Raw genomic sequence first — 56306 nt, 5'->3', positions numbered from 1 at the left:
CGCGTTTGCGATGGGATGCCGAGGTCCGCGACCAGACACCCGATTCGAAGGCGGCTCGCCCCGAGGCAACGGCGGCGTCGACGTCGTGCGCGTCGGCGGAGGACACCTTGGCGATCAGTTCACCGGTGGCGGGGTTGATCGAATCGAAGGTCGCACCGGAGAGCGCGGCCCGGTACTTGCCGTCGATGAAGATCTCGGTGCGCGGCGTGATCTCGGCTGCGAGCCGGGTCCAGTCGTCGAGCGTGGTCATGTGTGTGCCTCTCAGGGAACGTAGATCGCGAACTGCTTGACGAGTGGCTCGGTCACCCGGTACTCGCCGCGCCACCCCTTGGTCAGGGTGAACGAGTCGCCGGGGCCGAAGACGTGGCCGACGCCGTCGGCGCCGGTCAGGGTGATGGAACCCGTGAGCACCCTGGTGTATTCGTCGCCGGGATAGCTCTCGATGAACTCGGCGTAGGGTTCCGCACTCCACGAGCCGACGGTGAACTTGTCGTCGGCGCTGCTCAGGTGGACGGCTTCGCGCTCGGCCGGATCGCCCTCCTTCAGGGTCTCGGCGGTGACGTAGCTGCTTGGCGACATGGCGACGTCGGAACCAACTGGGATGGCGGCAACTTCGGGCAACGCTGTACTCCTAAACTCGAGCCGGTTCGACCGGCGTGACGGGTAGATACATGACGGGTTCGGCGGCGAGCTCGGCGACCTCGCGCAGGTACGGCACGGGGCCGAGGGGCGCCGGCTCGTCGAGTTCCTCCGCGTAGCGGTGTCCGGACCAGACGGCAGCGGCGATGGTGGCGGGCGCCCACGCGTCGCCGATGGCGCGGACGCTCAACAGGTCGGCGTCGGCCCATTCGGCGTTGCGCCCCAGCAGTTCCTGATACAGACCGTCGATGGGCAGCCGCGCGGTCACCATGACGACGGAGTCGGCGCTCACCGAGCCTTCATCGCCGGTGTACACGCACGCGGTGCGCACGCCGTCGGCGGTGACCGCGGTGACCGCGGAGTTGGTGCGCACGTCGATGCCTGCTCGGATGATGCGTTTGCGGATGCGTGCGACCTCAAGGGTGTTGGTGGTCCACTGCGAAACGTGGGCTGCTGGCGTGATCAGGGTGACGTCGAGTCCCTCGCGTGCGAGCAGCTCGGCGATCACGCCGCCCATGTAGTAGTGGTCATCGTCGAACACGACGACGCGCCGACCGCGCGGCCGAGTCCCCGCCATGATGTCATCGGGGCTCAGAACGGCTGCGCCCTCAGCGATCTCCATCGCCCTGGTGTGCCAGCGGCCGACGCCGTCGTGGCGCCAGCGCGCACCGGTGGCGATGACGACGTGGTTGAAGCCGTTCTCGACGATGTCGTCGGCGGTCATCTCGCTCTGCATGAAGACGTCGACGTTGTCGAGTTTCTGCAGCTGCTGTTCGCGGTAGTCGACGACGCGGATCCAGGCCGACAGACCCGGCAGCTTCGACTCGTGTGCGACGCGCCCGCCTAGGGTGCGGGTGGCTTCGGCCAGGCTGACGGTGTACCCGCGATTGCCAAGGGAGCGAGCGGCTTCCAGACCGGCAGGTCCTGCGCCGACGACGAGCACCGCGGAGTCGCTGGAGCGGGTTCGGATCTTCTCCGGATGCCAGCCGCGGCGGAATTCCTCTCCCATGGTTGGGTTCTGGGTGCAGCGGATGGGGGACATGGTGAAGTCCCCCGACACGCAGATGTTGCAGCCGATGCACTCGCGGATGTCCTCGAGATTGCCGGTCTCGATCTTCTGCGGTAGGAACGGGTCGGCGATGGAGGGCCGTGCGGCTCCGATCAGGTCGAGCACGCCCGTCTTGACCTGGTGCACCATCATGTCCGGCGAGGTGAAACGGCCAACGCCGACAACCGGTTTGGTGGTCAGCGCCTTGAGCCCGCGGACATACGGTTCCTGTTCGGCCTCTGGTCCGAAGCGCGACGTGACGGAGTCGTCCTCCCAGCTGCCGAGGACGAAGTCCCATAGGTCGGGGTGTTCTCCGAGCATGCCGATCACGTCCTCGATCTCGGCGCGGGTGATGCCGTCGTCGCCGAGCAGCTCGTCGACCGAGATCCGGCATGCCACAGCGGCTTTGCCGTCGCATACCTCACGGGTGTCCTCGAGGATCTCGCGGAGTAGGCGGGCCCGGTTCTCGATGCTGCCGCCGTACTCGTCGGTGCGGTTGTTGTAGCGCCTCGACAGGAAGTGGTGCAGGCCGCCGATGGCGTGACCGGCGTAGACGTAGACGATGTCGTATTCGGCCTGCAGCGACCGGCGGACGGCCTCGCGATGCCAGTACCGCATGTCGGCGATGTCGGCCTTGGTCATCTCGCGGGCCTGGACGGGGTCGTAGTTCCACGACACGACCGGCAGGTTCTGCGGTCCCAGCGGGGGTTCCCGGCTGATCAGGTTCGGCGAGTTCAGTCCGTTGTGGGCCAGTTCGATGCCCGCCAGCGCGCCGCCCTCGTGGATCTTCTCCGAGATGCGCGCGAGCGCAGGCAGGTCCTGGTCGTCCCATAGGCGCAGTTCGATGAAGGGGCCGATGTCGGAGGTGGGGTGGATCTCGACCTGTTCGGTGCACACCACGGCCCAGCCGCCCTCGGCCTTGATCCTGCGCATGTATGCCTCGCCGGAGGGGTCGCGGTAGCCCATCCCGTTGCAGTGCGGGACCTGGTAGAAGCGGTTGCGTGCGGTGACCGGGCCGATCTGGACGGGCTCGAAGAGGATGTCGTACCGGGGGTCTCGCATGGAGTGCCTCCTAGGTTCACGCGACGGCTATGGGTTGTTCAAATACGCCGGGCTGTTCAAATACGCCGTGACCTGGGTCACGCGGGGTAATAGCCATCGTCGTGTCATCGGTAACCGAGGTCAACTAGTGGTTTCAGCGGTTTTGCATCTGATTTGACGATGAAGTTCGGTGCGACGGCTCGTCGGTGCTCACATCGGAAATTCCGATGTGAATTCACTGAAAAGGATGTTTTACAGCTGCGAGCGCGGGGGTCACTGTGGGGGCGATCACGTTCACAGGGAGAGGCGAGGGCACCGTCGTGAAATTGGAAGAAGCATCGCAACCAACACCCGACGACCGCGAAACGGCTCAGGCCGATCGCGAAGTCAAGCACCTCAAGAAGACCCTTGGCAGGCTCGACATCGTCTTCCTCATCGTCGCGGCGGTCGTATCGATCGAGACGCTGGGGCAGGTATCCGGTTTCGGCGCGGAGACGTTCACCTGGGCGCTGGTCCTTGCCGTGCTCTTTCTGGTGCCCTACGGCCTCATCTTCGCCGAGACCGGTGGTGCGTTCACCGGTGAGGGCGGCGTATACGTCTGGTGCAGAAAGGCTTTCGGGCGGCCGGTGGCGGCCATCGCGTCACTGCTGACCTGGGTGACCCAGCCCGTGTGGGTCGGCGGCTCGATGGCGTTCATCGCCTCGGAGACCTGGAGTACGTACGTCACCCCGTTCGAGTCCGGCTCGGTCACCGACTACGCCTTCAAACTGGTCTTCATCTGGCTCACCGTCCTCGCCGCGATCATCAGCCTGCGGCACGGCAAGTGGATCCCGAACGTCGGCGCGATCCTCAAGATCGCATTCCTCGTCATCTTCCTGGTGACGACGGCGATCTACGCATCGCAGCACGGTGTCGCGGGGCTGTCGGTCATCGACTTCAGCCCGACGATCGCCGGCCTGCTCGGGGTGACGCCGTTGCTCCTGTTCTCCTACTTGGGCTTCGAATCCGGCAACAGCGCGGCAGGCGAGATGAAGAACCCCGCGCGTGACGTCCCGATCGCCATCGCGCGCTCGTCGGGTATCGCCGCGGCGTCCTACCTGCTGCCGATCTTCGCCATCCTGGTGGTTCTGCCGAAGGACGACATCACCGGCATCGGCGGCCTGATGGAGGCGGTCGCCAAGGTGTTCGGCGTCTACGGCGCCGCCGCCCCCGTGATGCTGACCGTCACCGGCGTCATCTTCGCCGTCATCCTGATGACCCAGGGTTCGGCATGGATGATCATCAGCGATCGGATGCAAGCCATGGCCGCCGCCGACGGCGCGTTCTTCGGCGGCTTCTTCGGCCGGTTCCATCCCCAACTGGGCACCCCGGTACGGGTCAACCTGCTGTCCGGAACGGTGGCGACGGTGTTCTGCCTCGTCGCCATGCAGGTCACCGGATCATCGGCGTCGATCTTCGGCGTGGTGCTGAGCATCTCCATCTCCACCTTCCTGCTCAGTTACGTCATCTCGATTCCGGCGGCGGTGCGGTTGCGGACCCGATTCCCCGATATGCCGCGGCCGTTCCGGGTGCCGACTGGCGACACGGGATTCCGCATCCTCGGCGGGCTGTGCTTCGCGTGGGTGGCACTCGGGTCCTGGGTGACGGTCTTCCCCGGCACGTTGGAGCGCCTCTTCGGGCTCGACTACGACTTCGTCGAGACCTGGGGAGTCAGCCAGCTGACGTTCGAAGTGTTCACCCTTGGCACCCTCGCGGTGCTCGGCGTCCTCGGTGCGCTGGGCTACCTGCGCGCCCGATCCGTGCGGGCCGAGAGTCACGACGCCGTCGAAGTTCCTGGAAAGCAGGCCGCACAGCTGTAATGCTGGTGAGTCGTGACCCAGATGGGAGTACCAGCATGCGCCGACGTCCTGACGTCACGCTGACCCAGCTGCGGTACTTCGTGAAGGCTGCCACCCATTCGTCGATGACCAAGGCCGCCGACGAGCTGCACATCGCCCAGTCGGCGGTCTCGGCCGCGATCAGCCAGCTCGAGCAGCAGATCGGCTCGCAGCTGTTCATCCGGCACAGGGCCCGCGGTTTGGCCCTGACCGCGGCCGGTGAGGAGATGCTCCGCGACACCCGGGCGCTGCTGGCCCACCTCGACGAGGTGCTCGACAGTGCCAGCGGCCGCGTCGACCAGGTGCACGGCACGGTCCGGTTGGCGTGCTTCGTCACCCTCACCCCGTTCGTGCTGCCTCGTCTGCTGTCCGATCTCGGCACGCTGCACCCCGATCTCGAGGTGGAGGTCATCGAGACCTCCGCCGATGCCATCCGCACCGTGTTGCGCAACGGCACCGCGGAGCTCGCACTCACCTATGACCTTGGCCTCGGAGCCGGTGTCGACGCCGAGTACGTCGGTGTCGCGGCACCGTACGTGGCGCTGCCGTCCGAACATCGGCTGGCGAAGCGGAAGTCCATCCGGCTGACCGAGCTGGCCGACGAGCCGATGGTGCTGCTCGATCTGCCCGACAGCAGGGACTACTTCGAGGCAATGCTCGCCAAAGCCGGTGTGAAACCACGGATTCGGTACCGCTCGGCCAGCTACGAAGCGGTCCGCGGTTTGGTTGCGCGGGGTCACGGGTTCTCGATCCTCAACCAGATGCCTGCGCACCAGGGCACCTACGACGGGGGAGCGGTGAGCGCCGTCGCCATCAAGGACGACCTCCCTGGCCTACCGATCGTGCTGGCCCGGCTGCAGGCGGTGCGCACCACCGCCCGCGCGCGCGCCGTCGCTGAGGCCGCGCGCGCCATCTTCGCCGACCGCGAAGGGCCCAGCGGCGCCTAGCGTTTCAGGAATCGTGTGGGCGACAGAGGTTTTCGGGACTCAGCATGCGGGCGAGCACGACGTCGTCGAGGAGTGCCGACCGTCGTACCAGATCCGGTATGGATGCACCGGTGGCGATGGCCTCGGCGACGAGCGCGGTGGCGGCCTCGTAACCGAGGACCGGGTTGAGTGCGGTGGCGATGCTGGCCGACTGCAGGACGGCGTCGCGCATGTGGTCGACGTTGGCGGAGATGCCCCGAATGCAGCGCTCGCCAAGGACGTTCACCGCGGCGGTGAGGTGGCGCAGCGACGACAGCAGCGCACGGGCGATGATCGGCTCGAACGCGTTCAGCTGCAACTGCCCGGCCTCGGCGGCCATGGTGATGGTGAGATCGTTGCCGATCACCTCGAAGGCGACCTGGTTGACGACCTCGGGGATGACGGGGTTCACCTTGCCAGGCATGATGCTGGAGCCTGCCTGCACGGGCGGAAGGTTGATCTCGCCGAAGCCGGCTCGCGGGCCAGAGGACAACAGCCGCAAGTCGTTGCAGATCTTCGAAAGCTTCACTGCGGCACGCTTGGTGACACCGGACAGCTGAACGAAGGCGCCGACGTCGGAGGTGGCCTCGACGAGGTTTCCCGCGGTGGTCAGCGGCAGGCCGGTGATGTGGCGGAGCCGATCGCACGCCAGCGCGGCGTACGCCGGGTGCGCGTTGAGGCCGGTGCCGATGGCGGTGCCGCCGAGGTTGATCTCGGCGATCAGCATCGAGGCCTCGCTCATCCGGTCGGCGTCCTCGCCGATGGTCACCGCGAAGGCACCGAACTCCTGGCCGAGCGTCATCGGTACCGCATCCTGCAGCTGGGTTCGTCCGAGCTTGAGCATGTCGGCGAACTCGAGGGACTTGGCGGCGCAGTGCTCGACGAGTCCTCGTAGTGCCCGCTCCAGGGAACGCGAGGCGGTGCCGAGGGCGACCTTCAGCGCCGTCGGGTAGACGTCGTTGGTGCTCTGCCCGAGGTTGACGTGCTCGAGCGGGTGAACGACGTGGTACGCGCCGCGCTCGTGCCCGAGGAGCTCGAGCGCACGGTTGGCGATCACCTCGTTGGCGTTCATGTTGGTCGACGTGCCAGCCCCGCCCTGGATCTGGTCGACGACGAATTGTTCGTGCAGGGACCCGTCGCGGATCTCGACGCATGCCGCGATGATCGCCTTGGCGATGTCGGGGTCGAGAAGCCCGAGCTGCTGATTGGTCTCTGCGGCAGCCTGTTTCACCGACGCGAGTGCGACGACGAGGTCGGTGTGGCTCGAGATGGGCACCCCACTGATGGGGAAGTTGTCCAGGGCGCGTGCCGTGTGCACGCCGTAGTAGACGTCGGCGGGAACCTCCAGATCGCCGAGCAGGTCGTGTTCGATGCGAACGGAGTGGGACACGTTCACTCTCCGAGCAGCCGGTGGCGGATGTGGGTCTGGGTGGCGGCGTCGACGACCGTGCCAGCCAGGGCGAGCGCTCCTTGCGCGATGGCAGTTTCCGCTGCGGGGGTGATGGTGGCAGCGGCGAACTCGGGCTGGTGATTGACCGCAGGCATCGAATCGATGCCGATGTACGGGTGGATCGCAGGCAGCGTCTGGGAGACGTTGCCCATGTCGGTGGACGCACGCGCCATCATGGCGGCGGGACCATCGCTGAATCGTCGGCCCACCGCCGCCGCGCGCCGTTCATAGCAAGCGAGAAGTTCGTCGTCGGTGCGGAATTCTGCGTAGGGCTTGGATTCCGGTGTCACGGTGAGCACCGCGCCGGATGCCAGTGCGCCTGCCTCGAAGCAGCGCATGATCCTCGGCTCGACGTCGGCGAGTTCGGCCAGCGTCTCGGCGCGCACGTACCAACGCCCTGCGGTGTTCTCGGCGATCGCATTCGGGGCCTCCCCGCCGCGGGTCATCATGCCGTGTACCCGCACCGATGAGGGCAGCTGCTGGCGCAGGAGTCCGATCGCGACCTGCGCGATGGTGAACGCGTCGGCCGCGTTGACGCCGCGCTCCGGGAAGGCGGCCGCGTGGGCTGACTTGCCCTTGTATTCGATGTGGCTGTGCGACACGGCGAATGGCCGAGCTCTTGCCACGTCGACGGGGCCAGGGTGAACCATCGCGGCAGCATGCTGTCTACCGAAGCCGCCGCGCTCGAGCATCTCGATCTTGCCGCCCCCACCCTCCTCGGCGGGAGTTCCGAGCACCGTGAGGGTCAGGCCGAGGTCGTCGACGACGGGCGCCAACGCGAGCGCGGCGCCGACGGTGATGGCGGAGATCAGGTTGTGACCGCACGCGTGCCCGAGGCCGGGCAGCGCGTCGTACTCGGCGCACAGCGCGATGTGCAGATCGCCACCGCCGATCCAGGCGGCGAACGCCGTGTCGAGGTCGCAGTAGCGTTCGGTCACGTCGAATCCGTTGTCCGACAGCTGCCCGGCGACCCGTCGTGCTGAGCGGACCTCTTCCCACGCGGTCTCGGGGTGGTCGTAGAGGTCGCGGGACAGTTGGATCAATGCCGGGTGGGCGGCCGTGACGGCCGAGGCGGTAACCGCGTCAGTGTCTGTCATTGGTCGGTCACTCATCCCCCGGCACGCCATAGGAGGGTGCGCGGGTGGGGTCGATGCCTCGGACGCGGTAGCCGTCCTTCTGTGGTTCCCAGACCTGCCACAGCCGAGCCAGATCGCCGATCGGATCGTCGGCGTAGTCGACCCGCAGATCGGTCACCGGCCACGGAACACCTTCCACCACAACCAAGCCCGCAGAGTGCACGGGACCGGCTTCGCCCCCGGCGGCCATTGCCGCCCGCAGGCCGTCGAGGAGACGCTCTTCGAACGCCGCCGAGGTGCTGTCGGCGTAACCAGTCAGCAGCTCGGAGATCACCGCCTCGTCCTTCAGCAGATTGCCCGCGGCCACCGCTTGATCGCCCTGAACGTGGGTGTGCACGCCAAGGCTCTGCGCTCCGGAGTGCACCGCTGTGTTCCCATCGACGTCGACGATGGTCAGTTGCCGGTAGTCCGGGAATTTCTCCTGTGCCAGTGCGGCTTTGAGCGCCGCGTCCGCATCGGAGCCGCTGGCGAGTGCGTCGAGCACGACGGGGCCGAGTGCGGGGTTGGTGACGTTCTGCGATGCGACCACCCCGACGGTGGCCCTTGCGTGTGCGCAGCGCGACGCGACCGCGGGGCTCGACGAACAGATCACGATGCCGAATGCGCCGGTGCCAGCGTCCCTGGCGACGAGCGAGAACGTCATGCGCCGCTGCCGTCGCTGATGACGGCGGTGGCGTCGATCTCCACCAGCCATTCTGGACGCGCGAGGGCCTCGACGACCAGCCCCGTCGAGACCGGGTGAACGCCCTTGAGCCAGCGGCCCATGATCCGGTAAACGGTTTTGCGGTAACGGATGTCGGTGAGATACACGGTGACCTTGACGATGTCGCGCAGTGAGCTGCCTGCCTCGTCGAGGAGCATCGCGATGTTGCTCATGGCCTTCTCGGTCTGCACTGCGACGTCGCCGATGCCCACCGACTCCCTGGTGTCGAGATCCTGGCCGATCTGTCCGCGCAGGTAGACCACTCCGCCTGCGACGACGGCCTGGCACAGGTCGTTGTCCAAGTCCTGTTCGGGGTAGGTGTCCTTGGTGTTGAAGGGCCGGATCCGCTTGTGCGTCGTTGACATGACCAGCGTTCCTTTCTGCTAGTCGTCGGACGGCCCGGAGGCCTTGTAGGCGTGGTAGCCGCGTTGGATGGCAATCTGATCCGCGAGGTACTTGGCGTCGTGCCACACCCCCCAGATGAAGCTCGATCCGCGTCGCGACTGCCAGGGCAGGCCGAGGAAGTAGACGCCGGGCTCGGACGATATGCCGCGCTGGTGCTGCGGCTTCCCGGTGCCGTCGAACGCGTCGACCTGCAGCCAGCCGTAGTCGAAGGCGAAGCCGGTCGCCCAGACGATCGAGGTGATGCCTGCGGCTGCGAGGTCGAGCTCGCGGATCGGGTTGGTCATGCAGTCGGGGTCGGGACCGAGGATGCGGGCCCGCGGCTCCTCGGGCAGATCGAGCCCGTTGCGGGTGATGTAGGCATCGGCCTCGTCGAGCATGGACAGGTAGTTCGCGTCACCGTTCTCGATGTTGGTGCGAAGGTCGGACGCGAAGGACACGATGCCGTCGTCGTACGGGCCTGCCATTCCCAGGAGGGTGATACCGCTGGCGGCCAGCGCCCGGAAGTCGACGGTGTTTCCGCCGTGGGCGCCGCTGACGGCGATGGTCACGTGCTCGGCGCCGCGTGGAGGTGCAGATGCCTCCCATTTGCCGAGAACGCCGAGCCACCAGCAGAAGTCGCGCCTGCGATAGCTCCGCGGCGGCCGGTCGTGCGGGCCGACTGCGAGGTAGACCTGGCGGCCCGACTGCTGAAGTTCGTCGGCGATCTGCACCCCGGACGATCCGGCTCCGACGACGAGGACGGCGCCGTCGGGCAACTGTTGCGGATTGCGGTAGGAGCTGGAGTGGATCTGAGGGATCCCGGCACTCTCGGGGACGACCGGCGGAATGACCGGCTTCTGGAACGCTCCCGTCGCAGCGACCACGTGGCGCGCCTCAATGGTGCCGTCCGACGTTTCGACGCGAAAACCCGGTCGGCCGTCGTTCTTTCGTACCGACGTCACCTCGACGCCGGTGCGGATCGGCGCGTCGACCTTCTCGGCGTAGGCGACGAAGTAATCGGCGACCTGTTCCTTCGCGGCGAACGCGTCGGGGTCGATGTCGAACTCCTGACCAGGAAACCGGTCATGCCACGCGGGCCCGTTGGCCACCAGGGAGTCCCACCGCCGCGAACGCCACTGCTCGGCGATGCGATCGCGCTCGACGACGAGGTGCGGGATGCCGTGCACACCGAGATGCTCGCTCATCGCGATACCGGCTTGACCCGCACCGACGACGAGCACCTCGATCTCTTGGCTCGACATCCCAACCCTCCAGTGCTCAGACGGACTCGCTAGTGGGATCCATGATTCCGCTACAGGTCGCATCTGTACAACGCATAGATTCGATGTATTGCATCATCAAAATCGATGCGAGGAGGGGTCTGGCTCATGGCCCGCTTGGGGCGGTTGTTGCTATGCCTGCTCATATTTCATAGCACCGAATTCGAGGATCTGGATGAGAGCCACCTGTTCGCCTTGACGACAACCGATCTCGTTGCCGACGGGCCTGACCACGTCAGTGGGCACGATATGCGGACCGGCCTCCGAGACGATCACTCCGGCGAACGCCCTTCTCGACAGCATCTTCCTTGGACGGCGTGCTCGGTCGCGGTGACAGCGTCATGCCAGGCGTGGTTTCAGACAGATGTGGTAACAACGGAAAGATCTGGAGGTCTTGAGGCGCTCGCCAAAGGAGTCCTTCGAGGTCGATGACGTTGAGGCGAAGGAGTGACGATGCCGCGGGCTGACGATGATTCCTGGGAGATTACCGAGAGCGTGGGCGCGACGGCTCTGGGCGTGGCAGCGGCGCGCGCGGCCGAGACGGAGCGTGAAACCCCACTCATCGAAGACCGGTTCGCGCGAATGTTTCTTGATGCCGCGGGCGAGGGAATGTGGACGCTATTCGGCGGTTCGGTACCGGACGAACTGGCCGCTGCCGAGCCTGGGCTGGTCACGCGGATGCGCATGTTCGTCGATTTCATGGCAACGCGGACAGCCTTCTTCGATGAATTCTTCGTCGACGCCGCCAACGCGGGAGCTCGTCAGGTCGTGATCCTTGCGGCCGGGTTGGACGCGCGTGCCTGGCGCCTTCCCTGGCCGGACGGCACCGTGCTGTACGAGCTGGACCAGCCGCGCGTGCTGGAGTTCAAGGCGGCGACGCTACGGGAGCACGAGCCGACGTGTCGCCGAGTGAGCATTCCGATCGACCTGCGCCAGGATTGGCCGAAGGCGCTCCGCGAGCACGGATTTGCTCCGTCGGAGCCGACAGTATGGTCGGTCGAAGGACTGCTGCGCTACCTGCCGGCTCAGGCCCAGGACTTGTTGTTCGAGCGCATACACGCATTGAGTCCGGCAGGCAGCCGGCTCGCCGCCAACTCTCCGAGCAAGGAAGTCTTGGACCCGGACCGGTTGGCCCACGAGCGAGAACAGACGCAGCGGATGAGAACGGCCGCCGCCGAGATGATGAAGGTGCAGATCACGGACGTCGACGACCTGGTGTACAACGAGGAGCGCACCGACGTCGTCGAATGGCTCACCGAGCACGGTTGGGATGCGTCGGCGGAAACAGCGGCCGAACAGATGGAACGCTTCGGCCGTGGCGTCGCTGCAGGTGCCGACGTCAAGGCACCCCCGACCTTTTACGTATCGGCCCAACGGCTTTGACGAGTCACCGCCAACTGCACAATTAACTCTGTGACTACTCGAGCGCAGCGGTGGGACTGGTCTCCGCGTCGCATTGCGCTGAATCCACGTCGCGTCGGCCAACCATCACCTCGAAACGCTTGAGCCCCCACCCGTCAGAGACCGCGAAGAACACCTTCTTCGGTCTACCCAGCATCGTCGTGCTCACAACCGTGCCGCGGGAACCCGCGGGTACGAGTGGCCGGTCCCTTCCCTCGATCTCTTGGCGAGCAATCACGGCATCGCCCCTGCGACAGCGCATTATCCGAACCCCCTCGGTCTTCAATGGCACCGGGCAGATCGCAGAACGCCGTACCCGGCAACTCCATGCTGGCCATTCCGGTGCGTGAACGCAATCGTTTTTTGGCGAACCCGCTTCTGAGAAGCGAGTTTTCCCGGTTGTGCACTTTTGCTGGGATTGCAGGCAGACGCGTCGATCGGAGCAATTCTCGAACTCAGTGCTTGTGCGGTGAAACCGATGATCGTTAGCTCGTGATCGATGACGTAGTCGAAAAGTCACCTCGTCACGCATCGTGCCAGCTGGCTCTGCCTGACACGCCGGGTTCAGCACCCTCAGACGATCTTCTCGAGCAGGTTCTTGAGCTCGTCCTGCTGCTTGGCGGTGAGGCGTCCGAGGCGTTCGTCGAATGCGTCCGATAGCAGTGCCAGACCGTCCTTGGTGGCTTGACGTCCAGCCGGGGTGAGCAGGAGGCGATGGCGCCGCAGGTCGGCGGAATCGATCTCGCGGCGCATGAATCCCGCTGTCTCAAGCCGTTTTAGATAGAGCGTCACCGTGGCCTTGGGCATGTTCAGCGTTGACGCCAGCTCGGCAGGGTAGGGATGCTCGTCGATCTCGGCGAGCAGGAACAGTTCCTTGGATTCGAGCCCCAACGCGTTGATACCGGCCTCGGCGGCGGAAATCACCGACAGCAACAACCGGTAGTTCAGCGACCAGACCTTCGCCGCATCGCCTCGAGACATCGACCTTGCCCAACAAGTAGTTCAAAGATAAACTAGTTCAGAACCGTACAAACTCATAAGTAAACAATCTATCAGAGAGGGTCCATCCATGCCCTTGGATCACTGCGTGACACTCGGCCGATCCGGTCTGCGTGTCAGCCCGCTGTGCCTTGGCGCGATGACGTTCGGCGAAGACCTCGGCTGGGGCTCCAGTGTGGAGGAATCCGAAGAGATCATCGATCGCTACGTAGAGTTCGGCGGCAACTTCATCGACACCGCCAACTTCTACACCGCGAGCCACTCCGAGAAGATCATCGGCGACCACGTCGGGCGGCATCCCGCCCGCCGGGACCGGCTGACGATCGCCACCAAGTTCAGCGGCAACCTCTACCCGGGTGATCCCAACGGCGGCGGTTCGGGCCGCAAGGCGATCGTCAATGCCTGCGAGAACTCGCTGCGGCGCCTGCAAACCGACTACATCGACCTGTACTGGCTGCACATGTGGGATGCGAACACCCCCATCGACGAGACGATGGCCGCACTCGACGACCTGGTTCGGGCGGGCAAGGTGCGCTACCTCGGGGTGTCGGACACCCCGGCCTGGAAGATCGTGGAGGCCAACCTGATCGCGCGCTTCCGCGGCTGGTCGTCATTCGTCGGACTGCAGATCGAGTACTCGCTGCTGCAACGCACGGTCGAGCAGGAATTGGTGCCCATGGCAGGCGAATTCGGCCTCGGGATCACGCCGTGGTCACCGCTCAGCGGCGGGGCGCTGAGCGGCAAGTACACGCGGTCCAATGCCGGTCAGCGCGAAGGCGATCGCGGCGCGCTCCTAGACGTGAACGAGAAGACGTACGACGTCGTCGACGAACTCGAGATCATCGCCAAGGCGCACGACACATCTGTCGCCAGCGTGGCGCTGGCCTGGGTCCACGCGAAACCCGGGGTGACGTCGATCATCATCGGGGCGCGCCGGATGTCGCAGTTCGAGGACAACATCCGTGCCCTCGACGTGACGCTCACCGCCGAGGAGCTGGCCCGGCTCGACGCGATCACCGAGCCGACGCTCGGCTTCCCCCAGAGCATGCTGCCGATGGCCCCGTCCATGATCAACGGTGGGACGACCGTCAACGGTGTCGCCGCGCCAGTCTCGGAATTCGTGCTGCCAGAGGGTGCTAAGCCCTACTGAGTCAGCCGAACTGGCCGGGCTGGTAGTCGCCAGCGGGCTGCTGAACGATGACGTTCAAGCGGTTGACGGTGCCCATGAAGGCGATCAGGCACACCAGCGCGGCCAGTTGGTCCTCGTCGTAGTGCTTGACGGCGTTGGCCCACACGTCGTCGGGCACGCCGCCTGCCGCGTCGGCGATGCGGGTGCCCTGCTCCGCCAGCTCGAGGGCGGCGCGCTCGGCATCGGTGAACACCGTTGCCTCGCGCCACACCGCGACGAGGTGCAGGCGCGTCGCGGTCTCACCGGCGAGCGTCGCATCCTTGGTATGCATGTCGGTGCAGAAAGCGCAGCCGTTGATCTGGCTGGCGCGCAACGCCACCAGCTCTCGCGTCGTGTCCGGCAGCGGCGAGTCCCTGATCGCCTTTCCCGCCCCGCTGACGTACTTCATGATCTTGCTTGCGGTCGGGTTGGTGAACAGATTCAAGCGGGGATCCATGGTGCACTCCTCGTCGTAAGTGGTTGCACCTCTTAGACACACCTGCTCGGCCAGATGTGACACGAGCAAGTGTGATCTAAGTCACCAGACGCGCACGTAGTCGACGAGCATGTCCGCCGGGTAGGTACCCCCGCTGGGATCGCCACCGCCGGAGCCGGCAACCGCGAGATTCAGGATCGGAAACAGCGTGTAACCCGGTGCGCTGAAGGGCCAATCGGGCAGCGCGCTGGCCGAGACGTTGAAGTACGGTTGCGCGCCGTCGACGTAGTCCTTCCAGAAGCGGATACCGTTCGCATCCCACTGGGTGCGCCAGGTATGCCACCCGCTATCCACCGCGATGGTCTGGCTCTGGTGCTCGCCGCCGTTCAGCTTTGCGTGCACGGTGGTTCCCGGCGCCCAACTACCGTTGCCGTACCACTCCATGATGTCGACTTCGCCGCCGGTGACGGGATCGTTGTTGGCCAGATACCACGCGGGCCAGGCGCCGGGGGTGATGCAGTTCAGCTTGATCCGGGCTTCCCACGTGGTGCCGATGGGTCCTCGGTACTTCCCGAAGAGCTTGCCGCTGTAGAAAGTGTTGCCGTCCTTGGCTGCGCGGATCACCAGATTGGACTTGCCGTCGACGAAGAGGTTCCGGCGGTCGTCGCGGTACTGGCCGACGTTCGCGGGCAGCTCCCAGAACGTCGGGTCCTCCATCGACTCGCGTTCCAGCGCGGGCTCCCACTTGGAGTAATCCGGGGCTGAGCCGGCGGGGCCGTCGAACTCATCGCGGAAGAGATAGGTAGCGGGCGGCGCAGCCTCGGCGGCGGGCATGGGCATCGCGGCCGCCAGCGTGGCGACCCCGACCAGGGACATCGCGTGGCGACGATTCATATCAGGCACCACACCAGGAAAGCCGGTATGCCCGCCAGGTGCAAACGGGGTACGTCACGCGCTGCGGCGGCGCCTGAGGAACGGGTTGGTCAACGACGGGGGCAGATAGCCCTGGTCGGTTCGCGTGATCGTCGACCCTGGCGGCACGATCTCGTCGATCTTGTCGAGAATCTCTGCGGACAGCGTGACGTCGGCCGCGCCGATCTGGGACTTCAGATGGTCGAGGGTGCGCGGGCCGATGATCGGCGCGGTGACCGCCGGATGCTGCATCACGAACGCAATGGCGAGGTGAATCAGCGGCAGCCCGGCGTCGTCGGCAAGCCGGCCCAGTGCGTCGGCGGCGTCGAGTTTGCGCTGGTTGTCTGGAGTGGACATGTCGTACCGGGCAGGCATTCGGGTGCGGCGACTGGATTCGGGAAGGTCCGCGTCCTTGCGGTAGCCGCCGGTGAGCCAGCCCCCGGCGAGCGGGCTCCATGGCAGCACGCCCATCCCGTACTCCTGGGCCACCGGCAGGACGTCGGCCTCGATCCCGCGGACCAGCAGCGAATAGGGCGGCTGTTCGGTGACGAACCGGCCGAGACCACGCCGCTCGCTGGCCCATTGCGACTGCACGATCTGGTGGGCGGGGAACGTCGATGAGCCGAACGCGCGGATCTTGCCTTGCCGCTGCAGATCGGTGAGAGCGCCGAGGGTCTCCTCGACGTCGGTGTCGGGGTCGGGGCGGTGAATCTGATACAGGTCGATCCAGTCGGTGTTCAGCCGGCGCAGGCTGTTCTCGACTTCGGTGACGATCCAGCGCCGCGAGTTTCCGCGCTTGTTGGGATCGCCCTTGGTGCCTACCGGCGACAGGACGGGTACGCCCATCTGCATGTGGACCTTCGTGGCGAGCACCACGTCGTCGCGTCTGCCGCCGGCAAGGGCCTTGCCGACGATGACCTCCGATTCGCCCTGCGAGTAGACGTCGGCGGTGTCGATGAAGTTGATGCCGGCATCCAGCGCGGCGTGGACGGTGGCGATCGACGTGTCGTGGTCGGGTTCGCCCCAACCGCCGAACATCATTGCGCCCAGGCACAACGGGCTGACTTGGATTCCGGTACGTCCGAGGCTGCGGTACTCCATGAATCCGACATTACCCACCGCTGCATACCTGGAAAGCCGCTGTGAGGTCGGGGTAGGATCCGTTACCGTCCCAGAATGAGCGATGCGACGACCGGTCCGACACGCGCTGAAACGAGCACCAAGCGGGCGGTGCTCAACACGGTCAGGGGCTCCGCGGGAAACCTCGTCGAGTGGTACGACGTCTACGTCTACACGGTCTTCGCGAGCTATTTCGAGGCACAGTTCTTCGACAAGAACGACACCAACTCGACGGTGTACATCTACGCGATCTTCGCGGTCACCTTCCTCATGCGCCCGGTGGGTTCGTGGTTCTTCGGAAGGTTCGCCGACCGTCGTGGCCGCAAGACCTCGCTGATGCTCAGCATCAGCGTCATGTCGGGCTGCTCATTCCTGGTTGCGGTCATGCCAACCCGCGAGATCATCGGATGGTGGGCGGCGGTGATCCTGGTCTTCGCCCGGCTCGTTCAGGGGTTCGCCACCGGTGGTGAGTACGGCACGTCGGCGACGTACATGTCCGAGGCGGCCACCGCGAATCGGCGCGGCTTCCTGTCGTCCTTCCAGTACGTCACCCTCATCGGCGGTCACGTTCTCGCGCAGTTCACGCTGCTCATCGCGCTGCACTTCCTGGATACCGACGACCTCAAGGCGTGGGGGTGGCGGATCGGCTTCTTCATCGGCGGCATCGCCGCGCTGGTGGTGCTCTGGATTCGCCGCTCGATGGACGAGTCGCTGAGCGAATCGCACCTGGAGTCCATCCGCGAGGGCAAGGACCGCGACGCGGGATCCATGAAGACGTTGTTCACCGTGCACTGGCGGCCCCTGCTTCTGGTCTTCCTCATCACGGCAGGCGGCACGATCGCCTTCTACACCTACAGCGTCAACGCACCCGCAATCGTCAAGTCCACCTTCGGGACTGACCGGGCGCTGACGGCGACGTGGGTCAACCTGCTCGGGCTGATCTTCCTGATGCTGCTGCAGCCCGTCGGCGGCCTCATCAGCGACCGGATCGGACGCAAGCCACTGCTGATCTTCTTCGGCGTTGGTGGCGTCCTCTACACCTACGTCCTTCTCACGTTCCTGCCGAAGACCACCTCAGCGGTGACGGCGTTCGTGATCCTGGCCGTCGGCTACGTCATCATCACCGGATACACGTCGGTCAACGCCATCGTGAAGGCGGAGCTGTTCCCCGCCGAAATCCGGGCTCTGGGTGTGGGTTTGGGCTACGCGCTGGCGAACTCGGTGTTCGGTGGCACGGCGCCGTTGCTGTACCAGGCGGCCAAGCCGGATCACATCACCTTGTTCATCGGCTACGTGACGGTGGTGATCGCCGTGAGCCTGCTGGTGTACGTGTTCGGACTCAAGAACAAGGGCGAGACGGTGCTCGACCGCGAGCAGGGCAGCGCCTGGGCGGTGCCAGCTCCTTCTCGCTAGTCGCGATACCGATCCACCAGCACGGCGTACTCGTCGAGCAGTCGAAGAGATTCGTCGAGTGGCTTCGTGGGTAGGAGCAGCGCGATCTGGCCGAATCCCAGGTCATCCACGGCGCGCCAGTAGTCGAGGTCGGTGGGAGTGCCGAACTGAGCGAGCGGGACGTCATGGCCTGCGCCGTCGCGCATCTGACCGATCCGCTTGCTCAGCACTTCCACCGGGAACGGGTTGGCGATCCACCCCGCGTCGTGCCGGATCACCCGCTTGACGGTGGCATCGGAGTTGCCGCCGATGTAGATGGGCGGATGCGGCTTCTGAACCGGCTTGGGCCGAAGGTACGTCGGATCGAAGTCGACGTACTTGCCGTGGTATTCGGCGGGTTCCGTCGTCCACAGCGCCGTGATCGCCTCGATGCGCTCGTCCAACAGAGCACCGCGCGTCTTGGGGTCCGTGCCGTGGTTGCGCAACTCCTCGATGTTCCAGCCGGCGCCTACACCGAAGGTGAACCGGCCGCCGGAGATCAAGTCGATGCTCGCGGCCTCTTTCGCGGTGATGATCGGGTCGCGCTGGATGAGCAGGGCGATCCCGGTGAACAGCTCGATCCGCGAGGTCACGGCCGCCGCCGCGGCGAGGGTGACGAACGGATCCAGCGTCCGGTAATACATGTCCGGCAACTCGCCACCCGTCGGGTACGGCGTCTCCCGGCTTGCCGGAATGTTCGTGTGCTCCGCGATCACCAGCGAATCGAAACCCCGATCCTCGATCGCACGGGCAAGCGACACCGAGTCGATGCCGTCATCGGTGACAAACGTGGAGATTCCGATTTTCATACGCCATCCCTATCGATCGACCCCGTCGCGTCAACCCCCGCGTCGACCACGGTATTCCCCGTTGCCCATCACCAGGGCAGGGGGCCATGTGCGTCGAAGTACCCGCCGGTGGGTCCGTCGGCGCCGAGCTGCGCCATCCGCACGATGATCTCGGCACCCTGTTCGACGGTTTGGGTGCCGGTGTTGCCGTTCAGGTCGGTCTTGGTGAACCCGGGCTCGACGGAGTTGATTCGCATGTGCGGGAACGCCTTTGCGTACTGCAGGGTGATCATGTTCACGGCGGTCTTCGACGCCGGGTAGGCAACGCCCGGATAGATGGCTGCAGGAGCGACGGAGAGACGCGTCAACGATGCTAGCCCGCTGCTCACGTTGACCACCACGGGGTTTGGGGACCGGTTCAGCAGCGGCAGAAACGAGTGCAGGACGCGGACGGTGCCGAAGACGTTGGTCTCGAATGTCTTTCGCATCACGTCGGCGGTGATGTCGGCGGGGCCGAGCACGACGTTGTTCGGGCCGCGCTCTTCCACCCCGGCGTTGTTGACCAAGACGTCGAGCCCTCCGTCGGCCTCGATTGCTCTCGCGGCAGCCTCCACCGATGCGTCGTCGGTGACATCGATCTGGACCGCCCGAGCGCCCAGCTCGTCCGCGGCCTGGTGCCCGCGCTCGGCGTCCCGGCTGCCGAGGTAGACCGTGTGTCCGGCGGCGATCAGTTGGCGGGCGGTCTCGAAGCCGAGGCCCTTGTTGGCTCCGGTGATCAGTGTCGTCGTCATGGCACCACGATGCCTTGACGTCGCCGAGTCAGCCAGCAGACCCGTCTTCCTAGGACTGGCAGTGACGCTGAGCGGCTCGCCCTCCTCGCCGTCCTCGGCACCCAGGCACTCCTGCCGCGATGACTTCTGCGTGGCGAGCCGGTCCATACCAACATGGATACGGACGATTACCCATTGCCAACCGTCGTCGACAGGGCTGCGTGGCAGGCAGAACTGGATCGGTTGTTGGAGAGGGAGAAGGCACATACCCGCGAGGGGGACGCGATTGCGGCGGCCCGGCGCCGACTACCGATGGTCGAGGTCGATGCACGAGCCCCGCTGGTCGGGCCCGACGGGCCGGTGCCGCTGATCGAGGTATTCGAGGGACGACGGCAGCTGCTGGCCTACTTTCACATGTGGCACGACGGCAAGCCCGCCGAGCAGCAGTGCGAGGGGTGCACGTTCTTCACCGGACATGCGCTGGAGCTGTCGTACCTGCACAGTCGCGACGTCACCTACGCGACGTTCTGCGAGGGTCCGTACGGCGAGAGCGCGCGCTACCGCGACTTCATGGGTTGGCAGATGCCGTGGTACTCGGCGGCCGAATCCATCGAGAGTCTGCTCGGTGAAACGTCTTTCGGCGGTTACGCGACCTATCTGCGGGATGGCGATCGCGTGTTCGAGACGTATCGGACCACCAACCGTGGCACCGAGGCGGGCGCGACCAGCTATCACCTTCTCGATCTCACCGTCTATGGCAGGCAGGAGACCTGGGAGGACTCACCCGATGGCTGGCCACAGCGGTATGTGCCCGACGGTGACGAGTTCCGGCTGAACGGACGCCCGACGGCGCAGTGGTCCCGATTGGCGGCAGGACGGTCCGACGATCTGAGGTAGCGCTACCGCGACTGGCGTGGCATTGCCCCAGCCAACGCCAACCGGGCAGCGGTACGCGCGGGCGTCGACGGTGGTGGTGGAGGCAGCGCGCGTCTGGTTGCGCACACGCAATTGCCTTCGATTCGACCTGTCGGTGGACCACCAGCGCGTTTGCCCGATTATCGTTTCTGCGCTTCCGGCCAATAAGCTCGACATGTAATGACCGATACAGCCTCGGGTGTGTCGACGGCCGCCCCTCGGCGTCAGACAGACCGCATCTCCGCCGAAGCGCGACGTCGTAGGACGTTCGCGGTGATTAGCCATCCCGACGCCGGCAAGTCCACCTTGACGGAGGCCCTGGTCCTGCATGCCAAGGCCATCACCGAGGCCGGCGCCATCCACGGCAAGTCCGGTCGCCGCGCCACCGTGTCGGACTGGATGGAGATGGAGAAGGCCCGCGGTATCTCCATCACCTCGACGGCTCTGCAATTCCCGTACCAGACCCAGACCGGGGAAACGGCCGTCATCAACCTGCTCGATACCCCGGGCCACGCCGACTTCTCGGAAGACACGTACCGCGTCCTGACCGCCGTGGACTGCGCCGTGATGCTCATCGACGCCGCGAAGGGCCTCGAGCCGCAGACACTCAAGCTGTTCCAGGTGTGCCGGCATCGTCGGATCCCGATCATCACGGTGATCAACAAATGGGACCGCCCCGGCCGCGACCCGCTCGAGCTCCTTGATGAGATCCAGTCGCGCATCGGCCTTCGTCCCACCCCACTGACGTGGCCGGTCGGCGTCGCAGGCGACTTCAAGGGTGTCCTCGACCGGCGCACCGGAAATTTCATCCGGTACACCCGCACGGCGGGTGGCGCCAAGGCCGCTCCTGAAGAGCACATCGCCCCGGATGACGCCCACGACTCGGCGGGCGTCGACTGGGATCGCGCGGTCGAGGAGTCCGAGCTCCTCGAGGCCGATGGATCCGATTACGACCCGGCGACTTTCCTGGGCTGCGAGTCGACGCCCGTGCTCTTCACCTCGGCGGTGCTCAACTTCGGGGTGAACCAGCTCCTCGACGTGCTCGTCCAGATCGCTCCGCCGCCGAGGGGGCAGCTCGACGTCGAGGGCAACAGACGTGAAGCCGCTGCGCCGTTCAGTGCCTTCGTCTTCAAGGTCCAGGCGGGCATGGACTCGGCCCATCGTGATCGCATCGCGTACGCCCGGGTGTGCTCGGGCACTTTCGAACGTGGTGAGGTCCTGACCCACGGCGCCACGGGCAAGCCGTTCGTCACCAAGTACGCGCAGTCGGTTTTCGGGCAGCAGCGCTCGACGCTGGACACGGCGTGGCCGGGCGACGTGATCGGACTGGCCAACGCCAACGCTCTGCGCCCCGGCGACACGCTCTATGTCGACGTCCCCGTCCAGTACCCGCCGATCCCAAGCTTCTCCCCCGAGCACTTCGCCGTCGCGCGCGGCACCGATCCGAGCAAGCACAAGCAGTTCCGGAAGGGGATCGAGCAGCTCGACCAGGAAGGCGTCATCCAGGTGCTGCGTTCGGACCGGCGCGGTGATCAGGCGCCTGTCTTCGCCGCCGTCGGGCCCATGCAGTTCGAGGTGGCCAGCCATCGGATGGTTGCCGAATTCAGTGCGCCGATTCAGCTTGAGCCACTTCCGTACACGGTGGCCCGCGCCACCGACGCCGCCGGTGCCGAGGTTCTGCAGAAACTGGCGTCAGTCGAGGTGTTCACCCGTACCGACGGTGTCGTCCTGGCTGTGTTCTCCACGAAGTGGCGCCTCGAAAACGTCCAAAGGGACAATCCCACCGTGCACCTGCGTTCCCTGGTTGCGGCCGGGGACGACTAGTCCATCCGACCAGCCTCGACGACGCGCAGCACCGCGGCGCCCTCCTCGTCGGACGCCTCCAGGTCCACTTCCACGTCGAAGCCCCAATCATGGTCGCCCGCAGGGTCGTCCAGGATCTGGCGCACTCGCCACACGCCGGGTTGGCGGTCGATGATCAGCAGGGCCGGGCCTCGGGCGTCGGCGCCGATGCCCACGTCGTCGTGCTCGGCGAAGTACTCGCCGATGACCTCTTCCCACCGCTCCGCGGTCCATCCGGAGGCGCCGTCCAACTCGCCGAGGTCATACCAGCGGCGCCGTGCGAACAGCTCCACCCGGCGGAACAGCGCGTTGCGGACCATCGCGGTGAATGCCCGCTCGTTCCCGGTCAGCGGGCGTGGGCGAGCCGGCACCGTCACGGGCGCGTCGAGCGGCTGGTCTGGACTGGTGAGCTGCTCCCACTCGTCGAGCAGGCTCGAATCGACTTGGCGGACAAGCTCTCCGAGCCACTCGACGATGTCAGTCAGCTGTTCGGTGCGCGCGGCGGCAGGGACTCCTGATCGCAGCGCCTTGAAGGCGTCGGAGAGGTAGCGCAGCACCGCGCCCTCGGAGCGGGTCAGCCCGTACACGCTGACGAACTCCCGGAAGGTGAACGCCCGCTCCCACATCTCGCGTACGACGGACTTCGGCGACAGCTGGCCGTCAGCGGCCCATGGGTTGCTCTGCCGGTACACCTCGAAGGTGTGGCCGAGGAGCTCCTCGAGTGGCTTGGGATAGGTGACGTCGTCGAGTAACTCCATCCGCTCGTCGTATTCGATGCCCTCGGCCTTCATCTGGGCGACGGCCTCGCCCCTTGCCTTGTTCAGTTGTGCGGCCAGGATTTGGCGGGTGTCCTCCAGTGTGGCCTCGATGACCGAGACCACGTCCAGCGCATAGGTTTCCGACGCCGGGTCGAGCACGTCGACGGCAGCGAGCGCGAACGTCGACAGCGGCTGGTTGAGCGCGAAGTCGGGTGGCAGGTCGACGGTCAGCCGGTATCGCCTTCCGTCGGGCTCGGGTGCATCAAGGTGCTCGAGCACTCCGGCTTGCAGCAGTGAGCGCGCGATGCCGACCGCCTCGCGGATGTGCTTGAGCTGCCGCTTGCGTGGTTCGTGGTTGTCGGTGAGCAGCCTGCGCATCGCGATGAACGGATCGCCGGGCCGGTCGACGACGTCGAGGATCATCGCCGTCGACACCCTCATGTTGCTCGTCAACGGCTCGGGGGTCGCCTCGACGAGCCGGGTCATGGTCGACTCGCTCCACGGCACCATGCCCTCGGGTACCTTGCGGCGCACCAGCTTTCGTCGCTTCTTCGGGTCGTCGGCCACCTTGGCGAACTGTTTGAGGTTCTCCACCTCGTGGTCGGGCGCCTGTACGACCACGGTGCCCGCGGTGTCATAGCCTGCGCGGCCAGCCCGTCCGGCGATCTGGTGGAACTCGCGGGCCTGCAGCAGGCGGGTGCGAACACCGTCGTACTTCGACAGGGCGGAGAACACGACGGTGCGGATCGGGACGTTGATGCCGACGCCGAGCGTGTCGGTGCCGCAGATGACCTTCAGCAGGCCGGCTTGTGCCAGCTGCTCCACCAGCCGCCGATACTTGGGCAGCATCCCGGCGTGGTGCACGCCGATGCCGTGCCGGACCAGCCGCGACAGCGTCGTGCCGAAGGCCGTAGAGAATCGGAACGCGCCGATCAGCTCGGCGATCGCCGCCTTCTCCTCCTTGGTGCTGACGTTGACGCTCATCAGTGCCTGCGCCCGTTCCAGCGCGGAGGCCTGCGTGAAGTGAACGACGTAGATCGGCGCCTGCTTCGTGTCGAGCAGATCCTGGATCGTCTCGTGCATCGGCGTCGTCGCGTAGTAGTAGTGCAGCGGTACCGGGCGCTCGGCATTGGCGACCAACGCCGTCGGGCGGCCGGTGCGCCGGGTCAGGTCTTCGCGCAGGAACGTGACGTCGCCGAGCGTCGCCGACATCAGCAGGAACTGGGCGTTCGGCAGTTCCAGCAGCGGCACCTGCCAGGCCCAGCCGCGGTCCGGGTCGCCGTAGAAGTGGAACTCGTCCATCACCACCAACCCGATGTCTGCGTCGGCACCCTCGCGCAGCGCGATGTTGGCCAGCACCTCCGCCGTGCAGGCGATGATCGGCGCCTCGTGATTCACCGACGCGTCCCCGGTGAGCATGCCGACGTTCGCCGCGCCGAACACGTCGCACAGCGCGAAGAACCTCTCGCTGACCAGCGCCTTGATCGGTGCGGTGTAGTAACTGCGACGGCCCGCCGCCAGCGCTGCGTACAGCGCACCGGTCGCGACCAGCGACTTGCCCGACCCGGTCGGCGTCGCAAGAACCACGTTCGCCCCGCTGACCAGCTCGATCAGCGCCTCCTCCTGCGCCGGGTACAGGGCCGTGCCGTTCGTCTCGGCCCATGCGGCGAAGGAGGCGAACAGTTCGTCGGGGTCGGCGTTCGGCGGTGAGAGGAGGGACATCGTGGGGACCAGCGTGCCTGACATCGACGCCACCATCGACACGGGCACCTGCTTCGTGTCGAGCTGCTACGGGTTGAGTGCCCGACCGCCAAGGTGCTCGGCGAGGAAGCGCTCGACGGCGTGGTACATGTCGATCTGGTTCTCCGGGTTCAGGAAGCCATGCCCTTCGTCGGTCTTGACCATGTACTCGACCTCGACTCCCCGGGCGCGCAGTGCCTCGACGAGATTGTCGGATTCGGTCTGCACGACTCGAGTGTCGTTGGCGCCCTGGACCACCAGTAGCGGGGTGCGGATCTGATCCACGCGAGTGATCGGTGAGCGGGCCAGCATGTCGGTCTCCTGGACCGGATCGGAAGGATCTCCGACGAACAGGTGCCAGTTGTTGGCCAAGTGCGGCCTGGCCGTGGCGGGCAGGGTCCGCATGAAGTTCGCGAGGTTCGAGATTCCGACGTAGTCGATGGCCGCGGCGAAGAGGTCAGGGGTGAAGGTGACGCCGACCAATGTGGCGTATCCGCCGTAGGAGCCGCCGAAGATCCCGACGCGATCGCGATCTGCGTAGCCCTCCTTGACGGCCCAGTTCACGGCATCGATCAGATCGTCGTGCATCCTGCCCGCGAATTCTCCGATGGCAGCCTTGACGAACGCCTTGCCGTAACCGGTCGAGCCGCGAAAGTTGACCTGTAGCACCGCATATCCGCGGTTGGCCAACAGCTGCACGTCGGGCTGATACCCCCAGGTGTCGCGTGCCCACGGGCCGCCGTGGACGAGCAGGACCAATGGCAACCCCTTGGGCTCGATCCCGACGGGCAACGTCAGATACGAGTGGAGTTGCAGCCCGTCACGGGATGGGATCGTCACCGGTGTCATTGGAGCCAGCGCTTCGGGATCCAGATCCGGATACGGCCGGAAGAGCAGCCGACTCTCACCCGTGGAATGGTCGTAGAGATAGGTGAGGCCGGGCTCGCGATCGTCGATGAAGCTGACGAGCCAGCGCTGCTCGCTCTCGTCGGAGGAGATGGCGCCGATGTCTCCGTCGGACAGCTTCTCCACGTTTTCCAGGACGGCGGCGAAATCCGGGTCCAGCGCGTGAATCACCTGCCGCTCACCGAGATACCTCGCCCCGATCAGTTCCTCGGTCCGCCGACTCTGGATGAGCGGCCCATGGCCTCCATAGTGCGTGTCGAGGTCGAACGTCGGGTGACTGTCCACCTCGGTCTCCGTGCCGGTGGCCAAGTCGAGCCGGACAAGGCGGGTGCGGTCGGAATCCCGGTTGGAACCGAGCCAGACACCGGTGCCGTCGGGCGTGATCACCATCGGGTACACGCTCATCGGATAGTCGGTGCCGTCGAACACCGCCACCGCATGCAACGTACGTGTGTCCTTGTCCCATCTCGACAGCTCGACGTCGCCGTCGGCCGTCAACGCCGTGGCGAGTAGGTCGCCGTTGCGGCTGCAGAGCCAGGACGCGACGTGGCCTGGATTCTCGGCGAGCAGGGTGAGTTCTCCTGTGGCGATGTCGACTTCGTACAGGTCGAACAGCTCGATGGTCCGCTTGTTGATCCCGACGACGACCCTGCCCTTCCTCGCTTCGTCAAGCGGGACGGCCTTGGCTCCGGGGAACGGTGTGAGATCGACTGCGGGAGCGGCCGGATCGTCCAGGTCGACTCGGTAGAGGTGCCAGTTCTCGTCGCCGTCGCCGTCCTGGTAGTACAGCAGCCACCGAGGGTCGTCGGTCCATTGGTGGATGTACACACTGCGGTTGTCGTCGGCGGTGACGCAGCGCGAGTCGTCGTCGTCCGAATCGATCGTCTGCACCCAGACGTTGAGCCGGTTCTTCCACGGCGCCAGGTAGGCGATCTTGGTTCCATCGGGTGAGATCGATGCACCGGCGCGGACGGGCGAATCGAAGAGTGCTTCTACGGGGATGATTTCGGGCAGGGTCATGCGACTCCTTGAGTTCGTAGGTGGTGGTTGGAGATCGGTAATCAGGCCGTGACAGGTCCTCCGAAGCGACCGTTGGTGGCCTCCAGGATGGCGCGGTCGATCAGTGACAACGCCTCGCTCTGGCTGACCTCGGTCTCGTCGACGACGATGGCCCTGCTGACGTCCTCGTCGATGACGCGCAGCGCGCCGGTGACTGCCGCCGCGCAGAGTCGAACGATCAGGTCGTCCTCGGAACGGTAAAGCCGTTTGGCGACAACGGGAATGAGCCCGCGTTCCATCTCGTCGTGGACCATCAGGTAGGCGGTGCGCAAGGCGGGTTCCGACGCCGTCATGGTGGCGATCCGCATCGCACCGATCTCGTCGTCGATGTCCTGGGGTGTCAGAGGGTGCGTGACGGCGTCTGCGGCAAGGTGATCTCCGAGGGACAACTCGGCTGGCCACCGGTCCACCACGGCGAGGAATCGGTCCAGCGATTTGGCGAGGACCGGTTCGACGCAACTCTCCTTCGATCGGAAGTATCGCCAGATGGTGCGCGTGGAAAGCCCTGCAGCAGAGGCAATGTCGTCGCCACTGGTCCCGGTGACCCCGTGTTTCCAGAACAGCGCGCAGGCGTGCCTGGAGACAGCGAGCCGCGCGGGGGCATTGTCGACGATGGCGACCACCTCTCCTGTCGTGTCACTAAGTGACATGACCTACTGTGTCACTAAGTGACAGGGTCGTCAAGCGAAGCAACGAGAGGAGCCTGGTGGACACCGAGCAGTTCTGGCAGGACGCCGAGCGTCACGTGGTGCGCTACGGGTCGGCGTTCGTCCCACGAATCATCAAGCGGGCCAACGGAAGCTACGTCTACGACGAAAACGGAAACGCAATCCTGGACTTCACCTCTGGGCAGATGAGCTCGATCCTCGGGCATTCACATCCCGACATCGTCGAGACGGTGACGACGGCGGTGGAAACCCTCGATCATCTGCACAGCGGAATGCTCAGCGTCCCAGTGGTGCAACTCGCGAGAAGGCTGACCGCGACGTTGCCCGACTCGCTGAGCAAGGTTCTGCTCCTCACTACCGGGGCGGAGTCGAATGAGGCGGCCATCAAGATGGCGAAGCTCTACACCGGCAAGTACGAAGTTGTCTCCTTCGACCGGTCCTGGCACGGAATGACGTCGGGTGCGGCCTCGGCCACGTTCAGCGCTGGGCGGCGAGGCTACGGACCCCCGATGCCGGGCAATCTCACGCTGCCGACACCGAACGGCTACCGCTCGCCGTTCCGTCACGCCGACGGAACCTACGACTGGCAATCCGAGCTCGAGTACGGGTTCGCGACCGTCGATGCGCAATCGTCGGGCAGCTTGGCAGCGTGCCTGATCGAACCGATCCTGTCCTCCGGCGGGATCATCGAGCCGCCGCCGGGATACCTGCGCCGGCTCAAGGAACTCTGCGTCGAGCGCGGCATGCTGATGATCGTCGACGAGGCACAGACCGGGATCGGTCGCACTGGACTGATGTATGCGTTCGAGCAGGACGGCATCATCCCGGACCTGCTGACACTGTCGAAGACCCTGGGCGCGGGGCTGCCGGTGGCCGCCGTCGTCACCAGCGAGGAGATCGAAAGCGTCTGCCACGAGCGAGGATTCCTGTTCTTCACCACGCACGTGTCGGATCCCCTCGCGGCAGCCGTCGCCCTGACCGTGCTCACCGTCGTCAACAGGGACGGGCTCGTCGAACGGGCCGCGGCTCTCGGCCGACGGCTCGCGACCCGGCTGGACGGCATGCGCGACCGATATGAAGAGGTGGGCGACGTCCGCGGACGCGGCTTGTTGCAGGGCATGGAACTGGTCACCGACAAGGCCAGGAAGACGCCGGCCGACGCCCTCGGAAGCCAGGTCACCGCCGCCTGCCTGGATCGCGGTTTGCACATGAACATCGTGCAGTTGCCAGGCATGGGCGGGATCTTCCGCATCGCCCCGCCATTGACCATCACCGATGCAGAGCTGGATGCGGGCCTCGACATCCTGGACGACGCCCTGTCCGCCGTCCTGCGGCCCCTGCATATGGTCGAACGGTGACGATCACCTACGACGTGGCGCTGCGCGACCGAATCCAAACGCACCTGGCGGGCCACGACCGCCGCGTCGTGACCGACCCGACGAAGAAGCACGCGGCCGTCGCGGTGGTCCTCGTCGACTCCGAGGTCGGCGAGGACAGGGTGGACCCGGCGCCCGTCGAGGACTGGATCGATGGGCGACCCATGCCGGAGTCCCTCGACGGCCGCATGGTCGACGTTTCCGGCGGCGCCGCCTTCCTTCTGTGCCGCCGGGCGTCCCGGCTCAGCTCGCACGCCGCGCAGTGGGCGTTGCCCGGTGGCCGCGTCGACCCCGGCGAAACGGCGGTCGACGCCGCGCTGCGGGAACTGGACGAGGAGGTTGGCGTCGTGCTGCCCGACTCGGCCGTGCTGGGACTGCTCGACGACTATCCGACCCGGTCCGGATACGTCATCACCCCGGTGGTGATCTGGGGTAGCGGACGGCTCGACCTCCGTCCCGCGCCCGACGAGGTGGTGGCGGTATACCGGGTGGGGCTGCACCAACTGATGCGCGAGGATTCGCCGCGGTTCATCACGATCCCGGAAAGCCCACGTCCTGTCGTGCAAATCCCATTGGGAAACGACCTCATCCACGCACCCACGGGTGCCGTGCTGCTGCAATTGCGGTGGCTGGGCCTGGAGGGTCGGGATGACCCGGTCGACGAGCTCGAGCAGCCAGTATTCGCCTGGAAGTAGACCTCAGTTGTAACAGCTGTAACGCAGACCGGTACTGGGACCGATAACCGGGTTGACGCGGTAGCGCAATCGCACACGTGCTGCCGCCAGGGTTGGAGGAACTCATCGTGATTCGTCGTCTTGGATTGGCCATTCTGGTGGCAGGCACGGCGCTGGCAGGAATGGCCACGGGCACCGCCGCGGCCGCACCCGGGTGCGGCGACTTCCACTGGATGGGCGCTGCCGGATCGGGCCAGCGTGACGGTGCCGGCCTGACAGCCAATGGCGGCATGGGCGCCGTGGTCTACCAGTCGTACCTGCAGTTGCAGGCCGAACTGGCCGCGAGCGGCCAGACGATCACCGCCGAGGCCGTTCAGTACCCGGCCGTCGCGGCACCGCTGGACGGCGGGCTTGGCGACTGGATGCACTTCATGGACAGCGTCAAGGTCGGCACCAATGCGGCCGCCGACCAGTTCGAGGCGTTCACCGAGCGCTGCCCCGTCACCAAGGTGGTGCTGGCCGGCTACTCGCAGGGCGCCATGGTGATCCACCGCAACCTGGAAGATCTCGCGGACGACCCGCACATGGCCGCCGCGCTGCTGATCGCCGACGGCGACCGGCTACCCACCGACACCACCATCAACATGGGATCGACGGCGCTAGTGCGTGGCCTTGGCAAGGGCGTTGCACAAGAGCACTCGTTCCTGGCTTCCGCGCCGACCTCGCCGCTGCCGCCCGAGATCGGTACCCGCACCGTCAGCGTCTGCGACATCGGCGACCCGGTGTGCGACTCCGTCCCCGACTCACCCAAGGTGACGGCCGCCGACATCGCTATTCACACCTCGTACGCACCTACCGCGAGCGGCCTGCACGCCTGGGGTGGACCGCTCTACGGCCTGGTCATGAGCGCCGGCGCGACGCCGACGTCGACCGTCGGGCTGACCGCGGACGGCTCCAGCACCGCAGCGACCAGATAGGCCACTCCGCCGGCTAGGGCCAAGGCCCAGTACACGTTCGCTCCCTCTAGGAACAACGCGGCCGGAGACGTCACGGCAAGCCAGCCGCCGAGCCCATATTGGAGGACGTCACGATGGGCGATCCCTCCTGCGAGATAGACCAGCCCGATGACGAGACCGGATCCAGTCGGCCACAGCAGCGCGGGCACCTGCTGATCCTGTAGCGCCTCACTCAGCGCGGTGATGACGAGGAACAGCGCGCCGAAGCCGACCAGCAAGGCCAGGCCGAAACTCAAGTACGCGGGTCGGTTGCTCACGGCCGTGCCGATGCGTCGGCGCGATCCTGGAGCAGGCCGATCAACATCGAGGCTGCCGCGACGAACGCGGTGATCGTCCGGACGTGATTCCACGCCGTCCACGGCTGGTAGTACGCCAGCCACTCGCCGGCGGCGTCGCCCGCGGATAGACCCTGCGGGTCGACGCTGTCGAGGTGGTCGTTCAGCGGGACGTTGAAGGCCATCGTGATGATCGCCGCAAGGACCCCGAAGACGGCACCGATCAGTACCCAGCGTCTCCCCGGCCTGCCCAGCTGGACGACGGCGATGACGCCGACCACGAACGCCAGCACCGCCGCACCGAGATACGCCAGGAGGAACGGTGCGCTGGCGTTCGCCTCGGCGTTGATGCCGCGCATCGCGGTGATCGCCTCGACGGGCCCGGTGCGATCTAGGCCTTGCATGACGAAGGTGGAAAACACGTACATCATTCCGCCTGCGGCGGCGCTGGCGATGGCGGTGATGCTGGTCAGGATGACGAATGGGCTGATACGCATGTTCGTCAGTCAACCGGCGATCGCCGAGACGATCCATGGTTTGCCGTCCGGACTGCATACGCGGGCGTCTATGCCCCGAAGCCCGACCTACGCCTGCACCGGCACCGGCGCGGTGTCCGACTCCTCGCTTGGCGGAGGCGGCGGTTGCGGTTTCCGGAAGTGATTGTCGCCGCGGGGGTAGACGACCAGCGGCCACCAGAACCATCGCCCGAGCATCGTCGCGATCGACGGCATCAGCAGGGAGCGCACGATCAAGGTGTCCACCAAGAGCCCGATCGCGATGGTGGTACCCATCTGGGCCAGCACGATCAGCTTGCTGAATGACATCGCCGCCATGGTGGCCGCGAAGACCAGCCCGGCGGATGTCACCACGCCACCCGTGCCTGCCATGGAGCGGATGATGCCGGTCTTCAACCCGGCATGGATCTCGTCCTTGAACCGGGACACCAGCAGCAGGTTGTAGTCCGATCCCACCGCCAGCAGGATGATGACGGACATCAGCATGACCAGCCACTGCACCTGAATACCGAAGAGGTCCTGCCAGAGCAGCACCGAGATGCCGAATGATGCGGCGATCGAGCTGGCCGCCGTTCCGACGATGACGAGCGCTGCCACCGCGGCTCTGGTCAGGATGAGCATGATCATGAAGATCAGCGTCAGGGCCGACACCACGGCGATCATCAGGTCGTACTCGGCGCCGTCGGACATGTCCTTGTAGGTGGCCGCGACCCCACCCAGGTAGATCTTGGCGTTGGAGAGCGAGGTCATCTTTATGGCGTCCTGCGCGGCCTTGCGTTCGGAATCGACCCTGGCGATGCCCTCGACGGTCGCGGGGTCGGTTTCGTGGGTGATGAACATGCGCGCGGACTTGCCGTCCGGTGCGAGGAACATCTTCAGCCCGCGCTCGAAGTCGGGGTTCTGGAACGCTTCCGGCGGCAGATAGAACAGGTCATCGTTCTTGGCCTGATCGAAGGCGGCGCCCAACGCCAGCGCGGTGTCGTTGGTGGCCTCCGACTGGTCGAGCAGGGCCTTCTGAGAGTTGTACGACGCCAGCGACAGGTCCCTGCTCTGCTTCATGCTCGCGATGGTCTGCGGAAGAAGTGCCGTCAGCTTCGGAGCGAGGTCCGCCAGTTGGTCGGTGTTGCCCTGCACCGCACCCGTCTGATCGGTCAGTTTGTCGATCCCGTCGAGGGAATCGAAGAGGGAACGAATCGCGAAGCACATGGGGATGTCGTAGCAGTGCGGTTCCCAGTAGAAGTAGGCGCGCAGCGGCCGGAACTCGTCATCGAAGTCCGCGATGTGGTCTCGCAGTTCCGCGGTGGTCGCGAGCAGATCCCGCGACTTGGCCGCTGAGTCCTGTGTCAGCGCGGTTTGCTGCAGCGAGAGTTGATACTGCCTCTCCAAGATGTCGATCGAGACGTTCGTCGCGTCGACCGTTTTCTTGATGGTGTCCAGTTGAGCCCGCTGGAACGGCAGGTTCATGTTGCTCGTCTGGCCCTGAACGCTCGTCTGAAAGGGAATCGAGCTGTGCTGGATCGGAATGCCCAACGGCCGCGTGATGTTCTGCACCATCGCAATGCCCTCGGTGTGCATGACGTTCCTGGCGATCGCGTTCAGCACCAGCATGTCGGCGGGGTTCCGCATGTCGTGATCAGCGTTGACCATCAGGATGTCGGGGTTCATTCGGGCTTCGGAGAAGTGCCGGTCGGCGGCGGCGAAGCCGATGTTGGTGGGCGCGTCGGCCGGCATGTAGTAGCGGTCGTTGTAGGCCGGCTTGTAGCCCGGAATCGCGACGAGGCCGATCAGCACCACGAACAGGCTCGCCACGAAGACTGGTGCCGGCCAGCGCACCACCGTGGTGCCGACCCGTCGCCAAAACCGGCTCTGAGGAGGGCGTTTGGATTCGTATAGGCCAATCCGGCTACCCAGGAAGAGGATGGCCGGGCCGAGCGTGACCGCAATCGCCACGACCACGACCATGCCGATCGCGACTGGGGCGCCCATGGTGGAGAAGTAGGGCAGCCGCGCAAAGCTGAGGCAGTAGGTGGCACCGGCAATGGTCAGGCCCGACCCCACGATGACGGGCGCGACGGACTTGAAGGTGGCGTAGTAGGCGTCATCGCGATCTTGACCCAACCCGCGATCCTCGCGGTAGCGGCCGAAGATGAAGATGCCGTAGTCGGTGGCCGCGGCTATTGCGAGCATCGTCAGGATGTTCCCGGCGAAAGTCGTCAGCCCGAAGGCGCCGTGGGTGGCCAGCACCGAGACAACTCCGCGCGCGGTCAGCAACCCGAGAAACGTCAGGAAGAGCTGGATCAGCGTGGTCACTATCGAGCGGTAGACGACCAGCAGCATGAACGCGATCGCGACGAGGGTTATCACTGTGATCTGGGCGAGGCTGGCGTTGCCGATGACGTGCAAGTCGTTGGTGAGCGCGGCCGGCCCTGCGACGTAGGCCTGCACGCCCGGCGGGGCCTTCGTTTCATCGATGACCTTGCGCACGGCGTCGACGCCTTCGTTGGCCAACGTCTGGCCCTGCTCGCCGGCAAGGTTGATCATCACGTAGGAGGCCTTGCCGTCGGCGCTCTGCGCACCGGCGGCCGTCAGCGTGTCACCCCAGAAATCCTGGATGTGCTGGATGTGCTTGGGATCCTGATACAGCTTGCGGATGATCTCGTTGTAGTAGTCGTGCGCGTCTGGACCGAGGGGCTGCTGCCCCTCGATAACGATCATGATCGTGCTGTTGGAGTCGAACTCGTGGAAGTTGCCGCCCATCAACTTCATCGCCTTCATCGAAGGCGCGTCTTCGGGAGCCATTGGGGCCGAATGGAGTTCGCCAACGGTCTCGAGTTGGGGGGCGGTCACGTTCACCACGACGGCGACGAACACCCAAAACAGGACGATCGGCAGCGCAAGGATGCGCAGCATGTGTGGAAAGAACGGGCGCTTGGGGTGCTCGTCGGTCTCGGCCGGCGGGGTCGCGTGCGTCATGCGGACTTCACCAGGCAGTACGTCTGGGCGTTGACCCCATTGGCGGATTGCTCCTCACGGACGGTTCCGTTCACGGTGACGCGGCATCCAATCTGATCAGTGTCGCTCCGCGCGACGAGACTTGCGCTGACGGACGGCAACGTCGTCGACAAGGTGACCGACCACGGCAGGGTCGCAGTGATCGAGTGCACGTTGGCATCCGGGTCGAAGTAGCCAATTTGGGCGGTGCTGCCCGGCGGGCCGTACACGTCGTAGACCATGACCTTCGGGTTGAACTGGACGATCTCGATGCCCGAACCGGCGTTGGCATTGAGATCCTGGGACGCGAACATCTTGTGCAGACGGGAAACGACGAGGCCCGAGATCGCCAGTACGACGATGAGAACCAACGGGATCCATATCTTCTTCAGCCAGCGACCTACTGGAATACTTCTCACTCGCATACCTCTCGCTGATCTTCTGGCTGCGTCGCAAGATCTTCCGGCGAACAGTCTGCATTTTCGGCGAGCTGACACAGCACGGGATATGCGACCCGCGCCGAAACCTGCAGCGCGCATGACTCGTCCGGTGTCAGCGTCGTCATCAAGACCGCAAGGCGTGCCCGACGGACGCGCTTCCGATCGTCGAGCATCGTCTGACCGTGTGGCGTCACGCCGATGAGGGTGGCGCGCCCGTCGTCGGGGTCGGGGAGCCTGGTCACGAAGCCCAGGCGCTCCAGTCTCTGGATCAGCTGGGTCATCGAGGGTTGGCTGACCGCTTCCTTGGCTGCCAGCGTCGTTAGTCGAACGGGGCCTTCGCGGCACACCCGGTTCAGCACGAACGCAGCGGACGCACTCAACTCGGCGCGATCGCTGAGAAACCGCGCGGTCAGGTCCAAGGCCTGATCGAGAAACTCGCCGACGTAGTCGAAGGCGTCTTCGTCGCCAGGCGGATTTCCCACTCCGTATCTATATCACCCACCCTATGTAGTGGCAATCGGAGCGTACTCAGTGCGTGGGACAGTCAATTCACAGGAATAACTTGGCCGTCGTTGGTGTTCGCGTGGTCTGCGCTGGTCGCGCAACGTCCCAGTCTGTTCGGCTGCCACAAGGTGCGCCCAATGCATATGAGATGAAAACCATTGTTGGACAGTTGATTTCGCCTGTGAGCAGTTCGCTCGAGCAGGCTGCCGACAACTCGGCATCTAGTGGATACCTATATATCCCAGGCTATGTATGTCAGACGACGTGCTTGAGAATCGAGGCAAGTACGCGTATCAGCAGATCGACGTCGTCCGCGGAGTTGTAGGGCGCCAAGCCGATCCGCACGCCACCGGCCTCGCCAAGCCCGAGGAATCTCGATGCCTCGTAGGCGTAGAACGAACCAGCGGGCGCGTTGATGTCGTGCTGCGCAAGCGCCCCGCTGATCGCTGCGGAGTCGTGTCCGGCGACGGTGATGAGCAACGTCGGTGTCCGCCGCGCAGCGCGCGAGTGGATGGTCACCGCGGGCAGCTGTCGCAGGCCGGCCTCGATCCGCTGACGCAGCGCGTCCTCGTGGTGCTCGAGGGCACTCATGGCCGCGACCAGCCGCGCTCGGCGACTCCCCGGCGCACTCGTCATGCCCGCGAGGAAGTCGACGGCCGCGGTGGTGCCCGCCATCAGCTCGTAGGGCAGCGTGCCGAGTTCGAATCGCTCGGGCACCCGGTCGGTGGCCGGCAACAGCTTGCCGGGCCGCAACTCGGCGAGAAGGTCGCGTTTGCCCACGACCACACCACAGTGCGGGCCAAGGAACTTGTACGGCGAACAGGCGAAGAAGTCGGCGCCGAGATCCCGGAAGTCGACTGTGCTGTGGGCGGTGTAGTGCACGCCGTCGACGTACAGCAGTGCTCCGGCGGCATGGGCGCGCGCCGCGATGGTGCGGACATCGGGCATCGTGCCGATCAGGTTGGACGCGGCGGTGACGGCGACCAGGCGGGTGCGCTCGCTGAGCTGCGCCTCGATCTTTTGCACGGGTAGTTCGGAGGTCTCTGGGTCGAAGTCCACCCATCTGACGACGGCGCCCGCGTTGGCGGCAGCGATCACCCATGGCCGGACGTTGGCGTCGTGGTCAAGGCGCGTCACGACGATCTCGTCGCCAGGACTCCACTGTGCCGACAGCGTCCGCGACAGATCGAAGGTCAGCGCCGTCATGCTCCGCCCGAAGATCACCTCGTCGGGATCGGCGTTGAGCAGATCGCCGAGAGCGAGGCGGCATTGCACGACGATCTCTTCGGCATTGCGTTCGGCGGTGGTGTTGTGCCCACGGTTCGCCAACGGGCGAAGCATGGCGTCGCGGATGGCGTCGGCTACGGCGGTGGGCGTCTGCGAGCCGCCGGGCCCGTCGAAGTACGCGGTGCCGGTGCTGAGCGCAGGGAAGCACCTGCGGATCGCGTCGACGTCGAACGTCGACTGCTCATGAGAGAGGGACTGCTCGTGAGGGAGGGACACGAACGAAGTCTCCCATCGGGGGCTGCAGTGTGAGTGTAGTAATATTGCTAGGACACTAACTACTTGTGTACTATTAAGTCATGCCCACGACAACGGCGGATGACGTCGACCAGCTCGCCCTCGAACAGCAGGTGTGCTTCGCCCTTGCGGTCACCAACCGGGCCGTTCTGGCCGTCTACCGCCCACTGCTGGAACCGTTGGGCCTGACCCACCCGCAGTACCTGGTGATGCTGGCGCTCTGGGACCACCAGCGGGCGACCGACGCCGACCGAACTCCGTTGTCGGTCAAGCAGATCGCCTCGGCGCTGCAACTGGATTCGGCAACGCTGTCGCCGATGCTCAAGCGACTGGACGCGCTCGGTTTCATCACCCGCACCCGAAGCGTCGCCGACGAACGCTCGACCCACATCGAGCTCACCGAAGCCGGGACCGCCCTGCGTCGCCAGGCACTCGAGATCCCGCCAGCCGTCGTCGCACGCCTCGGCGTCGAGTTGACCGAACTCGAAGAACTTCGCCGGGTTCTCACCCGGATCAACTCCGCCGCGATCGCGGCAGGCGCCCTCGACGCCTGAACATCGAAACAACTGAAGGCATCATGACCACCAACCGCCCCACCCCCCGGCAGTGCGTCACCTACTCGTACGGACGTCGCCTGCCCGATTCGATGAAGACGTGGGTGTCCCACGATCTCGCTGGCGTTGGAGCCGTCCGCCGAAACATGGTCCGGATGGCAATACCGCCGCTTCTGGTCCTCGCTCCGTTCTGGTTGATTCCTGCCACGCTCTACGTGCACCTCGAGATGACGGCACCGATCTACATCTGGACGTTGCTCATGGCGCTTGCGCTGAACAAGGTGTGGCGCCGATACCGCCTCGTCCAGCACGATCTGGATCCGAATCTGGTCGACGTGCTCAAGCGCAGGAAGGACGCGCACATGCACGAGGACTACATTCGGCGCTTCGGCCCGCGGCCGGAATCGGCTCGGTGGCAGGCGAACAGCAGCCCGTTCTAGGCCTGTCGGTCGGTGAACCGCTGCAGGAAAAGGCGGGTCCGGTCGTGCTGAGATTCGGTCAAAACCGCACTGGCCGAACCTGATTCGACAATGCGGCCGTTGTCGAGGAAGCACACCGTGTCGGCCACCTCGCGGGCGAATGCCATCTCGTGGGTGGCCATCACGATGGTGCGCCCACTCGCCGCCAACTCCCCGACGAGGGCAAGCACCTCGCCGACCAGTTCCGGGTCCAGCGCGCTGGTGATCTCGTCGAGCAGCAACAGCCGCGGTTCGTAGGCCAGTGCGCGGGCGATGGCCACCCGTTGCTGCTGCCCACCGGACAGCTTGTCCGGGTAGGCATCCGCCTTCTCGGCAAGGCCGACCCGGGCGAGCAGTTCGCGGCCGCGGTCCTGGGCGTCCTTGCGCGTCGAACCGTGCACCACCCGGGGAGCCAGCGCGACGTTGGCCAGTGCGGTCATGTGGGGGAACAGGTTAAACGATTGGAACACCATGCCCATCGCCTGCCGGGCGGCGTCGGCATCGATGCGCGGGTCGCTGATGTCGCGGCCGTCGAGCAGGATCTGGCCGTCGTCGATGTCCTCGAGCAGGTCGATGCACCGCAGCAGCGTCGACTTTCCCGACCCCGACGCTCCGATCAGCACCACGACCTGATGCTCGTCGACGTCGAGGTCGATGCCGTCGAGCACAGCACGGTCGTGGTAGGCCTTGACCAGCCCCCGGACCGACAGCACCGGTGTCATACCGCGCCCTGCCGGCTCGCCACACGCCCTGCCGCCCAGTCGGCGAGCCGCGCCGAAGGCACCGCGAGCGCGATGAACAACAGGCCGGCCACGACATATGGCGTGAAGTTGTACGTGGTGGCCGCCTGAATCTGTGCCGCCCGCACCGCGTCGACGGCACCGAGCACCGAGATCAGACCGCAGTCCTTCTGCAGCGCGACGAAGTCATTGAGCAGCGCCGGCGTCACCCGGCGCGTCGCCTGGGGGAGCACCACCAGTCGCATCGTGCGCCGATAGTTGAGCCCGATGGACTTGGCGGCGGCCAGTTGCGACGGATGAACCGACTCGATGCCCGCCCGGAAGACCTCGGCGACGTAGGCGGTGTAGATCAACACCAGCGCAAGGCCACCGAGCAGCACCGGGTTCGTCGGAATGCCCTGCAGTCGCAGCCCGGGCAGACCGAACCCGACGAGGTACAGGCAGATCAGCAGGGGCAGGCCACGGAACAGATCGACATATCCGATTGCCAAGGCCCGCACCGGAAACCACACCGGGCCGCGCAGTGATCGCACCGCGGCAATTCCGAGCCCGAAGATCAGGACCAACAGTTCGCAGACGACGAGTACTCGAATGTTCAGCCACAGCCCCTCCAGCAGTGCGGGCAGGCTGTCCCAGCCGATCCGCAAGTTGAAGAACGAATCCTGGACCCGTGACCAGCCCGGTGACGACGTCACCACGAACAGCAGCACCGCGGCGAACACCACGGTCGACAAGAGCGCGGTCAGCGTCGACCGCCGGGCCCGGGACCGCCGGTAGGCGACCCTGTCGATCGTGCCCGTGGTCACGAAAGGACGGGCGCGTTACCGGCGCCGGTGAGCCACACCTTCTGCAGTTTGAACAACTCGCCGGCATTGCCGAGATCGTCGACGGCCTTGGACACGCACTCCGTGAGCGGGCTGCCCTTGTCCAGAACGATGCCGAACTGTTCGGCCTCCTCGTTGCCGGCGGGCAGCTGGCCGACGATGACCCCGTCGGCCAGTTCGGCTTGTACCGCAAACGCCGTCGGCAGATCCAGTACCAGCGCATCGATCTGACCGTTCGTCAGCGCGGCCTTGGCGTCGTCGTTGTTGTTGAACACCGCGACGCTGGGATCGAGGGCTTGGGCGGCGGTGTAGCTGGTCGAGCCGACTTGGGCGCCCAGTTTGAGGCCCTTGAGCCCTGCGAGGTCCTTCACCTGGGCCGCAGGCGACGACTTGACCGCGACGACCGCCTGGGTGACGTTGAAGTAGGGCGAGGAGAAGTCGACGGCCTGCTTGCGTTCGTCGGTGATCGAGAACTCATTGAGGTTGGCGTCGAACGTCTTTGGGCCCGGCGCGATGGCCGCGTTGAACGGCACCCGCACCCATTTCACGTCCTCCTTTGCGTAGCCGAGCTTCCCGGCGACGGCGTAGGCGACCGCGGATTCGAAGCCCTTGCCATTGGCGGGGTCGTCGTCGACGAACCACGGCGGGTAGGCCGGCTGGTCGGTGCCGAAGGTGATGGACCCCTTGGCCAACGTCGTCAGCGAGTCCTTACTGCAGTTCTCCGCCGGCGCGGGAGCCGCCGACTTGTCGTCGGCGGGAGCGCAGGCGGTCGCGGTGACCAGGCCCGCGACGACGACCAGCATGGACATTCGAAAAGAGGCTTTGGGCGAGCGAAGCGACGGGGGATCCAATCTGCGCATGGGCGGCATCATCGCGCACCAGGCCGTGCAGCGGCAACGTTCTCGATCAGGATGAGCCAGTCGGCGCTCAGGGACCCGCGACGAGGTTCGGTGGAATGCCACCGCCGGCGAAGACCTCGATCTGCCGGAGCGCGATGACCCACGCCCGCTGCCATGCTCCGTCGGTACTCCCGGCAACGTGCGGTGTGAGCAGGAGGCCGGGCGCCGACCACAGGGGATGGCCCGCAGGAAGCGGCTCCGGATCGGTGACGTCGAGCGCGGCGCGGAGCCGGCCGGAGGTCAGCTCTGCCAGGAGTGCGTCGGTATCGACTGAACCGCCCCGACCAGCGTTGACGACCACTGCGCCGTCGGGCAGCCTGGCCAAGAATTCGGCATCGACGACGTGATGGGTCGCCTCGCTCTCGGGCAGCAATGCAACCACTGCGTCGGCGTTTGGCAGGAGCTGCTCGACGTCTGCCAGCGCGTGCACCCCCGGCCTGGCCCGTCGGCCGACCAGCACGACCTCGGTCTCGAACGGGGCGAGCCGGGATGCGAGATTGGCCGCCAAGTCCCCGGCGCCGAGGACCACGACGCGCTTGCCGATGAGGGTTTCGGTGTCCCATCGCCGCCACACGCCTTCAGACTGCTGTTGGCGGAAGATGCCGAGATCCCGGTAGATGCTGAGAAGTGCGGCCACCACCCACTCGGCCGACGAGCCGCCGTGCGCACCGCGCCCGTTGGACAGCATCACACCGGCGGGCAGCAGCGGTTGCCACTGCTCGTAGCCGGCATTGAGGGTCTGGATGAGGCGCAGGTCGGTCAACTCGCCGAACCTGGCCCCGACGGCGGGGGCGTTCTCGTAGCCGACGACGACCACGGTGACGTCCAGGTGCCCGGCCGGCCACGGCTCGCCAGGCTCGTAGAGAATCGCGTCGATGGTCGCGGGAGCGTCCGACAAGTCGAGGCCAAGGCCTTCTGGGACAAGAACTTTCAGACGCGGCGCGGTCACCAGCGTCCTCGGCGCACGACCTCCGCGAAGGGGCGGCGATCGGGCTTCAGAATCGGCTTGAGCGGACGATCAGCGGGATATCCGATACCGAGAAGGTAGGAGACGATGTGATCGTCGGGGACTCCGAGGATGGCGCGTGCCTTCTCCTGGTCGCCCACCGACGAATGGCCGGTGCCGATGCCGAGGTCGGTGGCAGCGATCGTCATCGCCGTCGTCGCCTGCCCCAAGTCGTACTGATCGATGAGCTTGGTTCTCTCGTCGGGCGGTTCGGGAACGATCAACGCAATGGCCGCCGTAGCCGACGCGATATGGCGCGCGCCCTGCCACACCGTGGAAAGTTCTCGAAGCTGACCGCGGTCCGTGACGATGACGAAGTCCCAGTGCTGACGATTCGATGCGGACGGCGCGCGCCACCCTGCCTCCGCGATGCGGTCAAGGTCGCTGTCGGGAATGGGGTCTCGCGTGTAGCTCCGCACGTTGCGTCGGGCACGGATTGCGTCCCAGGTCTCCATGTCTTCCTCCGGTGTTCGTGCGAGGTGCGTCGTGGTCGTAACTTGGAAGTGGTCGTAACCAGGAACCACGTCCGAGTGCCGACTATTTCGAGCAGGCTAGCCTCGGTGCGGTGAGCAACGGTCGCACGAGGGTGCTAATCATCGGGGGCGGGTTCGGCGGCCTCTTCTGTGCTCGCAGGCTCGGTGGTGTGGACGTCGACGTCACGCTGCTCGACCGCGCGGCGTGCCATGTGTTCCAACCGCTGTTGTATCAGTGCGCGACAGGGACGCTCAGTGTCGGGCAGATCAGCCGCTCGTTGCGCGAGGAGTTGGAGCGCCATCGCAACGTCACCACCTTGCTCGGGGATGCGGTCGACCTCGATGCCGACGCGCGCCGGGTGACCGCCCGCCGGCCCGACGCGACCACGTTCACCGTCGACTACGACGTCCTGGTCGTCGCGGCCGGGATGCAGCAGTCGTACTTCGGCCACGATGAGTACGCGCAGTGGGCGCCGGGAATGAAGACCCTCGACGACGCGATGGCGATCCGCCGGCGGTTGTTCGGTGCCTTCGAGATCGCCGAGACGCTCCCCGCGGGACCGGAGCGCGAGGCCTGGCTCACGTTCGTCGTCGCCGGTGGAGGCCCCACCGGAGTGGAGCTGGCCGGGCAGATTCGGGAGATGGCCACCCGAACCCTGGCCAAGGAGTTCCACAGCATCGCCCCCGAGGAAGCCAGGGTGCTGCTCTTCGACGGCGGCGATCGCCTGGTCAAGAGCTTCGCGCCGGACCTGGGAGGCAAGGCCGCCAAGGTCTTGGAGAAGCTTGGCGTCGAACTGCACATGGGTGTGCACGTCACCGACGTGCGCCGCGAGGGGGTGACCATCTCGCCCAAGTCGGGCGGCGCGGACGAGGAGTACGCCGCGCGGACCGTGTTGTGGACCGCGGGTGTCGAGGCCGTGCCGTTCGCTCGGCGGGCCGCCGAGGTGCTTGGTGCGACGTCGGACCACTCCGGGCGGATCGCGGTGGAGGCGGACCTGACGGTGCCAGGGCATCCGGAGGTCTTCGTGATCGGCGATCTCGTCGGCCGTGACGACCTACCCGGGGTGGCCGAGAATGCCATGCAGGGTGGCCTGCACGCCGCCTCCTGCATCCGCCGCGACCTCGCGGGCATGCCCCGCAAGCCGTTCCGCTACCGCGACCTCGGCTCGGCGGCCTACATCAGCCGCGGGCACGCGCTGTTGCAGGCAGGCCCGATCAGACTCACCGGGTTCATCGGCTGGCTGGGCTGGGGGTTCGTCCACATCGCGTTTCTCACCGGTGTGCGGAATCGCTTCAGCACGCTGGCGACGTGGTTCGGCGCCATCGCGCGCTCGAACCGCACCGACAGGACCTACCTGCTGGGAAGCACGACATCGGCCGAGCAGCCCTACACCTGGGCGAGCTGCGATCGTCCTGCAGCGACGGACTGATGCTTCCCGCCGACAACCACGTGCACTCCGAATTCTCTTGGGACACCGGGGTGAATGCCTCGATGGAGGGCGCCTGCCGCCGCGCCGTCGAGGTCGGACTGCCCGCCATCGCGTTCACCGAGCACGTCGACTTCACCGGGTGGAGTGACGACGACCATCCACCCTCCGGCGAGCCGACGATCGCGTCGCGCGAGCGCGTGGTGCCGCTGGACATCGACGGCTACCTGGCCAGCATCGAGCGCTGCCGCGACCGGTTCGGAGAACTTCGCATCCTGTCCGGCATCGAGACAGGCGAGCCGCACCACTTCGCGGGCAGTGTGGCCGCCGTGCTTCGGCAGGGACGGTTCGACCGTGTACTCGGGTCGCTGCACTCGATCGTGCATGACGGTCGGCTGGTCTTCGTCGACCGGGTGTACGAGTACCGCCCGGCCGGCGGCGTCGTGCGCGATTACTTCGGTGAGCTGCTGCGCCTCGTCGAGGGCTCCGACGCCTTCCAGGTGCTCGCGCACTGCGACTTCCCCCGCCGCAATTGGCCGAAGCACCGAGAGGGGGAGTACCCCGAGGCGGACTTCGAGGAGGAGTACCGCACCGTGTTCCGTGCGCTGGCCGCATCCGGGCGGGCGCTCGAGCTCAACACCACCAGCCCGCTCGCATCGGTCGCGCAGATGCGTTGGTGGTTCGAGGCGGGCGGCGGCGCGGTGTCGTTCGGCAGCGACGCCCACGTGCCGTTGCGCGTCGGGGCGCATTTCGACGTTGCGGTGGACATCGTGGAGGCGGCAGGCTTCCGGCCAGGCCGTGACGAGTACGACTTCTGGCGGCGCTGACCTAGTATTTCTCTTGCACGGGTTTGTATTTCAGCGCGTAGCGGTAGAAGTCGGCGTTCCCGAGCTGGGCTGCCGCCGATTCGTCGACGACGATTGTGACGTGCGGGTGCAGCTGAAGCACCGAGGCCGGACAGCTTGCGGTGACGGGGCCTTCGACGGCGGCTGCGACGGCTTCCGCCTTGTGCTCGCCCGTCGCGATGAGCACCAGGTGCCGGGCAGAGCTGATCGTGCCAAGCCCCTGGGTGATGACGTGACGGGGGACCTCGTCGATGCTCGAGAAGAACCGGGCATTGTCGTGCCGGGTCTGCTCGGTCAGCGTCTTGACCCGTGTGCGCGAACCCAGCGACGAACCTGGCTCGTTGAACCCGATGTGCCCGTTGGCGCCGATCCCCAACAGTTGGACGTCGACGGGGCCCGCTTGGGTGATCGAGGCATCGTAATGCTCCGCGGCAGTGAAGATGTCGTCGGCGATGCCGTCGGGGCCGTGCACGCGCGCGGAGTCGATGTCGACGTGGTCGGTGAACTCCACGCGGATGACGTGCGCGTAGGACTGCGGGTGACTCGGCGGCAGGCCGACGTACTCGTCGAGCAGGAACGCCTGCACGCCCGCGAAGCTGAGTCCGTCCTCCCGATGCCTGCGGATCAGCTCCCGATAGACCGAGAGCGGTGAGGAGCCCGTCGCAAGGCCGATGGTCGTGGCACCGGAGCGGACCGTCTGGTCGATGACGTCGGCAACGGTGTTGCCGCATTCCCGCTCGTCCCGCCTGATGACGATTTCCATCGTTCGACTACGCCTCTCCAGCCGACCGGAGTAGGACGCGTCGGTCGACGACCAGATCCCACGCCGTGTCCTTCGCGGCCGCGATGGCGCCGACGAGCACGGCGTCTTCACCAAGATGTCCTCCGACGATGTCGGGAACGATCGGGATCGTCGCGGCCAGCTCGCGACGCATGGGGTCGGCGAGCAGGTCGGCGTTGCGGCCGATGCCGCCCGCGAGCACGATCAGGCCGGGGTCGAGCACGGCCGTGACGACGGCGACGACGTGGGCAAGTTTCAGCGCCTCCTCCGCGACGACTTGCATCGCGCGTTCATCGCCGCCGCGGGCCAAGTCGAATACCGCCTTCGCCGTTGGCATCTGGCTCAACCCGCGCTCGTGGGCGGCCGAGACCACCGCTTGGGCCGCCGCCGCGACCTCCACCGGTCCCGGCCTGCGCGTCGTCACTCCCGCCGGAACCCGGCCGAACGGCAGATCCGCGATCTCTCCCGCCGCACCGTGCGCGCCGCGAAAGAGCTGCCCGTTGATCAGGATTCCCATGCCGATGCCGGTGCCGACGGTCAGGCACGCGACCACGTCGACGCCCTTGGCTGCGCCGAGCGCGTGCTCGCCGACGACACTCAGATTGGCGTCGTTCTCGACGAGTACCTGCGAGCCGTTCGCCCCGATCGTGGCGATCAGCTCCTGCATCAAGCCGCGACGCTCCCAGCCCGGCAGGTTCGGCGCCCGGTGCACGGTGCCGGTGGCAGGGTCCGGGATGCCCGGCGTGCCGAGGACGGTCACCACGATGTCCTGCGGGGCCAGGCCTGCGTCGGCGACCGCGTGTTGGATGGTTTCCTGCACGGTGCGCAGCAGCATCACCCCCGAGCGGCACCGGTTCGGCTGTTCGCGGCGGGAGACGACGGTGCCTTCCAGGTCCGCGACCGCGACTCGAAGCATCTGCCGTCCGACGTCGACGCCGACGATGTGGCCCGCCTCGGGCGCCGTCCGGTAGATGACCGCGGCGCGGCCTGGGCCGACCGCACTTCGCCCGATGGCACGGACCAGGCCGTGCTGCTCCAAGTCCAACAGTGCTTGTCCGACTGTCGGTTTCGACAGGCCGGTGTCGCCGGCGATCTGCGGGCGGGTCGCCTCGCCGTGCGCTCGGAGCCGGCCGAGGACGAGCCGCTGGTTCAGCGCGCGCATGCTTGCCGGGGTACCCGCCTGCGGCGCAGTTTGGCCCACCACCGTCTCCGTCTCCGTTTCAGTCGCAAGGAGTTTACAAAGCAAACTCTTCCACACGCGCCAATAATATGTTAAGAAACTTTCCTAACGAATTAAACACGAACGAACGGAGGCGCATAGTGAGTCCCTCATCCACCAGCTCGGGGAAGTCCGGAGCCGTGGCGTCCGCGCAACCGGCACTCGAGCGCAAGATCGGGCCGCTTCAGGCCACGGCGATCAACATGACGCAGATGTGCGGCATCGGACCGTTCGTCACGATTCCCGCGATGGTCGCCACCATCGGCGGTCCCGAGGCGATGTTCGGCTGGGTCATCGGAGCCATCGTCGCACTTGCCGACGGCCTGATCTGGGCTGAGCTCGGTGCCGCGATGCCTGGGGCAGGCGGTACGTACATCTACCTGCGCGAGGCGTTCCAGTACCGGACCGGCCGGCTGATGCCGTTCTTGTTCGTCTGGAGCGCCGTTCTCTTCATCCCGCTGATCATGTCCACCGGCATCATCGGGCTCGTCCAGTACCTCGGATACCTGATCCCCGGCCTGACGGGCGAAACCGGAAACACCGCGCTCGGCAAGATCATCGGCGTCGGCATCACCCTTCTGATCATGGCCGCCCTGTTCCGCAAGATCGGCCAGATCGGCAAGCTCACCACCGTGCTGTTCGTCGTCATGCTGGTCGCAGTGTTCAGCACGATCATCGCGGCGTTCATGCACTTCAACAGCGCGCAGGCATTCGCCTTCACCCCTGGTGCATTCAGCTTCAGCGGGGGATCGTTCTGGGCCGGCCTCGGCGCGGGCCTGATCATCGCGATCTACGACTACCTCGGCTACAACACCACCGCCTACCTCGGCGCTGAGGTGCGCGACCCGGGCCGGACCCTCCCGCGTTCGATCATCATCTCGATCCTCGGCATCATGAGCCTGTACTTCCTGTTGCAGGTCGGCGTGCTCGGCTCGATTCCGTTGGAGCAACTGAAGAGTGCGACGTCGGTCGCCTCGAGTGTGCTCGAGCAGGCGTGGGGAAGCGGAACGGCGCAAGTGATCACCGCCCTCATCGTCATCGCAGCCATCGGCTCGGTGTTCGCCGGACTGCTCGGCGGCTCCCGCGTTCCATTCGAAGCCGCCCGCGACAAGGTGTTCCTTCCGGTGTTCGGCAAGTTGCACCCGAAGCTGAACCTGCCCACCGCCGGTGTGATCACCATGGGCGCGATCACCATCATCGGCTCGCTGTTCACGCTGACCACGGTCATCAATGCCGCGGTCGCGACCCTCGTCATCATCCAGTCGCTGGCTCAGGTCGCCGCGATCGTCGTGCTGCGCCGTCGCCAGCCCGACCTGCCGCGGCCGTACAAGCAGTGGCTGTATCCGCTGCCGACCATCGTCGCGCTGGTCGGCTGGGTCTACATCTACGTGTCAGCGAGCTGGCTGTCGATCGGATTGTCGTTGGGCTGGATCGCGATTGGCGCCGTCGCCTATCTGATCTACGCCAAGACCGAGAGCACCTGGCCGTTCGGGCCCAAGGTGATCAAAGAGGTCTACGTCGACGAAGCGCGCGCGGCCTAGCGCCTAGCGGTGTCACCTGCGCCGCGTTATTGCCTCGTGCCGAGCCGGCGTTAGTTCGAGCCGTATTGCCCTGCGGTCCTGGTCGCCGCCTTCATCGCGAACGCCAAGATCCTCGAGTCGCTGGCACCAACCGAACCCCTCTACTCGGAGGTGGAGGCGCAGTTGCGCGCGCTCGTTCCGGCCGTGCGGGCGGTCGGCGTGCTCGACGTGTTCGCGCCGCGCGCGGGCACCGGCTGTGACCAACGGCACCCAAACAAGTTCGATGATCTAAGGAATTTGCGGACGCCGATCCGACTTGTACGTCGTAACAGCGGTCTAAGTCGTGAGGAGCCCCACCATGATTCGCCGTCTAGCCTTCATCGTCGCCACCGCGGCGATGGCGGTCGCGCCCCTGATCGCGTTAGCTGCGGCGCCGGCATTTGCACCGGCTGCAGCCGCCGATGCGAGTCCCGCCATTGCAGCGGTGTCCCAGCTCGTATAGCGGTGATCTAACAAGTGCCTCGTAACGCGGCGTGGGTACAGCCGCAACCGCCGCAGGCGTGGTCTGGTGGAAGACGATGGACTCCTACTTCGCGCCCGCCCACCGCCTGACCATTACCGCGGCGGCGTGTCTGGCACTGCTCGCCGTCACGGTGCCCTCCGCCACCGCTGAACCCACCACCGACAGCCAGGGTTTTGTGGACTCAACGGCGCGGTGCTCCTCGCCGAACACGGCAGCCGCGTTCGGTAGTACGGACACTTCGCGAGTGGCGATCTGCGAGAGCCCGGGCGGGCAATACGAATATCGCGGCGTGCGCGTGCGCGACGGCGCCAAGCTGATCATTTCCGCTACGCGTTCCAGCGACGGCAAGTTCGTCGCCGAGAACGATGGCATCACCTACACGGTGACCCCGAGGTCGCTGGTGGTCAGCGTGGGGTCTGAGGTGATTCGCACGGAACCGATGGTGGATTACCACGGGCCGGAATCGCCGACGACACCAACGGCAACGGCGCCAACCACGGCGACGACCTCGACCACGCCCACGTCGACGACGCCAACCTCGACCACACCGCTGCCGCCACCGTTGCCCGCCGAACGGGGTGGCACCACCCCTGGCTAAGTCGGGGCCTCAGAACGGAATCAGCGGCACCACGACGCTGCGCAGGAGGATCACGCCCACGAACACGGCGGTGAAGGCAAGGTCGATTGAGACGGACCCGAACCGTGCGGGTTTGAGCACCCGCCGGACCGGGCCGATCACGGGCTCGGTGATGGCGTAGATGATTCGGCGCGCCTGGTAGAGGCCGCTGCCGCCGCTCGACGGGGACAGCACGCGCACCCAGTCGACGACCATGCGAGCAATCAGCACGAGTTCGAATACCAGGAGAACGACTCCAAGCAAGGCTGCGACCATCGCACGCTCCTTCCGGCCACTCCAGTATCCGCGGCCGAGCTGAGAACGGCCTTAGCCTTTCATGAGTTCCCCAACGTGAGCGCTGACCGAATCGGCAAGGCCCTTCAGGTCGTAACCACCTTCGAGGACCGCGACGAGGCGGCCGTCACAGTGCGTCTCCGCGGAATCCATCAGCGCGCGCGTTACCCAGGCGAAGTCGTCCGCCGTCATGTTCAGGGAGCCGAGCGGATCGCGTTCGTGCGCGTCGAAACCGGCCGAGACGATGATCAACTCGGGCCGGAACAGGTTGAGCGCAGGCAGAATCCGGTCCTCGAATGCCTCGCGCAGTTCGCCGCCGCCGTCGCCCGCGGTTAGCGGTGAGTTGAAGATGTTGCCAACGCCGGTTTCGTCCGCTTCACCGGTGCCTGGAAAGAGTGGCATCTGGTGGGTCGAGGCGTAGAGGACGCTCGGGTCGGCGTAAAAGATCTCCTGCGTGCCGTTGCCGTGGTGGACGTCGAAGTCGACGATCGCTACGCGCGTCAACCCGTGCTTGATCTGTGCATGGCGCGCGCCGATGCTGATGTTGTTGAAGAGGCAGAAGCCCATCGCCCGTTCGGTTTCGGCATGGTGGCCGGGCGGCCTGCACGCGACGAAGGCGTTCTGCACCTCGCCCGCGAGAACCTTGTCGACGGCCTGGACGGTGGCACCGACGCCGCGCAGTACGACCTCCCACGTCGTGGGGTCCATCATGGTGTCGCCGCCGTCGAGATAGACGTAGCCGTCGTCCGGGCGTGCGGCTTCGAGCGTGTCGACGTAGCGGTTGGTGTGGACGTATCGCGTCGTCTCGAGATCGGCGATTTCTGCCATCTCGCGCACCAGTGGGTCGAACTGCGGCTGGTCGAGCACCGCCGCCACCGCGCGGTAGCGGTCAGGCCGCTCGGGATGGCCCGCAGAGGTCTGGTGGTTGGCGAAGATCGGGTGGTGCAGAAGCAGGGTGGCCAACGGATTCAGCCTCTTCTCGGATCGTCCGGATACTGTATGCAAACTTACGCTAGCCTATGTGGCGGGTCCGCTGCCAGAGTGATCTCCTCTGGATGACTGATCACTACTGTTGCGTGATTGACAGTCAAAGCGTTCTTGCGAAGTGGAGCGCAACCGCTGCGACGGCCGACTCGACCGGCCCGGTGCGGTCATAGAAATCGAACTGGCTGACGTTGTCCAGCCAAAGCTCGGACTTCGGTGCGGTCACACGACTGTAAAACCGCTTGGCGCCCTCTGGAATCGCGGCCGATTCACTGTGGACCATGAAAAGCGGCTGACTCAACCTCGGCGCACCGGCAACGCCGTCGAAGGCGAGCCATCCTTCCCAGAACGCCGGGTCGGCGTCATTGCGCCAAGCCGTGATCATTCCTCGGTCGGGCTCGGTGTAGTAGGGCGCATCGAACATGATCGCGCGGCGATCCGTCGAGCTGGCTGCAGGGACGAACCGCTGGTGGCCAGTATCGCGATATTCGGCCTCGGCGACGCGGCCGGACTCGATCAGCTCAGCAACCCCGGATTCGCCGCCGTACGTTTGCAGCACTACGTCACGGTCGTGTAGCCACGGCGCGACCAGCGCTATCGAATGGACCGTGGGCGTGTCTAGCGCAGCGCGAACCATGTAGCCCGAGCTGGCGCAAATGCCCAGCCCGCCAAGCCGCGCATCGTCGATATCCGGTCGGCTCGCAAGGTAGCCGAAAGCGGCTTGGGTATCAACGGTTTTGGCGTGCGGATCTTCGTACTGGCGACGGTCGCCCTCGCTCTCGCCCCAACCGCGATAGTCGAAGACGAGCGCGGTGTAGCCGCGCTCGGCGAGTTTGCGCGCGTAACGTGCTGCCATCTGTTGCCGCACCGTCATCCAGGCACCGGTAACGACGATGGCTGGGCCCGGGCGAGTTCGGCTCACTCCGCCGGCGACGTAGAGGTCGCCGACGATGCCTTCACCACCGGAGCTGAACTCGACGCGCTCTACGCGGATCTCACCGTCTGGTGCCGATTGAGCCGAGCACCCGGACATGGCCAGCCCGACTGCGAGCCCCGTAGCGATCATGGTCGTCTTGAACATCTTGGGTCCAACCTCCCCACTGCACGAGATGCCCGTCGCATCGAGATCACGCCGCTGTTCTGATCAACGTGCGTCGTTTGTCCTGGCCTGTCCAAGACCCGCTGTGATAGCCATTGGGAATGGACGTCCACTTGCGTGATCTGCGGTACTTCGTGACCACCGCGGAGTACCTGCATTTCACCCGGGCGGCGGAGGCACTGTTCGTCAGCCAGCCGGCGTTGTCCAAGCAGATTCGGTTGTTGGAAAGGCAATTGCGGGCGCCGCTGTTCGAGCGAGACCGCCGCTCGGTGCACCTCACCCCGGTCGGTGAGGCCCTGCTCCCACAGGCAAGGGAGGTGCTCGCGGCCTGGGATCACGGCCAACGGTTGCTGGCCGCGGCCACCCACACCCAAGAGGCCACGCTGTTGGTTGGCTTCAGCACCGGACTCGGTCGGGGCTTGCTCCCCGGGATCCGGATGCTCCTGGCCGACAGCGCGCCGCAGGCCCAGTTGCTGTTGCGGCAAATCTCGTGGGAGGACCCAACAGGCGGCTTGACAGCGCACGGTTCCAAGCGCACCGACGCGGCCTTCGTATGGCTGCCGTTGCCCGAATCCCACGCGTTCGAATGGATGGATGTGGCCACTGAGTCCCGCCTCGTCGCCCTGCCGGCCGATCACCCGCTGGCCGCACTAGCGCACGTCGACATCAGTGACCTGCTGGATGAACCATTCCTCGCCCTTCCCGCTGCCAGCGGCGCGCTACGGGACTACTGGCTGGCGACCGACGAGCGCCGTGGTCATCCGGTCCGTATCGGCGCAGAGATCTCGAGCACCGAAGAGGCCGTGGAAGCCCTCGCAGCCAGGCTGGGCGTCTGCCTGATCGCCGCGGGCAACGCATCGCTGGTGACTCGCGACGGCGTGGTGGTCCGACCGGTCGCCGGACTCAGTCCCAGCCGACTCGTTCTCGCGTGGCGTCGGGGCGACGACAGGCCTTTGCTCACCGCGCTGCGCCAAGCCGTCCTGGTCGCGGCCGCCGCCGAGAATCCGCCGGTACCTGACAGCTCATAACCGATGGCTATCACCGAAGCACTTGGACATCCCTCGGGCGGTCAGTCCATCCTGCTGGCAGCTTAGGAAGGCGAAAAGCGATGGCGACGTTGGGCATACCTACCCTCAGGCTGGCGGCTGCTCTAACGCTTACGGGTTTGGTGATGCTGTCTGGTTCACCCAACGCTGGCGCGGTACCGCTATCGGTGCACGATCAGCTGGCGGTTACCCAGACTGTCACCGGCATTGGTTTGTACAGCGATCTTCGCGAATGGGACAGGGTACTGACGATGCTGGCTGGGCAGGTGACGACGGACTACGTGAGCGTCTTCGGCGGCGATGTCGAAACCGCGTCGCGGACAGATCTCGTCGGGCAATGGCGCGCCACTTTGCAGGGCTTCGATGCAACCCAGCACGTGATAACCAATGTGGCAGTGGACGGTTCAGGTGACGAGGCGACGGCGCGTTCTCATGTCCGAGCTACGCATCGGATCGATGATCGGTTCTGGACCCTCGGCGGTGTGTACATTCACCGACTCGTTCGCACGGCGGATGGCTGGCAGGTGATCTTCATGGGCATTCAGCGTCTCTACGAGGAGGGCGACCGTGCTCTGGTGCAAGAAGCGTCGCGGCGCTCCGCTGGCTGAGGCTGCTGTCATCATGATTCGGCAATTGAGTGCACTCGTTCTCGTCGCGGCAGGCCTGCTCACCGGGTGTGCGGAGGATCTCACGGAGCCTGCGCCAGCCGAGGCCGTGGCCGATCGGGCAATGGATCGGTTCACGAGCGCGTGGCGTACCGGGGAGTGGCTTCCCTTCCTCGAGATGGCCACGCCCGAGTTCAGCTTCTGGTTCCCGGTTGGGCCACATGTGGGGATGCACGAAGGATTTTCCGGTCGCGAGGTGTTGGGCCGATGGGCTCTGGCGAACGGCACCAGCGGGGCGCGACTCGAAGGTGTAGTGAAGTCGAGGGTCGCCACCGGTTCGCGGGTCATCTACGAAACCGAAGCGACGGGAACGGCCGGTCCGGCACTGAACTACCGCAACTGGGAAGTAATCGTGCTGACCGTTTCTGGGGATCGGATCAGTGGCCTGCACGAATACTGGGGAAGCTTCCCGCCTGCGTGACTGCCGCTATTGCACTACAGCGCAGTAAGTTTCATGGTCGGCCCCTGCCAGGGGCCTCGTCCACGTGATCGGCCTCGTGTTCGCCCGCTGACGCCACGACTGCCTCTCGGGAGGCGCGGCGGCGAAGGACATATCCGCCGACCAGCATGGCTGCCAGGGTCAGATAGACGACGATCGTGAACGGGGTGCTGACGAGCGTGAGCACGTCACCGCCTGCGATGTCGAGCGCGCGGCGCAGCTGGACCTCGGCGAGCGGCCCGAGGATCGCACCGACGACCATCGGGGAGATCGGGAATCCGAACCTGCGCATGAGGTAGCCGATCGCGCCGAGAACCAAGAGCAGGCCCACGTCGTAGGTCGAACCGTTGACGGCGTACGTACCGAGCAGGGCAAAGGTCATGATCGCCGCGAACAGGTAGGGCTTGGGAATCTCGAGAATCTTCACCCACAGGCCGACGAGCGGCAGATTCAGCGCCAGCAGAATGACATTGGCGATGAGCAGGCTTGCGATCAGTCCCCACACCAGGGCCGACTGTGTTTCGAGTAGCTGTGGGCCGGGCTGGATTCCGTACTGCTGGAATGCGACGAGGATGACGGCGGCGGTCGCCGACGTCGGGATGCCCAACGTCAACAACGGGACCAGCGTGCCCGCCGCGTTCGCGTTGTTGGCGGCCTCGGGGCCCGCCACGCCTTCGATCGCGCCTTCGCCGAACTCCTCCTTGCGCTTGGACAGTCGCCGCTCCATCGCATAGGACAGGAACGTCGGAATCTCGGAACCGCCAGCGGGAATGACGCCGAGCGGGAAACCGACTCCGGTGCCCCGCAGCCACGGCTTCCACGAGCGCGCCCAATCCTCGCGCGTCATCCACTTCTTGCCCTTGTCCAGATGGAGCATGTCGAAGTGGCTCGAAACCTGTTGCGCTGCAACGTAGAGAACCTCGCCCACCGCGAACAGCGCCACGATGAGCACAACGGTGTCGATGCCGTCGAGCAGCGAGACCTGGCCGAACACCAGCCGCTGCTGCCCACTCTGGAAGTCGATCCCGACGAGGCCGATGACGAGGCCCAAGCACATCGAGATCACGCCGCGCAGTGGCGACGAGCCGACGAGCGCGCTGACCGAGAGGAACGCGACGACCATCAGCGCGAAGTAGTCCTGCGCCCCGAGTTTCACTGCGACGCCGACCATCCACGGCGCGAAGAAGGCGAGGAGCAGGGTCGCGATCGTCCCGGCGACGAACGACCCGATGGCGGCGGTGGCAAGTGCCGCAGCGCCGCGACCTCGACGGGCCATCTTGTTGCCGTCGATCGCCGTGATGACGGAGCCGGATTCGCCTGGCGTCTTGAGCAGGATCGACGTCGTCGAACCGCCGTACATCGCGCCGTAGTAGATGCCTGCGAACATGATGAAGGCCAGCTCGGGTTCCAACCCGTACGTGAGCGGCAGCAGGAGCGCGATCGTCAGCGCGGGACCGATGCCGGGAAGCACGCCGATGAGCGTCCCGACCACGGTGCCGAGCAGCGCGAACAACAGGGCCTGAGGTGTGACCGCGACGGAAAGTCCGTGCAGGAGCCCTTCGAATCCGGACATCAGAAGCCCAAAACCCCTGCAGGCAACGAGATGTCGAGCAGTCGCGTGAACGACAGATAGATGACCACCGAGAGGACGACGCCGATCACGGCCGTGTGCACGACGTGCCTGGCGCCGAGCGCCCACGCGGTGAGCCAGAAGACCAGCGAGCTGACGATGACGTAGCCCAACGGCTCGACCCCGACGATGAAGATGACCGCCGCGGCCACGCACACCGCCAGCGGCACCCACCGGGTGCTGCGGACGTCCACGTCGCCTTCCGCCTCATCGGGCTGACCGAGGCTGCCCCTCGCCACCTGCACCATGAGCGCCAGCGACAGCGCGACGAGCAGTACGCCGACGACCTTCGGCACGAATCCGGCACCGACGCCCGACGCGGACGTCGACGCCACCTGATGGAGACCGTCCAGCAGCACCACGACACCGATCCCCAGGATCGCCACGGCGATGACCCAGTCGCCCCACGGGATCGACCTGCGCTGCGGAACCTCGGCCTGCGCGATCTCGGCGGTCACTAACCCGCCTGTTTGGCTAGGCCGAGGTCGGTCAGCACCGCCTGCACACGCTCGGTCTCTTCCTTGAGCCAGGTGGCGAATTCGGTACCGGCCAGGAAGTTGTCATTCCATCCGTTCTTCTTGACCGCGTCCGACCACGCCGAGGATCCGTGCATCCGGGTGAGCGCCTCGACGTATTGGCTCTCGAGTGCGTCATCGATACCGCCCGGCGCCATGATCGACCGCCAGTTCTGGAACTCCAGCTTGGGGTCGATCTGCGTTGCGGTCTGGGCGAAGGTGACGCCTTCGACCTGATCGGTCGACGAGATCAGCAGGCCCTTGAGGTTTCCGTTCTTGATCTGTTCGGAGAACTCGTTGAGCCCGGCGACGCCCGCCTGGACGTGGCCGCCGAGCAGTGCCGTCGTCGCCTCGCCTCCACCGCTGTACGGGACGTAGTTGACGTCGGACGGCTTCACGCCGTAGTGCTGAGCCATCAAGCCGATGAAGATTTGGTCGGCGCTTCCGGCCGAACCACCGGCAATCGCAACCGATTTGGGGTCTGCCTTGATGGCGGCGAAGAGTTCGTCGGCGTTGTTGTATGGCACGCTCTTGGGGACGACGATGACCTCGTACTCGCCAACGACGCGGGCAACCGGTGTGAGGTCGTCGAGGGTGACGTTGGTGCCATTGGTGACGATGCCGCTCATCATCGCCAGGCCCGACGCGATCAGCAGATCGCTCTTGCCCTTCTGCGGGGCCACTTGGGCAAGGGCGACCGTGCCCGACGCACCGGGAACGTTCTTGACCTCCACGCTTCGGGCCAGGCCGTCGGCCTTCATGGCCTCCTGCACCGCACGGGCCGTCTGGTCCCAGCCGCTGCCTGGCGCCGCGGGGGCGATGATCTCGACGCGCGACAGCGGTTTGAAGTCTCCGCCGGCCTGACCTCCCGACGTGCTGCCACCGGTTCCGGCGTTGCCGCCGCAGGCTGTCATGGCGAGCGCGACGGCGAAGGCCGCAGCGATGAGTGGTGGGGTTCGCATGGGGATTCCCTTCCAGGCTGACGACGATGTCGAATCGGTC

The 56306-nt window shown here is 65.9% G+C and carries 57 protein-coding genes (1 of these 57 running past the window's edge); 20 read left to right on the top strand and 37 right to left on the bottom strand.

The annotated features are described in order from the left end of the window. The 3 genes in view from HNP02_RS14485 to HNP02_RS14475 are tightly spaced (at most 11 nt apart) and all read right to left on the bottom strand, a layout consistent with a single transcriptional unit that may run on beyond the window. Positions 1-250 carry the beginning of an aldehyde dehydrogenase gene (locus HNP02_RS14485; RefSeq protein ID WP_184439474.1) on the bottom strand. The gene continues 1232 nt to the left of window position 1, outside the view, so 250 of the gene's 1482 nt are visible here — the first part of the coding sequence; it begins with the start codon at positions 248-250; its stop codon lies off the left edge, out of view. A gap of 11 nt (positions 251-261) precedes the next feature. Next, a complete protein-coding gene (locus tag HNP02_RS14480) occupies positions 262-621 on the bottom strand; it encodes a cupin domain-containing protein (RefSeq protein WP_255506514.1) in 360 nt (119 codons plus the stop codon). 10 nt (positions 622-631) lie between these two features. Next, positions 632-2749 carry an FAD-dependent oxidoreductase gene (locus tag HNP02_RS14475; protein ID WP_184439472.1) on the bottom strand — a complete coding sequence of 706 codons (2118 nt, stop codon included), beginning with the start codon at positions 2747-2749 and terminating at the stop codon, positions 632-634. A gap of 299 nt (positions 2750-3048) precedes the next feature. On the opposite strand from HNP02_RS14475, the gene HNP02_RS14470 reads away from it, so the two are divergent. Both HNP02_RS14470 and HNP02_RS14465 read left to right on the top strand, forming a co-directional pair. Beyond that, positions 3049-4587, top strand: coding sequence for an APC family permease (locus HNP02_RS14470; protein ID WP_309241556.1), 1539 nt, complete (start codon positions 3049-3051; stop codon positions 4585-4587). A gap of 35 nt (positions 4588-4622) precedes the next feature. After that, positions 4623-5552, top strand: a complete 930-nt coding sequence (locus HNP02_RS14465; protein ID WP_184439469.1) for a LysR family transcriptional regulator — start codon at positions 4623-4625, stop codon at positions 5550-5552. 4 nt (positions 5553-5556) lie between these two features. Here the strand turns inward: HNP02_RS14465 and HNP02_RS14460 are convergent, their stop codons facing one another. From HNP02_RS14460 to HNP02_RS14440, 5 genes are read right to left on the bottom strand one after another with little or no spacing between them, the layout of a single operon-like run. Then, positions 5557-6966 carry an aspartate ammonia-lyase gene (locus HNP02_RS14460; protein WP_184439467.1) on the bottom strand — a complete coding sequence of 470 codons (1410 nt, stop codon included), beginning with the start codon at positions 6964-6966 and terminating at the stop codon, positions 5557-5559. Further along, positions 6963-8117: a M20 family metallopeptidase gene (locus HNP02_RS14455; protein WP_184439465.1), complete on the bottom strand. Its 1155-nt coding sequence runs from the start codon at positions 8115-8117 to the stop codon at positions 6963-6965. The genes HNP02_RS14460 and HNP02_RS14455 overlap by 4 nt, the downstream gene beginning before the upstream one ends. Before the next feature lie 7 nt (positions 8118-8124). After that, complete coding sequence (locus HNP02_RS14450) at positions 8125-8799, bottom strand: DUF1028 domain-containing protein (protein WP_184439463.1); 675 nt, start codon at positions 8797-8799, stop codon at positions 8125-8127. Beyond that, positions 8796-9224: a RidA family protein gene (locus HNP02_RS14445; RefSeq protein ID WP_184439461.1), complete on the bottom strand. Its 429-nt coding sequence runs from the start codon at positions 9222-9224 to the stop codon at positions 8796-8798. Before HNP02_RS14445 ends, HNP02_RS14450 begins: the two co-directional genes overlap by 4 nt. Before the next feature lie 18 nt (positions 9225-9242). After that, entirely contained in the window at positions 9243-10505 is a 1263-nt protein-coding gene (locus HNP02_RS14440) for an NAD(P)/FAD-dependent oxidoreductase (RefSeq protein WP_184439458.1), read from the bottom strand. Between the two features lie 471 nt (positions 10506-10976). Here HNP02_RS14440 and HNP02_RS14435 point away from each other — a divergent pair, with 471 nt between their 5' ends. Next, on the top strand, positions 10977-11906 hold the full coding sequence (locus HNP02_RS14435; protein ID WP_184439456.1) for an SAM-dependent methyltransferase: 930 nt from the start codon (positions 10977-10979) through the stop codon (positions 11904-11906). 34 nt (positions 11907-11940) lie between these two features. Here the strand turns inward: HNP02_RS14435 and HNP02_RS42245 are convergent, their stop codons facing one another. Next, positions 11941-12162: a hypothetical protein gene (locus HNP02_RS42245; protein ID WP_221317600.1), complete on the bottom strand. Its 222-nt coding sequence runs from the start codon at positions 12160-12162 to the stop codon at positions 11941-11943. 335 nt (positions 12163-12497) lie between these two features. Then, positions 12498-12905, bottom strand: a complete 408-nt coding sequence (locus HNP02_RS14425) for a MarR family winged helix-turn-helix transcriptional regulator (protein WP_184439452.1) — start codon at positions 12903-12905, stop codon at positions 12498-12500. A gap of 88 nt (positions 12906-12993) precedes the next feature. On the opposite strand from HNP02_RS14425, the gene HNP02_RS14420 reads away from it, so the two are divergent. Further along, entirely contained in the window at positions 12994-14073 is a 1080-nt protein-coding gene (locus tag HNP02_RS14420) for an aldo/keto reductase (protein WP_184439450.1), read from the top strand. Between the two features lies 1 nt (position 14074). On the opposite strand, the gene HNP02_RS14415 is transcribed toward HNP02_RS14420, so the two are convergent. The 3 genes from HNP02_RS14415 to HNP02_RS14405 all read right to left on the bottom strand — a co-directional run bounded on the left by HNP02_RS14415 (position 14075) and on the right by HNP02_RS14405 (position 16540). Then, complete coding sequence (locus HNP02_RS14415) at positions 14075-14548, bottom strand: carboxymuconolactone decarboxylase family protein (RefSeq protein WP_184439448.1); 474 nt, start codon at positions 14546-14548, stop codon at positions 14075-14077. Positions 14549-14629: 81 nt separating this feature from the next. Next, positions 14630-15430, bottom strand: coding sequence for a glycoside hydrolase family 16 protein (locus HNP02_RS14410; RefSeq protein ID WP_309241555.1), 801 nt, complete (start codon positions 15428-15430; stop codon positions 14630-14632). Positions 15431-15475: 45 nt separating this feature from the next. Next, the gene (locus tag HNP02_RS14405) at positions 15476-16540 is read right to left on the bottom strand and encodes an aldo/keto reductase (protein WP_184439446.1); all 1065 of its coding nucleotides are present in this window, start codon (positions 16538-16540) and stop codon (positions 15476-15478) included. A 75-nt stretch (positions 16541-16615) separates the two neighbouring features. Here HNP02_RS14405 and HNP02_RS14400 point away from each other — a divergent pair, with 75 nt between their 5' ends. Continuing rightward, positions 16616-17971 (top strand): MFS transporter, encoded by a 1356-nt coding sequence (locus HNP02_RS14400; protein ID WP_184439444.1) that lies wholly within the window; start codon positions 16616-16618, stop codon positions 17969-17971. Here the strand turns inward: HNP02_RS14400 and HNP02_RS14395 are convergent. Further along, complete coding sequence (locus HNP02_RS14395; RefSeq protein ID WP_184439442.1) at positions 17968-18798, bottom strand: LLM class F420-dependent oxidoreductase; 831 nt, start codon at positions 18796-18798, stop codon at positions 17968-17970. The two genes, HNP02_RS14400 and HNP02_RS14395, sit on opposite strands and share 4 nt — an antisense overlap. Before the next feature lie 68 nt (positions 18799-18866). After that, positions 18867-19715, bottom strand: a complete 849-nt coding sequence (locus HNP02_RS14390; protein ID WP_309241554.1) for an SDR family oxidoreductase — start codon at positions 19713-19715, stop codon at positions 18867-18869. Between the two features lie 6 nt (positions 19716-19721). On the opposite strand from HNP02_RS14390, the gene HNP02_RS14385 reads away from it, so the two are divergent. Together HNP02_RS14385 and HNP02_RS14380 are read left to right on the top strand one after the other, a co-directional pair. After that, the gene (locus HNP02_RS14385) at positions 19722-20444 is read left to right on the top strand and encodes a DUF899 family protein (RefSeq protein ID WP_184439440.1); all 723 of its coding nucleotides are present in this window, start codon (positions 19722-19724) and stop codon (positions 20442-20444) included. Positions 20445-20642: 198 nt separating this feature from the next. Then, positions 20643-22286 carry a peptide chain release factor 3 gene (locus HNP02_RS14380; protein WP_184439438.1) on the top strand — a complete coding sequence of 548 codons (1644 nt, stop codon included), beginning with the start codon at positions 20643-20645 and terminating at the stop codon, positions 22284-22286. Here HNP02_RS14380 and HNP02_RS14375 read toward each other — a convergent pair. The 3 genes from HNP02_RS14375 to HNP02_RS14365 are packed head-to-tail and all read right to left on the bottom strand — an operon-like array spanning position 22283 to position 27417. After that, complete coding sequence (locus HNP02_RS14375; protein WP_184439436.1) at positions 22283-24808, bottom strand: RNA helicase; 2526 nt, start codon at positions 24806-24808, stop codon at positions 22283-22285. The genes HNP02_RS14380 and HNP02_RS14375 overlap by 4 nt on opposite strands. Before the next feature lie 42 nt (positions 24809-24850). Further along, complete coding sequence (locus HNP02_RS14370) at positions 24851-26728, bottom strand: S9 family peptidase (protein ID WP_184439434.1); 1878 nt, start codon at positions 26726-26728, stop codon at positions 24851-24853. Between the two features lie 41 nt (positions 26729-26769). Then, positions 26770-27417: a TetR/AcrR family transcriptional regulator gene (locus tag HNP02_RS14365; RefSeq protein WP_184439432.1), complete on the bottom strand. Its 648-nt coding sequence runs from the start codon at positions 27415-27417 to the stop codon at positions 26770-26772. A 56-nt stretch (positions 27418-27473) separates the two neighbouring features. Between HNP02_RS14365 and HNP02_RS14360 the strand changes: the two genes are divergently transcribed. From HNP02_RS14360 to HNP02_RS14350, 3 genes are all read left to right on the top strand, one after another. Further along, complete coding sequence (locus HNP02_RS14360) at positions 27474-28793, top strand: aspartate aminotransferase family protein (RefSeq protein WP_184439430.1); 1320 nt, start codon at positions 27474-27476, stop codon at positions 28791-28793. Beyond that, positions 28790-29506, top strand: coding sequence for a CoA pyrophosphatase (locus HNP02_RS14355; RefSeq protein WP_184439428.1), 717 nt, complete (start codon positions 28790-28792; stop codon positions 29504-29506). The genes HNP02_RS14360 and HNP02_RS14355 overlap by 4 nt, the downstream gene beginning before the upstream one ends. A 107-nt stretch (positions 29507-29613) precedes the next feature. Next, entirely contained in the window at positions 29614-30462 is an 849-nt protein-coding gene (locus tag HNP02_RS14350) for a cutinase family protein (protein ID WP_309241553.1), read from the top strand. Here HNP02_RS14350 and HNP02_RS14345 read toward each other — a convergent pair. From HNP02_RS14345 to HNP02_RS14320, 6 genes are all read right to left on the bottom strand, one after another. Further along, a complete protein-coding gene (locus HNP02_RS14345) occupies positions 30375-30758 on the bottom strand; it encodes a hypothetical protein (RefSeq protein ID WP_184439426.1) in 384 nt (127 codons plus the stop codon). The two genes, HNP02_RS14350 and HNP02_RS14345, sit on opposite strands and share 88 nt — an antisense overlap. Then, positions 30755-31273, bottom strand: coding sequence for a DUF1772 domain-containing protein (locus HNP02_RS14340; RefSeq protein ID WP_184439424.1), 519 nt, complete (start codon positions 31271-31273; stop codon positions 30755-30757). Before HNP02_RS14340 ends, HNP02_RS14345 begins: the two co-directional genes overlap by 4 nt. 87 nt (positions 31274-31360) lie before the next feature. Next, the gene (locus HNP02_RS14335; RefSeq protein WP_184439422.1) at positions 31361-34264 is read right to left on the bottom strand and encodes an RND family transporter; all 2904 of its coding nucleotides are present in this window, start codon (positions 34262-34264) and stop codon (positions 31361-31363) included. After that, positions 34261-34707 (bottom strand): MmpS family transport accessory protein, encoded by a 447-nt coding sequence (locus HNP02_RS14330; RefSeq protein WP_184439420.1) that lies wholly within the window; start codon positions 34705-34707, stop codon positions 34261-34263. Before HNP02_RS14330 ends, HNP02_RS14335 begins: the two co-directional genes overlap by 4 nt. Further along, positions 34698-35204 carry a MarR family winged helix-turn-helix transcriptional regulator gene (locus HNP02_RS14325; protein ID WP_309241552.1) on the bottom strand — a complete coding sequence of 169 codons (507 nt, stop codon included), beginning with the start codon at positions 35202-35204 and terminating at the stop codon, positions 34698-34700. The genes HNP02_RS14330 and HNP02_RS14325 overlap by 10 nt, the downstream gene beginning before the upstream one ends. A 277-nt stretch (positions 35205-35481) precedes the next feature. Then, entirely contained in the window at positions 35482-36729 is a 1248-nt protein-coding gene (locus tag HNP02_RS14320; RefSeq protein WP_184439418.1) for a cysteine desulfurase-like protein, read from the bottom strand. 80 nt (positions 36730-36809) lie between these two features. Between HNP02_RS14320 and HNP02_RS14315 the strand changes: the two genes are divergently transcribed. Both HNP02_RS14315 and HNP02_RS14310 read left to right on the top strand, forming a co-directional pair. Continuing rightward, positions 36810-37301 (top strand): MarR family winged helix-turn-helix transcriptional regulator, encoded by a 492-nt coding sequence (locus tag HNP02_RS14315; protein WP_184439416.1) that lies wholly within the window; start codon positions 36810-36812, stop codon positions 37299-37301. 23 nt (positions 37302-37324) lie between these two features. After that, positions 37325-37741: a DUF5313 domain-containing protein gene (locus HNP02_RS14310; protein WP_184439415.1), complete on the top strand. Its 417-nt coding sequence runs from the start codon at positions 37325-37327 to the stop codon at positions 37739-37741. Here the strand turns inward: HNP02_RS14310 and HNP02_RS14305 are convergent. The 5 genes from HNP02_RS14305 to HNP02_RS14285 form a co-directional block, all read right to left on the bottom strand. Next, a complete protein-coding gene (locus HNP02_RS14305; RefSeq protein WP_184439413.1) occupies positions 37738-38481 on the bottom strand; it encodes an amino acid ABC transporter ATP-binding protein in 744 nt (247 codons plus the stop codon). The genes HNP02_RS14310 and HNP02_RS14305 overlap by 4 nt on opposite strands. Further along, the gene (locus tag HNP02_RS14300; protein WP_184439411.1) at positions 38478-39305 is read right to left on the bottom strand and encodes an amino acid ABC transporter permease; all 828 of its coding nucleotides are present in this window, start codon (positions 39303-39305) and stop codon (positions 38478-38480) included. Before HNP02_RS14300 ends, HNP02_RS14305 begins: the two co-directional genes overlap by 4 nt. Continuing rightward, entirely contained in the window at positions 39302-40132 is an 831-nt protein-coding gene (locus HNP02_RS14295) for a transporter substrate-binding domain-containing protein (protein ID WP_184439409.1), read from the bottom strand. Before HNP02_RS14295 ends, HNP02_RS14300 begins: the two co-directional genes overlap by 4 nt. Positions 40133-40250: 118 nt before the next feature. After that, entirely contained in the window at positions 40251-41171 is a 921-nt protein-coding gene (locus HNP02_RS14290) for a 2-hydroxyacid dehydrogenase (RefSeq protein ID WP_309241551.1), read from the bottom strand. Next, on the bottom strand, positions 41168-41683 hold the full coding sequence (locus HNP02_RS14285; protein ID WP_184439408.1) for a nitroreductase family protein: 516 nt from the start codon (positions 41681-41683) through the stop codon (positions 41168-41170). The genes HNP02_RS14290 and HNP02_RS14285 overlap by 4 nt, the downstream gene beginning before the upstream one ends. A gap of 110 nt (positions 41684-41793) precedes the next feature. Between HNP02_RS14285 and HNP02_RS14280 the strand changes: the two genes are divergently transcribed. Both HNP02_RS14280 and HNP02_RS14275 read left to right on the top strand, forming a co-directional pair. Beyond that, positions 41794-43131: an NAD(P)/FAD-dependent oxidoreductase gene (locus tag HNP02_RS14280; RefSeq protein ID WP_184439406.1), complete on the top strand. Its 1338-nt coding sequence runs from the start codon at positions 41794-41796 to the stop codon at positions 43129-43131. After that, positions 43131-43955 (top strand): PHP domain-containing protein, encoded by an 825-nt coding sequence (locus HNP02_RS14275; RefSeq protein ID WP_184439404.1) that lies wholly within the window; start codon positions 43131-43133, stop codon positions 43953-43955. The genes HNP02_RS14280 and HNP02_RS14275 overlap by 1 nt, the downstream gene beginning before the upstream one ends. Before the next feature lies 1 nt (position 43956). Here HNP02_RS14275 and nagB read toward each other — a convergent pair whose 3' ends face one another. Together nagB and HNP02_RS14265 are read right to left on the bottom strand one after the other, a co-directional pair. Beyond that, positions 43957-44736, bottom strand: coding sequence for a glucosamine-6-phosphate deaminase (gene nagB / locus HNP02_RS14270; protein WP_184439402.1), 780 nt, complete (start codon positions 44734-44736; stop codon positions 43957-43959). Positions 44737-44743: 7 nt separating this feature from the next. After that, a complete protein-coding gene (locus HNP02_RS14265) occupies positions 44744-45955 on the bottom strand; it encodes an ROK family transcriptional regulator (protein ID WP_221317599.1) in 1212 nt (403 codons plus the stop codon). Positions 45956-46074: 119 nt separating this feature from the next. Between HNP02_RS14265 and HNP02_RS14260 the strand changes: the two genes are divergently transcribed. From HNP02_RS14260 to HNP02_RS14250, 3 genes are all read left to right on the top strand, one after another. Further along, a complete protein-coding gene (locus tag HNP02_RS14260; RefSeq protein ID WP_221317598.1) occupies positions 46075-47514 on the top strand; it encodes an APC family permease in 1440 nt (479 codons plus the stop codon). Positions 47515-47851: 337 nt separating this feature from the next. After that, positions 47852-47995, top strand: a complete 144-nt coding sequence (locus HNP02_RS14255; protein ID WP_184439397.1) for a hypothetical protein — start codon at positions 47852-47854, stop codon at positions 47993-47995. A 76-nt stretch (positions 47996-48071) separates the two neighbouring features. Further along, complete coding sequence (locus HNP02_RS14250; RefSeq protein ID WP_184439881.1) at positions 48072-48614, top strand: hypothetical protein; 543 nt, start codon at positions 48072-48074, stop codon at positions 48612-48614. 9 nt (positions 48615-48623) lie between these two features. Here HNP02_RS14250 and HNP02_RS14245 read toward each other — a convergent pair whose 3' ends face one another. The 3 genes from HNP02_RS14245 to HNP02_RS14235 all read right to left on the bottom strand — a co-directional run bounded on the left by HNP02_RS14245 (position 48624) and on the right by HNP02_RS14235 (position 50943). Continuing rightward, positions 48624-48908, bottom strand: a complete 285-nt coding sequence (locus HNP02_RS14245) for a YggT family protein (RefSeq protein WP_184439395.1) — start codon at positions 48906-48908, stop codon at positions 48624-48626. A gap of 51 nt (positions 48909-48959) precedes the next feature. After that, on the bottom strand, positions 48960-49889 hold the full coding sequence (locus tag HNP02_RS14240) for a histone deacetylase family protein (RefSeq protein ID WP_184439393.1): 930 nt from the start codon (positions 49887-49889) through the stop codon (positions 48960-48962). A gap of 124 nt (positions 49890-50013) precedes the next feature. After that, on the bottom strand, positions 50014-50943 hold the full coding sequence (locus HNP02_RS14235; protein WP_184439879.1) for an alpha/beta hydrolase: 930 nt from the start codon (positions 50941-50943) through the stop codon (positions 50014-50016). A 167-nt stretch (positions 50944-51110) separates the two neighbouring features. Between HNP02_RS14235 and HNP02_RS14230 the strand changes: the two genes are divergently transcribed. The 3 genes from HNP02_RS14230 (at position 51111) to HNP02_RS14220 (ending at position 53141) form a co-directional block, all read left to right on the top strand. Continuing rightward, complete coding sequence (locus tag HNP02_RS14230; protein ID WP_184439391.1) at positions 51111-52037, top strand: LysR family transcriptional regulator; 927 nt, start codon at positions 51111-51113, stop codon at positions 52035-52037. 80 nt (positions 52038-52117) lie between these two features. Further along, the gene (locus HNP02_RS14225) at positions 52118-52663 is read left to right on the top strand and encodes a nuclear transport factor 2 family protein (protein ID WP_184439389.1); all 546 of its coding nucleotides are present in this window, start codon (positions 52118-52120) and stop codon (positions 52661-52663) included. 25 nt (positions 52664-52688) lie between these two features. Beyond that, positions 52689-53141, top strand: a complete 453-nt coding sequence (locus tag HNP02_RS14220; RefSeq protein WP_184439387.1) for a nuclear transport factor 2 family protein — start codon at positions 52689-52691, stop codon at positions 53139-53141. 31 nt (positions 53142-53172) lie between these two features. On the opposite strand, the gene HNP02_RS14215 is transcribed toward HNP02_RS14220, so the two are convergent. The 3 genes from HNP02_RS14215 to HNP02_RS14205 are packed head-to-tail and all read right to left on the bottom strand — an operon-like array spanning position 53173 to position 56266. After that, complete coding sequence (locus tag HNP02_RS14215; RefSeq protein WP_184439385.1) at positions 53173-54732, bottom strand: tripartite tricarboxylate transporter permease; 1560 nt, start codon at positions 54730-54732, stop codon at positions 53173-53175. Continuing rightward, the gene (locus tag HNP02_RS14210) at positions 54732-55247 is read right to left on the bottom strand and encodes a tripartite tricarboxylate transporter TctB family protein (RefSeq protein ID WP_184439383.1); all 516 of its coding nucleotides are present in this window, start codon (positions 55245-55247) and stop codon (positions 54732-54734) included. Before HNP02_RS14210 ends, HNP02_RS14215 begins: the two co-directional genes overlap by 1 nt. Continuing rightward, complete coding sequence (locus tag HNP02_RS14205) at positions 55247-56266, bottom strand: tripartite tricarboxylate transporter substrate binding protein (RefSeq protein WP_184439381.1); 1020 nt, start codon at positions 56264-56266, stop codon at positions 55247-55249. Before HNP02_RS14205 ends, HNP02_RS14210 begins: the two co-directional genes overlap by 1 nt. Positions 56267-56306 lie beyond the last annotated feature (40 nt).

This window comes from Mycobacterium sp. AZCC_0083, assembly GCF_014202335.1.
Taxonomy (GTDB): domain Bacteria; phylum Actinomycetota; class Actinomycetes; order Mycobacteriales; family Mycobacteriaceae; genus Mycobacterium.
Note: the sequence above shows the minus strand (reverse complement) of the source record. Positions and strands in the feature narration are given on the sequence as shown.

Bases quoted from the DNA above. Each gene is read 5' to 3' on its own strand.
- HNP02_RS14475 (WP_184439472.1), bottom strand. From the start codon at position 2,749: ATGCGAGACCCCCGGTACGACATCCTCTTCGAGCCCGTCCAGATCGGC.
- HNP02_RS14465 (WP_184439469.1), top strand. From the start codon at position 4,623: ATGCGCCGACGTCCTGACGTCACGCTGACCCAGCTGCGGTACTTCGTG.
- HNP02_RS14455 (WP_184439465.1), bottom strand. From the start codon at position 8,117: ATGACAGACACTGACGCGGTTACCGCCTCGGCCGTCACGGCCGCCCAC.
- HNP02_RS14450 (WP_184439463.1), bottom strand. From the start codon at position 8,799: ATGACGTTCTCGCTCGTCGCCAGGGACGCTGGCACCGGCGCATTCGGC.
- HNP02_RS14445 (WP_184439461.1), bottom strand. From the start codon at position 9,224: ATGTCAACGACGCACAAGCGGATCCGGCCCTTCAACACCAAGGACACC.
- HNP02_RS14440 (WP_184439458.1), bottom strand. From the start codon at position 10,505: ATGTCGAGCCAAGAGATCGAGGTGCTCGTCGTCGGTGCGGGTCAAGCC.
- HNP02_RS14435 (WP_184439456.1), top strand. From the start codon at position 10,977: ATGCCGCGGGCTGACGATGATTCCTGGGAGATTACCGAGAGCGTGGGC.
- HNP02_RS14425 (WP_184439452.1), bottom strand. From the start codon at position 12,905: ATGTCTCGAGGCGATGCGGCGAAGGTCTGGTCGCTGAACTACCGGTTG.
- HNP02_RS14420 (WP_184439450.1), top strand. From the start codon at position 12,994: ATGCCCTTGGATCACTGCGTGACACTCGGCCGATCCGGTCTGCGTGTC.
- HNP02_RS14415 (WP_184439448.1), bottom strand. From the start codon at position 14,548: ATGGATCCCCGCTTGAATCTGTTCACCAACCCGACCGCAAGCAAGATC.
- HNP02_RS14405 (WP_184439446.1), bottom strand. From the start codon at position 16,540: ATGGAGTACCGCAGCCTCGGACGTACCGGAATCCAAGTCAGCCCGTTG.
- HNP02_RS14400 (WP_184439444.1), top strand. From the start codon at position 16,616: ATGAGCGATGCGACGACCGGTCCGACACGCGCTGAAACGAGCACCAAG.
- HNP02_RS14395 (WP_184439442.1), bottom strand. From the start codon at position 18,798: ATGAAAATCGGAATCTCCACGTTTGTCACCGATGACGGCATCGACTCG.
- HNP02_RS14390 (WP_309241554.1), bottom strand. From the start codon at position 19,715: ATGGACCGGCTCGCCACGCAGAAGTCATCGCGGCAGGAGTGCCTGGGT.
- HNP02_RS14385 (WP_184439440.1), top strand. From the start codon at position 19,722: ATGGATACGGACGATTACCCATTGCCAACCGTCGTCGACAGGGCTGCG.
- HNP02_RS14380 (WP_184439438.1), top strand. From the start codon at position 20,643: ATGACCGATACAGCCTCGGGTGTGTCGACGGCCGCCCCTCGGCGTCAG.
- HNP02_RS14375 (WP_184439436.1), bottom strand. From the start codon at position 24,808: ATGTCAGGCACGCTGGTCCCCACGATGTCCCTCCTCTCACCGCCGAAC.
- HNP02_RS14370 (WP_184439434.1), bottom strand. From the start codon at position 26,728: ATGACCCTGCCCGAAATCATCCCCGTAGAAGCACTCTTCGATTCGCCC.
- HNP02_RS14365 (WP_184439432.1), bottom strand. From the start codon at position 27,417: ATGTCACTTAGTGACACGACAGGAGAGGTGGTCGCCATCGTCGACAAT.
- HNP02_RS14340 (WP_184439424.1), bottom strand. From the start codon at position 31,273: ATGCGTATCAGCCCATTCGTCATCCTGACCAGCATCACCGCCATCGCC.
- HNP02_RS14335 (WP_184439422.1), bottom strand. From the start codon at position 34,264: ATGACGCACGCGACCCCGCCGGCCGAGACCGACGAGCACCCCAAGCGC.
- HNP02_RS14330 (WP_184439420.1), bottom strand. From the start codon at position 34,707: ATGCGAGTGAGAAGTATTCCAGTAGGTCGCTGGCTGAAGAAGATATGG.
- HNP02_RS14315 (WP_184439416.1), top strand. From the start codon at position 36,810: ATGCCCACGACAACGGCGGATGACGTCGACCAGCTCGCCCTCGAACAG.
- HNP02_RS14310 (WP_184439415.1), top strand. From the start codon at position 37,325: ATGACCACCAACCGCCCCACCCCCCGGCAGTGCGTCACCTACTCGTAC.
- HNP02_RS14305 (WP_184439413.1), bottom strand. From the start codon at position 38,481: ATGACACCGGTGCTGTCGGTCCGGGGGCTGGTCAAGGCCTACCACGAC.
- HNP02_RS14295 (WP_184439409.1), bottom strand. From the start codon at position 40,132: ATGTCCATGCTGGTCGTCGTCGCGGGCCTGGTCACCGCGACCGCCTGC.
- HNP02_RS14285 (WP_184439408.1), bottom strand. From the start codon at position 41,683: ATGGAGACCTGGGACGCAATCCGTGCCCGACGCAACGTGCGGAGCTAC.
- HNP02_RS14275 (WP_184439404.1), top strand. From the start codon at position 43,131: ATGCTTCCCGCCGACAACCACGTGCACTCCGAATTCTCTTGGGACACC.
- nagB (WP_184439402.1), bottom strand. From the start codon at position 44,736: ATGGAAATCGTCATCAGGCGGGACGAGCGGGAATGCGGCAACACCGTT.
- HNP02_RS14255 (WP_184439397.1), top strand. From the start codon at position 47,852: ATGATTCGCCGTCTAGCCTTCATCGTCGCCACCGCGGCGATGGCGGTC.
- HNP02_RS14250 (WP_184439881.1), top strand. From the start codon at position 48,072: ATGGACTCCTACTTCGCGCCCGCCCACCGCCTGACCATTACCGCGGCG.
- HNP02_RS14245 (WP_184439395.1), bottom strand. From the start codon at position 48,908: ATGGTCGCAGCCTTGCTTGGAGTCGTTCTCCTGGTATTCGAACTCGTG.
- HNP02_RS14235 (WP_184439879.1), bottom strand. From the start codon at position 50,943: ATGTCCGGGTGCTCGGCTCAATCGGCACCAGACGGTGAGATCCGCGTA.
- HNP02_RS14230 (WP_184439391.1), top strand. From the start codon at position 51,111: ATGGACGTCCACTTGCGTGATCTGCGGTACTTCGTGACCACCGCGGAG.
- HNP02_RS14225 (WP_184439389.1), top strand. From the start codon at position 52,118: ATGGCGACGTTGGGCATACCTACCCTCAGGCTGGCGGCTGCTCTAACG.
- HNP02_RS14215 (WP_184439385.1), bottom strand. From the start codon at position 54,732: ATGTCCGGATTCGAAGGGCTCCTGCACGGACTTTCCGTCGCGGTCACA.
- HNP02_RS14205 (WP_184439381.1), bottom strand. From the start codon at position 56,266: ATGCGAACCCCACCACTCATCGCTGCGGCCTTCGCCGTCGCGCTCGCC.